Source organism: Streptomyces sp. ADI95-16 (assembly GCF_003721495.1).
In the GTDB taxonomy this organism is placed as follows: domain Bacteria; phylum Actinomycetota; class Actinomycetes; order Streptomycetales; family Streptomycetaceae; genus Streptomyces; species Streptomyces goshikiensis.
Map to the genome: position 1 here is coordinate 5,133,602 of NZ_CP033581.1, position 56,517 is coordinate 5,190,118.

Consider the following 56,517-nt stretch of genomic DNA (forward strand, 5'->3'; position numbering starts at 1 on the left):
GATCTGGGGGAAGATCGGCGACATGTACGGGCGCAAGGGCGCCTTCCTCACCTCCATCGTGATCTTCCTGATCGGCTCCGCCCTCAGCGGCATGGCCCAGGACATGGGGCAGCTGATCGGCTTCCGCGCCGTCCAGGGCCTCGGCGCCGGCGGTCTGATGGTCGGTGTCATGGCGATCATCGGTGACCTGATCCCGCCCCGCGAGCGCGGCAAGTACCAGGGCATGATGGCCGGCGTGATGGCCCTCGCCATGATCGGCGGCCCGCTGGTCGGCGGCACCATCACCGACCACATGGGCTGGCGCTGGTCCTTCTACATCAACCTGCCGCTCGGCGCGGTCGCGCTGGCCATGGTCACCGCCGTCCTGCACCTGCCCAAGAAGCGGGCCAAGGGCAAGATCGACTACCTGGGCGCGGCCCTGCTGACCCTCGCCATCACCTCCACCGTCCTCGTGACGACCTGGGGCGGCACCGAGTACGCGTGGGGCTCCGCCGAGATCCTCGGCCTCATCGCCGTCGGCGTCCTGTCGACCGCCGCCTTCCTCTACGCCGAGACCAAGGCCGCCGAGCCGGTCATGCCGCTGCACATCTTCCGCAGCCGCAACTTCACCCTCATGAGCGTGATCGGCTTCCTCGTCGGCTTCGCGATGTTCGGCGGCGTGCTCTACCTGCCGCTCTTCCAGCAGTCGGTCCAGGGCGCCTCCGCCACCAACTCGGGTCTGCTGCTCCTGCCCATGCTGCTCTCGATGATGCTCGTCTCGCTCATCGCGGGCCGCATCACCACCAGCAGCGGCAAGTACAAGATGTTCCCGATCATCGGCGGCGCCCTCATGGTCGTCGGCCTGTTCCTGCTCTCGCAGATGGACACCGGTACGAGCCGCCTCATGTCCGGCGTGTACATGGGCATCCTGGGCGCGGGACTCGGCTTCCTGATGCAGATCACCATGCTGGTCGCGCAGAACAGCGTGGACATGAAGGACATGGGCGTCGCGTCCTCCTCGGCCACCCTCTTCCGTACGCTCGGCGGCTCGTTCGGCGTGGCGCTGATGGGTTCCCTGTTCACCACCCAGGTCACCGACACCATGGCCGACCGCCTCGGCCCGGAGGCCGCGGGCGCCGCGGGCTCCGCGCAGCTGGACGCCGCGAGCCTGGCCAAGCTGCCGGAAGCGATGCGCGAGGCGTACCAGTACGCCGTCGCCGCCGGTACCCACTCGGCGTTCCTGCTGGGCGCGGGAGTCGCCGTACTGGGCTTCGTCGCCGCCTGGTTCGTCAAGGAGGTCCCGCTCAAGGGAGCGGGTCCGGCGGCCAAGGCGCCGGCCGACGGCGCGAGCGACGGCGATGCCGGCGCGGCCACCGGTGACGGCGGGCCGGCCCGGGCGCACGAGGCCCTCGCCCACTGACCGACGCCCCGACGCACCCCCCGCCCACAGCCCCGGCCGGGTCAGGAACTTCCTGACCCGGCCGGGGTTTTGCGTTTGGTCTGATGCTAATTCAGGACGATCATGGACCAAGTTCCCGCGACGTAAACGTAGATTTTATGAGCTATTGGGCGGGAACCCCTCAGCCGGGGCGGACGTCATGACCCTTGGAGGGATCACACGGCGGATGAGGAGGGGACGGTTCATGGGGTTCATGGCGCGCATACGCAGCCAGGGGGTACGGGCCCGGATAGCCGTCGCGGCGTCGGCCGCGGCCGTGGCGGCGACCGTGTGGGGAGTGGTGGCGCTCGTCGACCCCGGTCACCACGGCTTGCGGGACGGCGCCTCAGGGCAGACGCAGGATCAGAACCGCACCCTGGACGGCAAGAACGGGAAGAAGGGCGAGGGTGAGGGCGGCGGGAACGGCGGCAGCGGTCCCCTCGTGCCCGAGACCATCGCCCACGCCTCCGAGAGCGGCGGCGACGCCGTCAACATCACCATCGACGACGGCCCAGACCCCCGCTGGACCCCCCGGATCCTCGACGTGCTGAAGCGGTACGACGTCAAGGCCACCTTCTGCATGGTCGGCCCGCAGGCCAAGGCCCACCCCGACCTCGTCAAGAAGGTCGTCCAGGGCGGGCACCGCCTCTGCGACCACACCATGGACCACGACACGCGCATGGACAAGAAGCCCGTCGCCTACCAGGAGCAGCAGATCCTGGAGGCGAAGAAGCTGATAGAAGAGGCCGCGGGCGGCGCCAAGGTCGAGTACTACCGGGCCCCCGGCGGCGCGTTCACCCCCGAAAGCCGGCGCATCGCCGCCGCGAACGGGATGCGCCCCCTCGGCTGGAACGTCGACACCAAGGACTTCGAGAAGCCCGGTGTCGCCGCGATCGTCAACGCGGTCAAGCGCGAGATCAACAACGGCCCGACGGTCCTCTTCCACGATGCCGGCGGCAACCGCACGCAGTCCGTCGAGGCGCTCGACCAGGTGCTCGCCTGGCTGGGGGAACAGGGCCGCCCGACCGGCTTCCCCGTGCGCACGGAGGCCGACACGCCCAGCGCCTCGGCTCCGCCCTCCTGACGCGCCTTCCCGACGCGCCTTCCTGACACGCCGTCCGTCGCCGAACGGGTGAGGGTCGGCGCCCCGGCCGCGCCCGCGGTGTTCCCTGGTCGGCAGCAGCATCCGTACGCCTGACCAGGAGGCCCCCGTGATCGCCCCGAGCCAGCTGTCCGAACCCGCCGTGCGCGCCTTCGTCAACGCCGTCAACGCGGGTGACCGGGCCGCCTTCCAGGAGGCCCTCACCCCGGGCGCGACCATGTCCGACGACGGCTCGGACCGCGACGTCGCCCAGTGGGCCGACAAGGAGATCTTCTCCTCCGGCGGTCACATGGACGTCGAGACCGAGGCCGACGGCGGACGCTCCCTCGTCGTCGCCTACCGCAACGACACCTGGGGCGAGATGCGCACCGCCTGGCGGTTCGACGTCACCGCCGACGGGCGCGTCAGCCGCTTCGAGACCGGCCAGGCCTGAGAGCGCTCGGAGCGCGGCTCCCTGGGCCCGGCCCGGCCCCGTAGCGGCCCTTATCCGGCGGCCCGCGCCGCCTTCAGCACCGCCGCCGTCAGGCGCTCGTTCTCCGGCGCGGCCCCGCCCGGGAAGCCGAACCGGCGGCGCGTGTACGCGTACGCCACGCCCGTCTCCGGGTCGCCGAAGCCCACTCCGCCCGCCGCGCCGCTGTGCCCGAGGGCCCGCGGTCCGACTCCCGGCATCAGCTCGAAGCCCAGCGCGAAGTGGTCCGGCTCCGGTGTGACCAGGCCCGGGCCCGGGGTGTGCGGCTTCGCGAACTCGGCGGCCGTGTCCGGCTCCAGCAGCGGGGCCCGGCCGTCCACCTCGCCGATCGCCGCCGCGTACATGCCCGCGATGCCGCGCGCCGAGCCGACCCCGCCCGCCGAGGCCGGACCGAGCTCCTTGACCTTCGGGTCGTTGGCGAAGGCCACCAGGTCCATCGGCGGGTCGGTGTGCCAGTTGAACGCGATCGGCATCAGCGCGGGCGGCGCCGGCTGGTCCGCCATCTGAGCCAGCTGCTCCTGAGTCGGCAGCGGCTCCAGGATCGGCTTCCAGCGGCCCTCCGCCTCACGGGGCAGTCCCAGGAACAGCTCCAGGCCGTACGGGGCGCGGATCCGCTCCTCGTAGATCTCCTGGATGGAGCGCCCGGTCGCGCGCCGCACCACCTCGCCGGTCAGCGCGGCGATGACGAACGCGTGGTAGCCGTAGGCCGTTCCCGGTTCCCAGTACGGCTTCTGGCCGACCAGCGCCGCCGCGATCCCCGCGTCGTCCGCCAGCTCCTCGACGGTGAACCCCTCGGGCCGGTTGATCAGGCCCGACTTGTGCGCCACCAGCTCCCGTACGGTCAGCCGCTCCTTGCCCTCGCCCGTGAACTCGGGCCAGTACCGCGACACCGGGAGGTCCAGCTCCAGTACGCCGTCCTGCACGAGCAGCGCCACCACCAGGTGGGCCGCGCCCTTGGTGATCGAGTAGACGCCGGTCAGGGTCTCCCCGTCGGTGTCCTCGCCGGCCCACAGGTCGACCACGGGCCGCCCGTGGTGACGCACCACCAGCTGGGCCTCGGGCGAGTGCGGTTCGGCCGCGACGAAGGCCGCGAACTCGTCCCGCACCGACTCCCAGCCGGCCGCCACCGTGCCGTTGACGCTCGCGTTCCCACTCATGTCATCCCCCGTACTCGGATCGTCAGGTCCTGTCTGTCCGGGCCAACGGAAGATCATCAGTTCGTATTCCTGGGGTCGCGGAGAACGCGTCACCTCCGTGTCCGCCCCGGTCTCCCTTACGGGTGAACGCGCGCCCGGCGTCGTTCCGGCCCGCAGCGGGCCCCCGTTGGGCCGGGCATGAACCGCACCCGCATCGTCGCCCTCGCCCTCGCCGCCACGGCGGCGGCCCTCGTCCCCGCCCTCGGCCAGGGCGCCACGGCGGCGGAGGGAACGTACCTCCAGGACCCGGCCGGCGGCGAGAAGTCGATGAAGTCGATGTGGACCAAGGACGAGATGCACAAGGTGGAGGGGCAGCTCCGCTTCTTCCCCGGGGTCCAGTACAAGACGGTGACCCGGCCCGGCCCCTCCGGCGCCCCGGAGTTCGAACGGCGGGTGGGGGACCCCAGGACACTGGCCTGGCAGCCCTCGTACGAGTTCGGCTGGGCGGTGTCCGACTCGACGCTGGTGAAGAAGGCGCTGACCACCAAGGAGGGCAAGCACCCGGTCGTCGTGCACGCCGTCCTGCGCGCCCCCGACCGGAGCAAGGCGGGCGAGGTGCGGCGCGAGCTCCGCGATCGTCCGGCCACCGGGCGGGAGAGGGTCCCGGGCGGGAAGCGGATCGCATGTGACACCGGTGAGTACACGGTGGAGTGGTCGGTCACCCGTTCCGGATACGGGACGGTGTCGGGGACCCTGCGCTGGGACTCCAGCTGCGAGCAGTACCGCACCGCGTTCACGACGGGCGAGGGGCCGCGGTAGGAGAGCCGCAGGGGAGAGGGTCCGGCCGCCCCGCGCACCTCGTGAGTGCTCGTCGGGCGGCAGGGCCGCGGCCTTGGATCAAGAGCCGTAGCAGCCATCATGCCGCACGGGATGGGTGGCGGCAGGGTCGAAAGTCCCGGATCGGGCGGCCGTTCAGTGCTTCTTGGCGGCCTCGTTCGCCTTGGCGGCGATCTCCTCCAGGACGGCCTTCGGATCGCCGTCCGGCGCGACGGCGCGGCCGATGTTGCGCTTGATGGTGTCGCTGACCGTCACCCAGGACGGGTCGTTGACCGGGTAGAGCTGAGCACCGCGCAGGGCGGTCAGGAAGAACAGGTCGTTCTTGTCGAGGCCGCCGCCGGCCAGGGTGCGGGACGCGGAGACCGTCGAGGGCAGGAGGTGGTAGCGGTTCGCGAAGTCCGACAGGTTCTCGTCCTGGTAGACGAAGTCGAGGAACCTGCCGATCTCGGCCCGCTTCCCGTTCTGCTTGAACGCCATCATCCAGTCCGCCACGCCCACGGCCGGCGGGGTCTCGCCGGCGCCGAGCGAATCCGAGACCGGCATGGGGACGGTGCCCACGTTGACGCCCTTGGCGCGCGCCTCGTGGAGCAGCGACGGATAGCCGTTCAGCATGCCGACCTCGCCGTGCACGAAGGCGGCGAAGGCGTCGGCGCGGTTGAGCTGCGCGGGCGGGACCGGGCCGGTCAGGCCGGGGGAGACCAGGTTGGTCCTGATCCACTGGAACGTCTCGATGTTCTGGTCGGAGGCCAGGCTGTAGTTGCCGCTGCTGTCGGCGTAGCCGCCCCCGTTGCTCAGCTCCCAGATCATCGCCTCGGCATGCGCCTCCTCCGGGCCCAGCGGCAGGGCGTACGGGTACTTCACGCCCTTGTCCTTGAGCGCCTTGGCGGCGGCCTTCAGGTCGGCCCAGGTCTTGGGCTCGCCGACGCCGGCCTTGGAGAACAGGGTCTCGTTGTAGAAGAGGAGACGGCTGCTCGCCACGAACGGCAGGCCGTAGAGGGTGTTCCCGACGGATCCGGCCTCGGCGAGCGGCTGGAGGAAGTTCGCCTCGGCGGTGACCGGGAGGAGTTCCTCCGCGGAATAGAGCTCGTCCTGCGCCGCGAAATCCGAGTAGGAGCCCATGAGCGCCATGTCCGGCGCATTGCCGGACGTGACCATGGCGGAGACCTCGCGGTCGATGTCGGCCCACGGCAGGAGCCGGACCTCGACCTCGATGTCCGGGTTGGCGGCGGTGAAATCCTTCGAGACCTTGTCCCAGAAAGCCTTGGAACTGGTGGCCGGGCTGTCGCCGTATTCCGCGGCGACCAGGCGCAGCGTCGCGCCGCCGCCCGCGTCGTCCGCGGAGCCGCCACAGCCGGAGAGCGGTATCAGCATGCCGAGCGCCACGGCGCTCGCGGCCGCGCTGAAGATTCTTCGTCGCACGGGTGGGTTCCCCTGAATTTCTTTTGAGTCCCGTTACTGCTTGTGAGTTGCTCCGGGCCGGGGTGTACCTCCGTGGCCCGTTGGCCGGAATTCTCTCCTGACGGCGGGGCAGTTGATTCCATTGGGGCGGTACTTGTGGTCAATGCTCCAAGTGGGGGATTTCCGGCTGGTGTTTTCCGATATGTGATCCACAATTCCCACGCGCGTAGACATGCCGAAAAGCCCGTTTCCTGTGGGGAACGGGCTGAACGACGGTCAAAGTGGTGTCGGCGGAGGCGCGGCCGCCGGGAATTCGAGGAGTCGCTGGCGAGCCGCCCCGGGCGGCCCGTACCGGACGGCTCCTACTGGTCGGCGAACTCGCCGGCGTACGGGTCGGGCTCGCCCGTCTCCGGGTTGCGGCCCTCCTGCCAGCGCCGCTGGGCCTTGCGCCAGTGCACGAAGCTGAGGTGGCCGCCGTCCCAGAAGGTGATGCTGACGGGGCTCACGTCGAACTCGTCGGAGCACAGCCGGTAGAGGAATTCGGCCATCCCGTACGGGTACACGGCGAACGAGTCGGCCGAGTGCCGCCCGCAGACCAGGACCGGCCAGCGGTCCGGATCGGGGTCCGTGGTCAGCCAGCACAGGATGTCCGAGCCGCCGGTGACGCCCCAGGCGATGATCGACTCCGGGTCCACGTCGAAGGCGGCGCGCCCGCCCTCCGCCTCCCAGGCGTGCCGGGCGTTCGCGGTCTCCTCGGCCATCTCGGCCGGATCCCACTGGAGTCCCGGCTTCGGCAGCGGCAGCAGGATGCTGGCCTCGCCGTTGATGGAACCGGCCCCGAAACGGCCCATGAAGGCGACGAAATCGGCCGGGAACCGGGTGGCCCAGGCCGCCTCGGCGGCCCGCCAGTCGATGTCCTCGTCGGCGCCATGCGTCGCCGGCATGATCTGCTCCAGCGCCTTGACCCGCGCGTTCTCCGTCATGCCGCTCCCCTGACACCCCAGCCCAACCGCCCCAACCTACCGCCGGCCGGGCGCGAGACCTAGGGGGTGTCCGCCGCGGGCTCCACCGCGAGCGCGGTTCCGACCCGCAGGCCCCAGCCGGCCATGGCTCCCGCCGCGGCCTCCAGGACGTGCCGGGAGCGCGGGCGGGGCAGGCCGAGCCGGTCGGGGGGCATCGTGGTCAGGGCGATGACGCGGAGGTCGCGGTCGAGGTAGGCCACGTCGATCGCGAACCGCATCCGGAACGTGTGCACGCTCGCCGCCGGGGTGAGCAGCAGCGCCCCGTCGATGCCGTCGCGGCCGAGGAGGCCGCGGGTGCGGGCGCGGTAGGAGGCGGCGATCTCGACGGGGACCGTCGCGGGGGCGTCGCCGACGCGCAGCGCGGCCGCGCCGTCGCGCCACCGCCGGTACGGGTGTCTGCGCATGCCGTCCGCCCCCCTCGGCCCCGGAACCCGGGGCCCGCGCTCGCCGGTCGCCGGTCAGCCTAGGCCCTGTCGCTACCGCGACGCCCGGCCCGCGACTCCCGGCACTTCCTGGGGCGCCGGGCCGGGGGTTGGGTCCCCGGGCCCATGCCCGGGGCGGTGGCGGGGCCTACCGTCGGCGGATGAGCGTGGTCGTGATCACCCTTCTCGCCGCCGCGTACGGCGCGGCCGGCGGGCTGCTGCTGCCCCGCGCGGCGTACCGCCTGTCGGTGGCCCCGGGCGAGCCCTGGCGGGCCCACTGCCCCGCGGGGCATCTGGTCCCGCGCTGGCTCGGCCCCGCCCGCTGCCACGGCGCGCCGTACGGGGCGTCCGCCCCCGGGGTCGCCGCCGTGTGCGCCCTCGTCTGCGGGGCGCTGGCGGCGGCCGGCGGGGCGCGGCCCGAGGTGGGCGTGTACGTGGGGCTCGCGCCCGGGCTCGTCCTGCTCGGCCTCGTCGACCTCGCGGTGCACCGGCTGCCCGACGTACTCACCCTGCCGCTGGCCGCACTGGCCGCCGCACTGCTGGGGGCGGCGGCCCTGGCGCCCCGCGCCGCCGGGTCGTGGCGGCTCGCGCTGCTGGGCGGGGCCGCGCTGGCGGGCGCGTACCTCCTGCTGTTCCTGATCAACCCCGCCGGCATCGGCTTCGGCGACGTCAAGCTGGCGCTCGCCCTGGGGGTCGCTCTTGGGTGGTACGGGTGGGGGGTATGGGCCCTCGGGGCCTTCCTCGGCTTCGTCTACGGGGCCCTTTACGGCCTCGGACTCCTGCTGGGGGGCCGTGCGGGGCGCCGTACGGCGTTCCCGTTCGGCCCCTTCATGGCCGCCGGAGCCCTCACCGGAGTGCTGCTGGGCGGATTCGGAGCGTAATCATCTTGCGCCAATGCACGCATCACGCTTTACGAAGGGTTATGGTGGAACCCCCCCCTCGGGCCGGTCCGTATCCCCCCCACGGACCGGCCCGTTTTATTTTTTCCCCGCCCTCGGGCCAAAGGCGCAGGTCAGCCGCGCTGGGCCCAGATGTTGGTGCCGGGGGTGGAGACGGCGAAGGAGTCGATCTCCTTCAGCTCCTCCTCCGAGAGGGGCGCACCGGCCAGGGCCGCCACGTTTTCCTCCAGCTGGGACACGCTCGAAGCGCCGATCAGAGCCGACGTCATGCGCTCGTCGCGCAGCACCCAGCTCAGCGCCAGCTGCGCCAGCGACTGCCCGCGGCGGGCCGCGATGTCGTTCAGTCCGCGCAGCCGCCGCAGCACCTCGTCCGACAGGAGGTCCGGGTCCAGGGACTTGCCCTGGGTGGCCCGCGAGCCCTCCGGGATGCCCTTGAGGTACTTGCCCGTCAGCAGTCCCTGCGCGAGCGGTACGAAGGAGATGCAGCCCATGCCGTTCTCCTCCAGGGTGTCCAGCAGCCCGTCCTCCTCCGTCCAGCGGTTGATCATGGAGTACGAGGGCTGGTGGATGAGCGGGCGCACGCCCATCTCGCGCAGGATCCCGGCCGCCTCGGCCGTCTGCTCCGCGTTGTAGGAGGAGACGCCGACGTACAGCGCCTTGCCCTGCTGGACCGCGGACGCGAGGGCGCCCATGGTCTCCTCCAGCGGGGTGTCCGGGTCGAAGCGGTGCGAGTAGAAGATGTCGACGTAGTCCACGCCCATCCGCTTCAGCGAGGCGTCGAGCGAGCTCATCAGGTACTTCCGGCTGCCCCACTCGCCGTACGGGCCGGGGTGCATCTCGTAGCCGGCCTTGGTGGAGATGATCAGCTCGTCGCGGTGGGACGCGAAGTCCTGCGCGAAGATCTTGCCGAAGTTCAGCTCGGCGGAGCCGGGGGGCGGCCCGTAGTTGTTCGCCAGGTCGAAGTGGGTGACGCCGAGGTCGAAGGCCCGGCGCAGGATCGCCCGCTGGGAGTCCAGCGACTTGTCGTCGCCGAAGTTGTGCCAGAGGCCGAGGGAGACGGCGGGGAGCTTGAGGCCGCTGTGGCCGGTGCGTCGGTACTCCATGGAGTCGTAGCGCGAGGGCTCTGCCCGATAGGGATTGTTATCAGTCACGATGTCCTCCCTATCACGGACTTGTGACACACCGGGTTGGGTACCCGATCCCGCCGAGCAGTAATGTGGCGGCCTCGGGGGAGACCGCAATCCGCACGGGGGCATTGCACGGAGGGGCTCGAAGATCGTGAAGCTGCGCGACCTGGTGTACAGGCTCTATGCACGCCGGGTGGAGGGCCGCATCGACCATGACGCGGCGCCCAAGCACATCGGCGTCATCCTGGACGGGAACAGGCGCTGGGCGAAGGCGTCCGGCGGTACGACGGAACAGGGCCACCAGGCGGGGGCCGACAAGATCTCCGAGATGCTCGGCTGGTGCACCGAGACGGACGTCGAGGTCGTCACCCTGTGGATGCTGTCCACGGACAACCTGGACCGGCCGGAGGTCGAGCTCCGACCGCTGCTCAACATCATCGAGAACACCGTGCGGGGCCTCGCCGCGGACGGCCGCTGGCGCGTCCACCACGTCGGCAACCTCGACATCCTGCCCGAGCGGACGCAGTCCGTGCTGAAGGAGGCCGAGCAGGCCACCCACGACGTCGACGGGATACTCGTCAACGTCGCGGTCGGCTACGGCGGCCGCCAGGAGATCGCCGACGCGGTCCGCTCGCTCCTGCTGGAGCACGCCGAGAAGGGCACCTCCTTCGAGGAGCTCGCCGAGATCCTCGACATCGACCACATCGCGGAGCACCTCTACACGCGCGGCCAGCCCGACCCGGACCTCGTGATCCGCACCAGCGGCGAGCAGCGCCTGTCCGGGTTCATGCTGTGGCAGAGCGCGCATTCGGAGTACTACTTCTGCGAGGTCTTCTGGCCGGCCTTCCGCAAGGTCGACTTCCTGCGCGCGCTGCGCGACTACGCGGCCCGCCACCGGCGGTACGGGTCCTGACCCCGCCCGATCCCGGGCCCGCCCCCGGGATCCGGCCATGACCTGACGCCCCCTCGGGAACCCCGGGGCGTCACCTCGGGAGTCCCTCGGGCCCCTCTCCGTCCTCCGCGCAAAGCCTTCACCAGCGATTCACCGAGCGTCCGTCATATGCCATGGCATGGCCGGGCGCGTTCGGGGAATATCCCTTTCAGGTCGACGCCCGATCCACGGGTGTCGAGTCTCAGCGGACGGCATGGGGTCGTCCGCCCGGGAGGCCCTTTGCACCAGGACGCACGTGCGGTTCGCACGGACGGAGTGGGAGGGCCGGAAGTCGGCCCTGGCATGGGTGCCGATGACCGGTCCGGTCTTCATGGCCCGACCTCTTCCGAGGGGGTACGTCCTTCCGTGGTGACCAGCACAAAGCGCCGCCTGCCCGACAGGCGGACCTACGTCCTCGACACCAGCGTCCTGCTGGCAGACCCCAACGCGATCTCGCGCTTCGACGAGCACGAGGTCGTGCTCCCGATCGTGGTGATCACCGAGCTGGAGGCAAAGAGGCACCATCCCGAACTCGGCTACTTCGCCCGCCAGGCCCTGCGCCTGCTCGACGACTTCCGGGTTCGCTACGGTCGCCTCGACGCCCCCATCCCACTGGGCGATCTGGGCGGAACCCTGCGCGTCGAGCTCAACCACTCCGACCCCGGTGTCCTGCCGGCCGGCTTCCGGTTGGGGGACAACGACTCGCGGATCCTCGCGGTCGCCCGCAACCTCCAGGCCGAGGGCTACGACGTCACGGTCGTCTCGAAGGATCTCCCGCTGCGCATCAAGGCCTCCTCGGTCGGCCTGCTCGCCGAGGAGTACCGGGCGGAGCTCGCGATCACCGACGCCGGCTGGACCGGCATGAGCGAGCTCAGCCTCTCCGGGGAGCAGGTGGACCTCCTCTACTCCGAGGAGCGCCTCTACGTCCCGGAGGCGGCGGAACTTCCCGTGCACACCGGTCTGGTCCTCCAGTCCGAGCGCGGCAAGGCCCTGGGCCGGGTCACGGCGGACGGCAACGTGAAGCTCGTGCGCGGCGACCGCGAGGCCTTCGGGCTGCACGGGCGCAGCGCCGAGCAGCGCATCGCGCTCGACCTGCTGCTCGATCCGGAGATCGGCATCCTCTCCATGGGCGGCCGGGCCGGCACCGGGAAGTCGGCGCTGGCGCTGTGCGCGGGCCTGGAGGCCGTGCTGGAGCGGCGCCAGCACCAGAAGGTGATGGTCTTCCGGCCGCTGTACGCGGTGGGCGGCCAGGACCTCGGCTACCTGCCCGGTGACGCGTCCGAGAAGATGAGCCCCTGGGCGCAGGCGGTCTTCGACACCCTCTCGGCCGTGGCCGGGCGCGAGGTCATCGAGGAGGTGCTGAACCGGGGGATGCTGGAGGTCCTGCCGCTCACGCACATCCGGGGCCGGTCGCTGCACGACGCGTTCGTGATCGTGGACGAGGCGCAGTCGCTGGAGCGGAACGTCCTTCTGACCGTTCTGTCCAGAATCGGCGCGAATTCGCGGGTGGTTCTCACCCATGACGTCGCCCAGCGGGACAACCTGCGGGTCGGCCGCTACGACGGAGTCGTCGCCGTGGTCGAGAAGCTGAAGGGGCATCCGCTCTTCGCGCACATCACGCTGACGCGTTCCGAGCGGTCGCCGATCGCCGCGCTCGTCACCGAGATGCTCGAAAGCCTGTAACCCCCGAAAGGGTTAAATCCCCCATAGCGGGAAGGCGAGTTGGCGCCGCCCGGCAAAGGCCCGAGAGCCTAGCCGGGCGGCGCGTCGCTGCACAGCCCTTTGCCCAAAAGAACGTCGTCGCAGCAGGTGTGACCTTTCCCACGCAACTTGGAATTGCCTTGCGGCGTCGGGGTCCGGCAGAGTCTGTTTTCCGTCAGGCCCCGCATACGGCACACCTGTAGCACTTGCACCACCCGTACCCCTCGTGGGTGCGAGCAGCGCCCACAACTCCAGACCCGACCGCCGTATGCCGCCCGAGTTTCACGCGCGGCTCCTCGCAGAGGAGTTGCCCACGGGCCCGTGCCTCCAGTGACCGCATCACCACGGAGGCCAGTGTCGAGGGGCACTATTGCGCCCGCGCGGTCACTGCGGACGCTGCTGGAAGGACACCGTGTGAGCCGGATCTCGGTCCGGGGGTTCGCCGTGGCTTCGGCCACCGCGGTCACCACCGTCGGCGCAGTCGTTGGCGTCGCGACGGGCGACCCCGCCGCCACCAACGACCTTGAGACGACCGCGTCCGGCGCGACTCTCCTCACTGACATCCCGGTCGGCGACCAGGCCGTCGTCCAGAGCGCGTCCCTGACGCAGCAGGCCGACGCCATCGCCCACGCCGCCGACGCCGACGCCAAGCGCTCGGCCGAGGAGGCGGCCCGCGTCCAGGCCGCCGAGGACGCCAAGGTCAAGAAGGCCGAGGCGCAGAAGGCCGCGGACGAGAAGGCCGAGAAGGAGAAGAAGGAGCGGGAGGAGAAGGAGCAGGTCGCCAGCCGCTCCGCCACCCGCGACGCGAGCGACTTCGAGGTCCAGGGCTCCTACACGGTCGCCCAGGTCAAGGCCATGGCCCAGCAGATGATCCCGGCCGGGCAGTTCCAGTGCTTCTCCAACATCGTGAACCACGAGTCGACCTGGAACTACAAGGCGGTCAACGCCGGGTCGGGCGCGTACGGCCTGGTCCAGGCGCTCCCCGGTTCGAAGATGGCCTCGGCCGGTGCCGACTGGCGCAGCAACCCCGCCACGCAGATCAAGTGGGGCCTGAACTACATGAACGAGCGCTACGGCAGCCCCTGCGGCGCGTGGAGCTTCTGGCAGGCCAACAGCTGGTACTAGGAACGGGTCCGGCCCCGTGCCGGTCGCCCGCCCCGGGGGAGCCCCGCACCGTATCCACGGTGCGGGGCTCCTCGCGTGTACGGTCGTCGAGGTGCGATCGCACGGGACAGACGGGGGTAAGAGAGCGACATGGTGAACACTGCAGGCTGGATCGGCCGGCTGGGGAGCCGGCTGAGCCGGATGGAGGCGCGCCTCGACGAACGGCGCGCCGAGGTCGAGGCCGAGACCATGGGCGTACCCCAGAAGCCCGCCGCCGCCGGCACCGTCGCGGCCGTCGCGGCGCCGGCCGTCGTGGCGGGTCCGCGCGAGCGCCCCGACCCCGTCACGGCCGTCCCGTGGGGGATGCGGGTCGCCGCCGAGGTCAGCTGGCGGCTGCTGCTGCTCGCGGGCATGCTCTGGGTGCTGATGAAGGTGATCAGCGAAGTCCGCCTGGTCGTCCTCGCCTTCGTCGCCGCCCTGCTCGTCACCGCGCTGCTACAGCCCTTCGTGGTCCGGCTGCGCCGGCTCGGGCTGCCGCGCGGGCTCGCGACCGCCGTGACCGCGATCCTCGGCTTCGTGGTCATCGGGCTCGTCGGCTGGTTCGTGGTCTGGCAGGTGATGGAGAACCTCGACGACCTCTCCGACCGGGTCCGCGACGGCATCAACGAACTCAAACTCTGGTTGCTGGACAGCCCGTTCCACGTGACCGAGAAGCAGATCAACGACATCGCCAAGAACCTCACGGACACCATCGGCACCAACACCGAGGAGATAACCTCCGCCGGTCTGCAAGGCGTGACGGTCCTCGTCGAGGTGCTGACGGGCATGCTGCTCGCGATGTTCTCGACGCTGTTCCTGCTGTACGACGGCAAGCGCATCTGGAACTGGGTGCTGGGCCTGGTCCCCGCCCCCGCCCGGCCGGGAGTCGCGGGCGCCGGCCCGCGCGCCTGGCGGACGCTGACCGCGTACGTGCGCGGCACGGTCCTGGTCGCGCTCATCGACGCCGTCTTCATCGGCCTCGGCCTGTACTTCCTCGACGTGACGATGGCGGTGCCGCTCGCGGTCTTCATCTTCCTGTTCGCGTTCATCCCGCTGGTCGGCGCGGTGATCTCCGGGGCCCTCGCGGTGGTGGTGGCCCTGGTGACCCAGGGCGTGTTCACGGCGCTGAGCGTGCTGGCCGTGGTCCTGCTCGTGCAGCAGATAGAGGGGCACGTGCTGCAGCCCTTCATCCTGGGCCGGGCGGTACGGGTGCACCCGCTCGCGGTGGTGCTCTCGGTGGCCGCCGGCGGCATGATCGCCGGCATCGGCGGCGCGGTCGTCGCCGTCCCGCTGGTCGCCGTCACCAACACGGTGGTGGTCTACCTGCGGGCGTATTCACAGGACCACCAGCACGGTGGTGCGCCGGTGGCCGGCGCGGCGCCGCACGGGGCGACGGCGCTGGGCGAGGGCGTCGACGACCCGGTCTGAGGCGGACCGGGGCGAGGGGCAACGGGGCGAGGGGCAACGGGGCGAGGGGGGAACGGGGATGATCGGCGAGCCCGAGCTCGACGGGGAGTGGGAGAGCGCGCGGCCGGGAGAGCGGGCGGAGCCGGAGCGGCTGCCCGGGCCCACGGGGGCGCCCCGCGGGCGCTGGTGGTGGCTGCTCGGCGGCGTGGTGCTGGCCTCGGCGGTGTGGGGCGGCGCCCTGGTGGTGCAGGATCGTTTCGCCGCCTCTGCCGCCTCCGCCGGGCCGAGGATCTCCTACCGGCACGTCGAGGACCTGTGCGCGCGGGCGCGGCTGTCGGAGCTGGTCCGGCTCACCGGGCAGCCTTTCGAGGAACGGCACACGACGCACGGCAGCGACCCCGCCCTGGACTGGGCGAGCTGCGGGACCGCCGCGGGGTGGAGCGAGGGACGGACCGCGTACGGGAGCGAGGTGCTGGTCGAACTGCACCGCCGGAGCGACCCCGGGACCGAGTTCGGCCTCGGCCCCGGCCGCACGCTCGGCGTGCAACCGAACGCCTTCGACGTGTCGGAGGTGCCCGGCCTCGGCGAACGGGCCCTGTACAGGCGGGGGATCGGGCTCGACAGGGCCGAACTCATCGTCCTCGACGGCGGCGCGGTGTTCACGCTCAGGACGGAGTGGTTCGAGGACATCGGCCCCGACCCGACCGCTCCCGCGCCCACCGGCGGCCCCGACGAGACCGGGCTGCAGACGGCCATGATCGAGGACATGCGGAGCCTGATGGAGCGGCTGCGCGCCTGAACGCCCAGTGCCCCCGCCGCCGGTGACGGCTGCGGGGGCACTGGGCTTCGTACGGGGTACTACTCGGCGGCGAGGGCGGCCTCGGCGTCGAGGGTGACCGCGACGGCCTGGATCACCGAGGCGATCTTGAAGGCTTCCTGGATCGTCTCGCGGTCGACACCGGCCTTGCGCAGGACCTGCTCGTGCGAGTCGAGGCACTGGCCGCAGCCGTTGATCGCGGAGACCGCGAGCGACCACAGCTCGAAGTCGACCTTCTCCACGCCCGGGTTGCCGATGACGTTCATCCGCAGACCGGCGCGCAGGGTGCCGTACTCCGGGTCGGAGAGCAGGTGCCGCGTGCGGTAGAAGACGTTGTTCATCGCCATGACCGCGGCGGCGGACTTGGCGGCGGTGTACGCCTCCGGCGACAGGGCCGCCTTCGCCTCCGGCTCCAGCTCACGCAGGACGCGCGGGGAGCGGGCGGCGATCGCGCAGGACAGCACGGTGCCCCACAGCTGCTGCTGCGGGAGGCCGCTGTTGCCGATGACCGAGCCGAGGTTCAGCTTCAGGTCCTTGGCGAAGTCCGGTACGGCGGCCTTGAGGGAGTCGAGGGACATCCGTCACTCACCGGCCAGCAGCGCGCCGGCGTCCAGGGTGCCCTCGCCCTTGTTCCAGTTGCAGGGGCACAGCTCGTCGGTCTGCAGGGCGTCGAGGACCCGCAGGACCTCCTTGGGGTTACGGCCCACGGAACCGGCGGTCACCATCGTGAACTGGATCTCGTTGTTCTGGTCGACGATGAAGACGGCGCGCTGCGCGAAGCCGTCCTCGCCCTCGACGCCGCAGGCGCGCATGAGCTCGTGCTTGGAGTCGGCCAGCATCGGGAAGGGCAGGTCACGCAGGTCGGCGTGGTCCTTGCGCCAGGCGTGGTGCACGAACTCGGAGTCACCGGAGACGCCCAGGATCTGCGCGTCGCGGTCGGCGAACTCGTCGTTCAGCTTGCCGAACGCGGCGATCTCGGTCGGGCAGACGAAGGTGAAGTCCTTGGGCCAGAAGAAGACCACCAACCAACCCTTCTCGTCCCGGTTACGCTTCAACCACTCAGCGTCAAGGCGCTCGAACTCCTTGCCCGGCTCCAGGGACATGCAGGCCATGAGGTCGAACTCGGGGAACTGGTCACCAACGGTGAGCACGTGCACTCCTTGCGTGAACGGGAAAGCGGCCCCTTATGAGGGCTTTCCGGGGGGTTGGACTGTCTCACATGCTGGCACAGGGATCATTGATCACAGAAATCGCAAACGCTAGTCGCGGCGATCGGCCTGTCCTATCAATGATTCGATGCGGACAAAAAGGGGCGCCAGAAAGATCAGTAAAGTCACGGACTAGCTCGACTGGGGCCAGTCAGGGCGTCGTCGCACGGCGATCGGTAGCCCGCCGTGGTACCGCGAAGTCGCATTCAAGCAGGCGCGGCTACGTCGCTGGGGCCACTGTGTCCAGTTCGCGGCCACCGTGCCGGATGAGCCTTTGGCACGCCTCGATGGCCGCCTCGGTGGCGTCGAACCCGGTCTCACGCACCTCAATGACCGTGCGGCCGTCGGGGCTGAAAGCGCGGATCCTGATGGTGTAGGCGCTGCCCTTGTCGGTAGGCGTGGTGGTGCAGTGACCCGCGAAGGGGGCGTTGCAAAAGCCGCCTAGGCGCCTGAGGATCAAGCGCTCGGCCTCCGCTTCGACCTCGGTATCCGCGTGGTGAAGCCCGAAGATCGCCTTGCGGGTGCCCATGTCGTCCTCGCGTGTTTGGAGGGCGATGATTGCGGCGCCGAGCGGCGGACAGATGATCTCGGGATTGATGCGGTGGCCGATCCGGTGGGACTGCCCCAGACGCTCCATCGAGCAGGTCGCAACGATCAGTGCGTCCACCTCGCCTTGCTCCATGGCGCGAAGGCGGCTGTTGATGGGGCCGCGCATGGGCACGACTTCGACATCGGGTCGGATGTGCCTGAGGGCAACGGTGCGTCGAACGGAGGCGGTGCCGATGCGCGCTCCTGGCGACAAGGCCGCGAGGTTCTGGCCGGGCTCGCGGGTGATGAGAGCGTCGCGACGGTCGTCTCGCGGGAGGTAGGCGGCCATTACGGTGCCGGCCGTGTCGTGGGTGGGCGCGTCCTTGAGGCAGTGCACCGCGACGTCGATCTCGCCGGAGAGCAGGGCGCTCTCGATCTCTTCGGAGAAGACGCCCTCCGCCTCCAGGGGTGCGCGGTTCCGCTGCCGGTCGCCTGCCGCGTCATGGAAAGGGCGTAAGAGCATGGGAGTAGGGCCGAGCTTGGCCATCAGGGGCGCAGTCTGCATGAGAGACATCAGGGATGCGCGAGCGCCGATGCGTAGAGGCGTCATCAAGACTCTCCTTTAGTGACAATCTGTCGGAAACTGCATACTTCTGGTGCAAGTAGGCTGTGGCGTCAACAGCCCTTTGAATACGAGGAGTTGACCCGAATGAGCGACGACTTGGTGCGAATCGGTTCCAGGGCAAGCAAGCTGGCGAGGGCGCAAGTCGCGGAGTGGCTGGTACCGATCGCTGAGCAGTTCCCCGGCATCCGCTTCAAGCGGGAGATCATCCTCGAAGGCGGAGACCAGGACCGGGTTACCCCCACGCTTGCCGAAGTGGCAAAGACTGCTGGCGGATCTGCGTTCTCCACCAACCAGGAAAGGGCCCTGGTCACCGGAAGAGTCGATTTGATCGTGCACTCTTTGAAGGACCTTCCCACCACGGTCCATGAGGGAACGACCCTGCTTACCACCCCCGGCCCCCGCGAGGACGTCCGAGACGTGCTTTGCGGGGCCACGCTCGACAGCCTCCCCCGAGGTGCCCTGGTGGGCACCGGAGCTCCCCGGCGCGTTGCCCAGCTCCTGGCGCGTCGACCCGACGTGAACGTCGTTCCTATCCGCGGCAACGTGCCTGGACGGCTAGCCCGTATTAGGGGTCGAGACCGTCTTCATGCCGTTGTTCTCGCCGCCGCCGGACTCAACCGACTGGGGCTGATGCCGGATGTTCACGAGTTCCTTGACCCAGCCGACTTTCCTCCGTCACCGGGTCAAGGTGCACTTGGGATTCACGTCCGCGTCGACTCCCCGGCCGCTCTTCTCCTGGCTGGAACTGGCGATGCGCAGGTAGACGCCTGTGTGCGGGCCGAGCGATCCCTCCTTGCCGAGCTGCACGGCGGATGTTCTGTGCCCGTGGGGGCGTGGGGAAGGATCGGTCAGGACGGCCTCCTACACCTGTCGGCCGCAGTCACGTCACTGAACGGGTCGAAGCAAGTCACCGCCGTCGGCGCGGGACCAATGGAAGACCCCGAGAAGCTCGGCGCCTGCCTCGCTGCCGAACTCATCGACAAGGGCGCGTCCGAGATCCTCGCGGCGATCAGGCCGTGACGTACTTGGCGATTTCACGGGCGGCGTAGGTGATGATTCGGTCCGCGCCAGACCTCTTGAGGACGGTGTACGACTCCGCCAGCGGCCGAACGTAGAGGGTGCCATCAGAGCGGCGCTCGGTGAGTCGGATGTACTCCCCGGAGACGCTGAAGGGCATCAGAGGTACATCGAGCTTCTTCTTCAGGGTGACCAGGGTGTCCACGGTGAACAGGGCCGGCTCCAGGAGGATGGCGTCGGCGCCCTCCTCGACCATGTCCATTGCGACCTTGACGGCCTCCTCCGGCCGGTATGGGTCGAGCTGGAATGCGCGGGTACCGGAGGCCGGAGCAGCCCCCATCGTGGCTCGGTATCCCCCGTAGAGGTCGGAGTCGAAGATGAGGTGCGGCATAAGGAGCGCGCCCCGGTGACCAGCCGCGTTCAGGGCCTCGCGGACTGCCTTGACCGAGCCGGGGATCATGGAGGCCGGGCCGATGATGTCGGCGCCCGCCTCGGCCTGGGTGACGGCCTGAGCGGCGATCACCTTCTTCGTTTCCTCTGCGTCGATGTCGCCAACAGCGTTGGGGAGCCAGCACTCGCCGCTCTTGTTGTGCGAGCAGACGCAGTTCTCCGTGACGATCGTGAAGTCCGGCCGGGCCTTCTTGACAGCCTTGATGGCGCGGGCCATAAGCCCGGTGGGCGAGGCGGCCTGTGTGGCGCGGTCGTCCCTGAGTCGGCTGCCGGCGAAGAACTTCCCCGACCGGACACCCAGGTCGTCGAGGACGCGAACGGCCTCCACGAGTTCCGCGATGGTGAAGGTCGGCATGGGGCGCTTTCCGGGCTCCTCGCCGTCCTCGCGAACGAGGAATGACATGGTCAGGTCGGCGGGCGACATGGTGGGGCCGCCGAGGTGCTTCCGGATGGCTAAGCGGTGTGTGGGCATCTTTCCTCCTGCATGGTCAAGGCGATCGGAAGTCGGGAGGTGTGGAGGCTGTCGTTTCCTTGTCGTCGGACTCGCCTCGGACAAGAATTGCCCGCTCCAGAGCGGGGCGCATGGCGTCGAGGTGTCGGTACAGCGCTCGATGCGTGACGTGGCGGCACAGAAGCGACTCCAGCACATACAGCACGTGGCCGACGCGCTCGCGAAGGGTCGCCGGTGGCGGATTGAGAATTCGCTGAACGTTTCGTTCGTAGTTGGTGAGGCGGGCACGCTTACGGCGTGCCTTCCCTGGCGGAAACAGGCGCATCGAAAGCTACTTCGGGGCCAGAGCCACAACAGTGGCGACGGACGCGAGCGCAAGCACAGCGAGATAGGCGCACACGAAGCGAACCAGGACGGGGTTCTCTTTACGGAGGACCTTCAGGGCGGCGAAGCCAGTCTTGCCTCCGGCCTCAGCCCTGAATCCCAAAAGGGAAATGCGGAGGCGGGCACGCTCCGCCGGGCGGTCCGGATCCAAGTGCATGTCGGCCAAGGTGTCAATCTCGTCGTAGTGCCCGAACTGGCGCCGGAGTCCGATGAGGGCGCGGATGCGCTTGAGATTCCAGAATGCAGCCACGGCTAGCTCTCCCTCGAAGCGGATCCGGTCAGCACCTCGATGACGGTCACCTTTCGCAGCTCACGGACAAGCCGGGAAGCGAGCATCCCTGCCAGTCTGGAATCGCCGTAGGGGAGTTCGACGTCGCCCGGATGAGTCGTCCATCCCTCAGCCGTCATGCGATAGAGGGTGCCGGCGACTCCCCAGAGGCGGGGCAGCTTGACTCGGAGAACCGCGATCTCGCCCCCACGAAGATGGGGGCATTGCCTCCTAGCCACGTCGGCGTGCGCAGCGCACAGCGGCGGCATCGTGGTGCGTGAGTTCTCGGGCCAGGTCGGCGGAGACTCGGGCCTTCGCCAATCAAAGAAGAGCCAGCCGTCAGCATCCCGGTTGGCGGGATGTCGGCACACCTGGCACTTCAGGGCGTACATGGTTTCGTACTGCCGGTCGGGGTGCATGGAGGAGTAATCGATCTTCCCCAGGCCGGGGGACTTGGACATACGCCCCCACAGGACCCCCTGCTTGTCTCGCTCGCCCGGCCGAAGGTTCTCGTAAGAGATCCGAGGCCCTTCAGAGGTGACGTCGATGATCAAATCAGACTCGGGTCCCGGAACCTCGCTGTCCCACAGGGCAACGTACGGAGGCGTGAGCTTGGGCACGATAGCAATCCTCAGAGCTTAGATAGGTCGAAATACGTTGCGGGCTGCTCGCATGTGCCAGATCTCGTTGCCGTCAAGCACAAGGAGCTTTTCGCTGGTAGGCCCCACTCCGGGGGTCCGCATGTCCTCGATCCGTCGCAACCGGCCTTCGAGAAAGATGCAATCCTTCAGCCGGACCATGCCCGGATCGGCGAAGATCCTTTCGGTACCTGGCCAGTAGTCTGGCTCTGCCGCGGGACGGGTCACCACTGGAACCACACGGCCGCACCGAGAACGGCGGCCAGGCCACACATGACGAGCACGTACAAGACCTGCGCACGCAACTCGCTCATCGCTCCGGTTCCTGTTCCACGATTTCCGGACGAAGCTGGGAATCGGCGGGAACCACGAAGACACGTCGCAAGTACTGGGGCCACCCGACAGGACGAAGCGGATGGCTCGGTGGATTGGCAGCCGCGCGGGGGTTGCTTCCCTCCTCGGTCACTGCCCCTCCTGAAAGCGCAGAAGAAGGCGGCATACGCCCGCCAGAAGGGCCAGCTCGGCCTTGACGTTCTTGATGGTTCCGGCGTCGCACTGAAGGAGAACCGAGCGGCTGTGTTCTACGGTGCCGCGCAGTATGTCCTTCGCCCGACCGTCGGGCGATGCCTCCAACGCCCGGTCAGCAGCGGGGAGCAGGTCCTTGGCCAGACGCATGAGCTGTACGACGGTCTGTCGAACCGACTCACCGGCGGCCGGCTGGTCGGTCACCTGAACCAGGCGATCAGCCCGCCCGATGACACTCGCAGCCCCTGCCACGAGGTCCCGCTGGCAGCGACGTTCATGCTGCCTGGCATGGCTTTCGATGAGGAACGCCTCAGCGGCCTCGGCCCGGACGCCGTTGTGCAGCGAAGCCTCCCCCGTCGCACGCGGGGAGCCCCTCCGACTCGACTGGGCGTCCGGTCTGGCGACTTCCTGGATGGGCGACGTGCTAGACCTGCTCATCGGCTACACCTCGATGCCGCGTCGGGTGGGTTCCGAAGTGAACGTAGAGCCTTCTCCGGTCAACTCCCAAGCAGATTGCGCGAGTTTGCAGCAGACCAGTTGACGGGGCCGAACAGTGGATCGACCATCGTTGTGTCGCGCAATCCGGCGCAAGGCAGCAGACAGGGGAACGACCATGAAGCTACGGTTCCTTGGTAAGAACTCCGCCAACGGAGACTGCCCCACTCTCTACGCAACTGACCGGGACACGTACCTCGTGCAGGGATGGAGGATCTTCGCCAACGACGTGCTGATGCAGCTCGACATCCCCGAGGGGCAGACCGCCGTGGAGGTCCCGACGGAGCTGTTCGAGCACCTGACGAAGGACGGCTTGCCGACAGGCGAGATCAAGCGCCTGGAGGACCCGCTCATGGTCCTGACACCGGAAGGTACGTTCATCGTTCAGGGCCTGGAGGTGACCGATCCGGAGGCCCTCGCGCAGATGTCGATCCCGGACTACGAGACCGTGGTCGAGGTCCCCAGGACCGCGATCACTGCCCTACTGGAGGAACCGCGTGGAGTTGATCTCCAGCGCCGAGCGCAACCGGCTCTTTGAGACGTTCGAGCACGACGCCTTCCACCTGGAACTGCGAGATGACTACACCGTTCCGAACGAGGAGTCACCGTTCACCAGGTGGCTGAGCGGTGAACCCGACGATCTCCAGTGGTTTGAGCCCTGGGCCCGGGAGATGCGGCGCGTTACGGCGGACGGTCGAACCGTGCGGCGGGTACGAGTGGTGACTCAGCCACACAGCCCGTACATCCAGTGGGAGCATTCGCTCACCGATGGAAACGAGCTAGCTGGCGAAGACATCAGGTGGCTTCCGCGGCACCTGCTTCCAAATGGGCTCCGCCTGCCCATGGACGGCAATGACTGGTGGCTGTTCGATGATCGGCTTCTGGCAGTCGGCCACTTCGATCACGAGGGTCGGGTGCTCGGCTCAGAGCTGATCGAGGACGTGAACGCCGTGGAGGAGTGCATCCGAGTTCGCGATCTCCTCTGGGCTAGCGCCATCCCCCACGCCGAGTACAAGCCCTGACCGACCCGTGAGCAAGCAGGCACAAGAAACACGCGAGGCGCTGGGCGCCCGGTTGCGCGGATTCCGCAAGGATGCGGGGTTCAACAGCGGCCGGGCGCTCGCGGCTGCCCTTCGATGGCAGGAGTCGAAGGTCTCTCGGCTCGAAAACGGCAAGCAAAACGCGAGCGAGGACGACATCCGAGCATGGTGCCGCGTTACCGGCCACCAGGAGCACGTTGATGACCTCATCGCCCTCGTCCGGCACATCGATGAGCTGTGGCTCGACTGGCGCCGGCAGCTCAGCACCGGGATTGAGAAGCGACAGCAGAAGTCGCTACCCGTCTACGCCAAGACCAACGCGTTCCGCATCTGGCATCCCAACCTCATCTGGGGAACCTTCCAGACGGCCGACTACGCCAAGGCCATCTTCGAGCAATCCGTCAGCATGTACGAGATCCCCGACGACTCAGAAGCCGCGGTGGCTAAGAGGCTGGAGAGACAGCGATACCTCTACGAGGGGAATCGGATCTACAGCATTCTGCTTGGGGAGCAAGCACTCTACTCCAACGTCGGCGGACCGCAGGTAATGCAGTCACAGCTCGACCGCTTGACGGCACTGATGGGGTTGGTGCGGGTGAGCCTGGGCATTGTGCCTAAGTCGGCGGAGACAAAGATTTGGCTGGGCCACTCATTCTCGATGTTCGATGACAAGCTCGTACTTGTAGAGACTTTCTCGGCTGAAATGACTGTCACTCAGCCAAGAGAGATCGAGATCTACGCGAAAGCATTCGAGCTATTGAAGCAATCTGCGGTCTATGGTGCTGGAGCTATGGCACTCATCAGGGGCGCAGCGGAGCATTTCAACCATTAGGAGAGACAGATGCTTGAGGGTCTGAACTGGCGAACGAGCTCCTACACGGGGACGGAAACTTGTGTTGAGGTAGCGGACGACGCTCCAGGGGCCATCATGGTCCGGGACAGTAAGCATCGGGATCGAGGCGCCTTCGCAGTAGGTCCCGAGGCCTGGCGAGCGTTCGTCGCATCGGCGAAGGCTGCCGACAACTGAGCAGGCATCCCGGTCCTCCCACGGTCGGCTGGCACGGGAACCCGAGGAGCCCGGAGACGCGGGTATCCGGGCACAGCGTAGGGGTCTTCGGCAGGCGCTCACTGTCGAGAGACCCCGCGCCGCTGAAGTGCCGTCTGGCCATAGAATCCCCTGCATGGCCCAGAAAATCGTAACCATCTATACCGATGACCTGACTGGTGAAGAGACCCAGGAAGCATCGACTCACACTCTCGTCCTTGACGGCGTCGCCTACGAGATCGACCTTGCCCCGGACAGCTACGACAAGCTGCTGGAGGCCGTTGCTCCGTTCACCTCGGTAGGCCGGAAGGCGGCACGCGGAAGCCGCGCAAGGGCGACCGTTTCCCGCGCGGCCGGTGGGTCCAACGACACCGCCGCGATCCGGGCCTGGGCGAAGGAGAAGGGCCTTGAGGTGAACGACCGCGGCCGTGTACCGAAGGACGTTCGCGAGGCCTACAACGCAGCCCACTGACCTACAGGGCCTTCGGTACGCCCGGAGGCCCTGTTCTGCGTGTATGGCATGACAACCCTCCTATCCTGGACGTATGCACCACTTGAGGAACCGCCCGGACAGCGGCGAGGCCGCTCGGCTCCAGGCGCAAGCGCAACAGCTTGCCCCCGATACCGTCATACCTATCCCAACCTGGGACGAGGTCACCGAGGCCTACGCGGTCCGAGAGTCTGATACGCACATCTTTCACATCGCGCGCTTGGGGTTTGATTGGCGCCTTCTCGCGACCCCGAAAGCATCTCCTCTAACCTGGGATTACGGCTGGGCGTACGTATCCGGAGAGGTGGCGCTTGCCGCCTGCGTTCTCTGGAATGACGTATCAGAAGCCGAGCCGGCCCAGTGGACTCGGCGCGTAGGAATGCTGGTTCGCCAGATTCCGGCGTGAGGTCCAGCGGAGACCTACCTATCTTTCCATGCGAGATAGATAAGTAGGTCTCTCGTCACTGGAAGGTTCCAGATACGTACATCGCCGGAGGACGGGCCTCGGCTGGCGGTTCCGATCGATTGAAGCAACCATTACCCCGCCTAAGGGTATACCTATTTAAGTCTGTGCTCATTGAAGCCTAAGGCGTGAAATGGTATTACCCTAAAGGGGGCCGTCGATCCCCCTTTGAATAGATAGGTCGCCGCCCTTCCCTCCTAGGCTCGGTCGATTGGCTGACGCCTGAATGGTGGGCGGAAACGGCCCATTCCGGGGGCTGTGTGGCCATCTCAGGGGCTTTAGGGTGCGCGGGGTGCAATCCCTTCGGTGCCCCAATTCCCGACGCTCAGAGGGGCGTTAAATTGATCGAGATTTCCGGGCTCTCAGTTACTTAACCCTGTACGTCCTGTGTTAGAGTTGGGTCATCGCCAAGAGGGAAAGGCGAAAACCGGGGCCGAAAGGCCTTGGGGGTCGCCCTCACTGGAAGCGGTGAATGCGTTACTGATTAATGCCCGGAGGGGCGTGGATCGGCCTGTGACGCGGTGGTTGGCGCAGCTGTAGGCAAGCTGTGTTGTGTGACGCCATCGTACGAGGCTGCCTAAGTGAAGCGTCACAAAGGAAGCATCTGTTTCTTGAGAACTCAACAATGTAGCTATGTTCGCGGGGTGCGTCATCTGCGAAACCATGCGCGGCAGACGGGACACTTGTGTTCCTGACTAGCCTCCTTTGAGAGTGACTACCTGCGCATACGTCAAGGATATCCCGCGAACTTCTCCAATTTCTTTCTTTCTCTCTTGCACTTCGGTGCAGCGTGGGGGACAGGTCGGTGTGTCGCTTGCCAAGGCGGCCTCCTTATGCCAGTCCTGTCCTCGGCGCTGCCTTTGCAGGCCTTGGCCTGTAAGGCAAGTCGATCCAAGAGGGATGCGCGTTTATTTTTTTTGCGGAGTTACTTAACTCTGTACGGCGCGCTAAGGAAGGAGCCATCAAGTGGACTGCTGGGACTGTCAGGACGGGCTGCTGCCCTGCCTCGATGACCGATTCCCCAAAAGACTTCCCTGCACGTTTATCGCGCCAGGGAGTACCGGGGATCAGGCGCGCGGCTTCCTGCCCGAGTACTACGAGGACGACGTCTCTGACGCGGCCTGGTGAACCGGATCCACTGAATGAAAGCCGAAACGCACTCCTCGCCGGCCAGGGGAGAAGTGCGTCCGCGGGGGATGGCTTCCTCGTGCTGATGTGGCAGGCCAAAAGGAAAGGTAGGGGAATTGTGATGCGTGCTTCTTCGCGTCTGCTTGGCGGTTTCATCGAGGTTGTCCCGGTTGGACGGCTTCATGAAGGCTCCGAGCAGGCAGCTGCTGACGCTGATGATGCTGGGTTTATCGAAACCTGCCAGGCGCATCAGCCGACGCCGCTCATGGCGGATTGCGGGTGCTCCTTGGGGGTGATCGGGGGCGACATCGTTCCTGGAATGGAACCCGAGCTGATTTCCAGCTATGTGCTGGGAATCCAGGATGAGGACACCGCGCAGACCATCCATTTCATCGAGCTCAAGTGCGCTCGCAAGGATGCGCAGAAGCGCATGGAAGAGCTCATTGACGCCTTCTATGGGGTCACCGGTCGCCCGGTCTCCATTGAAGTGCTACACGAGGTTTAGCCGAAACGCGCTGCACCTATTTCATAGGTGTGGCGCGTCCACGGGAGTTCGCCTACCCGTGCTGATGTGGCAGGCGTAGAGAAAGGGGAAGCTCTTGACGTACGGCCCAATCCACTGCGGCTCATGCAGTACAGGATTGTTCGCGGACGTGAGGCGCCTGTACTTCGAGTGCGTTGACTGCGGTCACAAACTGTGGCCTCGGGACATTGTGCTCGATCCGGGGGAATCAACCCTCCTGATACACAGCCGTCTCTACGTCGCATACCGCGATGAGTACGTTCAGGAGGTCGGAGCAAATGATTAGATCTCTGATGGGTTTCCATCGAGAGGTAGTTCTGAAGCGTGCTTATGGTCGCGGTGTTAGTTACCGCGAATGCGTAAGACGACGACAGCATGGTGCACGGTTGCGGTCCTCGAAAATGGAGACCCGACAGGTGGATTACGTAGGAAAGACCGTCAGGCAGATGATCCATCACTTCGGGGATCCGGCGGATGGGTTCACTCTCTTCAAGCTCAGTTCCTACTCGGGGCCGGGCTACAAGATCAGTGCATATCGGCCTGGCCGACATGACTCCATGGTGAGCCAGGCCTATGTCTATCGATCGAGGCGCGAAGCCATCCGGGCGGCGCAGCACCGCATCGTTCTGGAAACCGTGAACTATTTCGTTGCGGAACCGTCTCGGTACGTAAAGCTCGAAAAGCGGCGAGCCTTCGTCGGCGATGAGCCGTTCGCGAGGGCGGCCGTCTGGCATATCGAGGAGCAGTGGTGAAGGTATTCCTGGGCCCATTCACGGTGATCCAGGACTGGAACGCCGACTTCTACGAAAAACCAGATCCGCCTACAAGCGGTGAGCAGGCAGAGATCTATCACGTGTGGGCAAGCGACCCCGACGACGCAAGCGACGTGGCTGATGAGCTCGCCGCCTCGCGTTGGGGCGATTGGCACGAATGCCTCCGACCCATCGCAGTGCTCCGAGGGTACGCCTCGTTCTGCGACAAGTAACAGATAGCCCCGGATCGCCTCATCGGTGAACTGGATTAAGTGTGGGTTCGATTCCCGCCCGGGGCGCGACAGCCATTCAGGCTGCTCAGGGAGAAGGGGGAGAAGTGCACTACGACAACCTTGCGTACGGCTACGTGCCGCGGGCTGGCTTCGTCCGGCTTGAGTGGAACGTTGACGGCCGCGTGAAGGCCACGCGCGCCTTCACGGGGGAGTCCATGACCCGCTGTCTCCAGCATCAGGAGCCGATCCCGCCCGACACAGGGCCGGATGAGCTCCTGGCGCGCCTGGCGGTGTGCAACGACCACTTGCTGTTTGGTCGCACGGTCATCTATGACCCAGACGAGGTCACGTGGGGAGACGACTCCATGCAGCGCCGTGCACGCCACGGCGGGGACATGGGCATCACCTCAGACGACCTCCTACGGCTGCTCCAGCACGCCGCGCTCCTCGGCAGGTTCCGGATCGACGTCACGTTCTACGAGGCCCCCGCCTACTGGGCTGCCCGTCTTTGGACGGCTGCGCCGGAGGGTGAAGGGGAGTTCCTAGGACCGGTGTCGATCGATGCCGGCGACGTGCGGTCGATGCTGCGCACGGCCGATCACCTGATGCGCGGATACACGCGCGCTGAATCGGCGCTCGTGGACCTGATGCAGAAGGACGCAGATCGCGTCACACAGTTCATCGACGAGGGCCTGGAACCCGAGGACGCCGAGGCGATCATGCAGTTCGCCGTCTTCGGTGGCCTCGTGCTCGCGGGCATCTGATTCAACTGATCTAAATCAGCCCCTACCCCATTTGGGGAGGCGTACCGGTTCGACTCCGGATAGGGGCGCTGTGGCCTGCCATGGCCACTTGAGAGAAGGAGGAGAAAGATAAATACCGACGACATGAGGTATGGAAACCTCAAGCACATGCAAATAGCCTGGAGTGAGAGCACTCCGGGAGAAGTGCATGCGTCGTGGTCCGGCCACCTTACCGCATGCGGAGAGGCCGTGATTGAGGCAAAGCCGGTGTACGACTCGCATCCTCGTGACATCACGTGCGCGGAATGCGGGGCCACTGCCGTCTTTGATCTCACAACGGCTCGCACGCGGGCCAGGGCAGTCACGGAAGGCTATGAAGCCGCTGGCACGCTAACCCAAAGGGAAGCCTTTGACCTGCGGGAAACTGCGGTTAAGGCGATCTCCCCCGGGGCTTTTATACGGCGCCGAGCCGGTTACTCGTGGAACGCGATTAGCACGGACTTCCTGATCAACAGCGGGGCCGCTACCGGAAAGGACAGCACGGATCGATTCGTTGGCAAGATCGGGCTGGCAGTGATCGACGGACTAGAGGTATCCGAATACACCGGAGAGTACTGACCGGTGGCCAGATATCACGGTCGGGACGTTCCCGACACGGAACCCATTGATGACCTTGAGGAGGAACTCAAGAGTCACGACTGGCAGATCGTTCGGATCCGAGAGATGAATCAGATCCTCGTCACGGGGGGTGCATGGGCATATCGAATGCTACTGCGCTACGACAATGACGAGGGACGGTTTGCGGCCAGGATTTTGGCCCACGGTGAGTACACGCCTCGCGATGCCGAATTCGTGGCGTACACCAGCAACGCTCGTCACTTCGTGAAGAGACTTACGGAGTAGTCGGGTAGCCCTCCTAGGTGGATCAGGCCGGTTGCAAATGCCGGCCGGGGCGCAATGCTGCCTTTTTCAGGTAGCAGAGAGAGAAAAGGAGAAGGTCATGAATTGTGGACCCTGCAAGCTGGAGGGAACCCACGCCGCTGCTGTTGGTCTGCTTTCCATGACCTTCGGCAGCGTGGCCGAGACCGGAGTGTGTCAGAGACATGGGAAAGCCCTCTGGGACTTCTTCATGGACGCCTTCGGAACGGTCGCCGTGATCGATGGAGAGGAACAATGAACGGAAGTCGGGACGTAGTGTTCTACGGCCCCATCGGCCGCGCGGTGAAGCAAATCGCACCGTACGTCGAAACGGATCCCGTTGGCATCTATGCGGCATGCCTGTCCATGTGGTCTATGGCCATAGGGAACAGGGTGTTTCTCGATGCCGGCTACAGGCGAAGCCCTTTGGTGTCGACGGCCGTCGTGGCCGAGACCGGCGCCGGAAAGGGTGTATCGCTTGAGGCCTCTCGACACATCATGTCCGATTCTATCGGGCGTGACATCGAGCTGCGGGAAACCTCTGGTCTGACTTCGGGTGCTGCTTTGGTAGACCACGTATACAGGCAGATGGTGAGAACCGAGGAAGCGTACGGAATTGCTGACACGAGGGTTCTTGTGATCGAGGAGGAATGGAGGGAGATCCTGGAAAGGACCGCCCGAGACAGTTCCTTCACATCCAAGATCCGTCACTGCTGGGACTGTGCCGTTCTGCGGAACACCACGAAGAAGAAGTCAGAGAACGACACGCCGCAAGAGGTGCGTAACGCGCGGGTTGTCTTTCATACCCACATCACGCCCTCGGACTGGCGAAAGTTCGTGAGCTTCACCGACGCGGCAGGCGGATCCTTCAACCGGATCCTGCCTATCGCACTGGACGACGTGCCGCTGCTGAGGAGCAGGAAACTGCCGAAGGTCGATACCAGTGATCTCGTCTCTGCCTTCGACTGGGCCTCAAGCGAACGACACGTCATACGCCTTACCAAGGCGGCGGACCATCTGAGTTGGGTCCTGCGCCGAGCTGAGCGCGTACTACTCAAGACCCTGCCGAAGCACCAGGGCGACTTCGTGTCGCGTACCGCCGAACAGACCCTTCGCGTCGCAGCACTTCTAGCGACCACTGAGGGCGCAGACCTGGTCACCCGGGCACACATGGATGCCGCCGTCACCTTCGTACGTCACAGCGTGCGTACGGTCCTCGACCTGACGAAAGACGGGCCGGGGAAGAAGGCCAAGGCCACGCCGGAGGACCGGGTTCTAGCTGAGCTGACCAAGCATCCGGGCGGCCTGCGATCCGCTGTCCTACAGCGGGCCTCAGGGGCGCATGCCTCGGACCTCCAGCACATGGAGGAGCGAGGGCTCATCTTCCACCAAGAGATCAAGGATGGCCCCGGCAGGCCGGTGAAGTTGTACCGGGCGGTCGGCAAGTCAGGTGGTGTACCGCGGCCGGCTCGGAGCGCATCCATGCCCACTTCGACTGGGGGCAATCCGTTCCTTATGGCGCTCCAAGGCGTCTAGTCCTCTCCATCACCATCGCCCCATGTGGGGCATTCATGCCCGCGAAAAATAAGGAGATCAAATGCTGTATGCGGCGCCGACTGGGAAGACCCACTCTTCCCAGGTAGACCACGACCTGTGCGTCTTCATTCGGAACAACGCGAAGACCAACTTCTCCGCGCTTTCCGAACTCGCCGTTGCCGACTACGAGCCGGGCGCCGACTGCGTCAACTGCGCCTCCGCCATCGAGAGCGAGGTCAGGGCGGGCGCAACGAGTGATTCGGTGTCCAGTCGCGCCATTGAGGACTCGAACGGCAGCGATGAAATTGACGAGGACGACGAGGACGGCGATGACGACTGGGAGGACGAAGACGAATACGTCGTCGACCCCGAGAAGAAGGCAGCGGAAGAGGCCAAGCGCGGCCTAAGGGATGCTGAACAGGCCATTTACCAGTGGGAGTACATCGCGGCGCGGTGCACCACCGACACGGGTAAGGCCTTCTGGACGGAAAAGGTGAGGGAGCTTCGCGAAGCAATCGAGTTCGTACCCGTCGCTGAGGTAGTCGAAGTTCCGGAGGAGGCCTCCGAGGCGGTTGCCGATGAAGCCAAGGAGACGGAAGCGAATGATGCTCCCGAGAAGACCGTGACCCGTAGGAGGTCGGTCAGGAAGGGCGAGACCGCAGAAGCGGCAGCCTAGCAGGAAAGCCCGCCTAGCTTGGGTAAGTCATGGTGCAAATCCATGGCCGGGCACCATGCCAGCCAAAAGGCTCGGCAGTAGAAGAGAGACGTGGAGATGTGACATGGCGAGGATGACCCGGACGGTTATCGACTACACCGACGACATGACCGGTCTGCCTATCGATGAGTGTGACGTCGATAAGCTGTTTTTCTCGATCGACGGAGCCAGCTTCAAGATGGATACTCATTCTGACCTGGCCAACGAAATCCGTGAACTCCTTGCGCGGGCAGCGGCCAACGCCGAACAGGTCTACTACCAGCCCCAGGCCCCGGCGCCGACGCCGAGGAAGCGCACGAACCCTGAGCGGAGCCGACTCCTGAAGATCATCCGCAACTGGGCCAAGACGAACAACCTGCCCTGCACGGACACCGGCCGGATCCCTCACGACATTGTGACTGCGTTCCGAAAGGCGAACCCCGGTGTCGATATGAAGCCCTACGACCAGAGCTAACCGAATAGTCCGCCTTGATAAGGGCGCGGCCATCCAAGGGGGTGGTCGCGCCCTTAGTCATGGCCGCCTATTCAGGGCGGCCGGGAAAGGTGGACACATGCAGAGCCCTGAGAAATATTGGCGATGGCCGAGCAACTACTTCGGCACGCTCAACGCCTGCCAGATCTGCGCCAATGAGCGAAGCTGGCCCACCAAGGCCGAGTCGGTCGTATGGGGGCCGAGCGAACTTGAGCCCGACGAGGGCAAGCAGAGCGGCACCCTCCTGTGCAGCTTCTGTTGGAAGGTGCTTGTCTAGGCTGGCCGGCCTCGCATCCAGCTGCGGGTAGAAACGCAGAAAGGCCCCCAAGGCATGCCGCGGTGGCGTGCCTTGGGGGCTTCGTTGTGGTTCACGGGGCCTTCTGCAAGGCCTCGCGAGTCTTGCCGTTCTCGGTCCGCTGGACGATGTCGCCACCCCACAGCAGGGCGGCGAGGATGGCCAGGACGGCATCCTTGGGAAGGCCGGGAACGTAGGTGGCGGCCAGCGTGAGGCAGGATGCGACGACCGCGTACAGGCGGGCAGGATGCCGCCGGGCAAAGTCGATCAGGCCGTAGCTGCGCTGGTTCGCATGCTTTCCGGTGGCGATTGCGCGTCCTCCTCAGGGGATTTCGAGGACCTGGCCGACGTTGATGCTGTCTGGGTCCTCGATGTCGTTGAGCTCCTGGAGGCGGGACACGGTGGCGCCGTACTTGGCCGCAATGCCCGAGAGGGTGTCGCCCGACTGCACGGTGTGCGAGCGGGCCTGGCCGAAGTCGGCCTTGAGGCGCGCAAGCTGCTTGGGCCCCGGGATGCCGTCGGCGTCGTCCACGTCCCCGATCTTGATCTGGTAGCGGCGCATCGACTCCGTGTCCGCACTCGACCACTCGGGGCCGGGACCCTCGACGTAGGCGGAGCAGCCTGCCCGCACCAGCATGCGACCCAGCTCGGTGATGTGGTCGCCCTCAGAGCCCGGACCGTACGACAGACCGTCGATCACGACAGCCGCATTCGTGGGAGGAGGAGTAGAGGAACCACCGCTCGGAACGTCGGCCTCGCTCGCCTCCTCGCCGAAGTAAATAACTCCGTTGCGGCCCTTCCACTCGGGATCCGCCAGGACTACGCCCTCGGGCAGGGCAGGGATGCCGTAGCCGTAGATGTAGGAGGACTTGCGCGGGCGGGTCTTGAGGTACACGCCGTCGCCCTCGGCGCTGCCGTTGATGTTCGTGTTGCCCTCCACGGTCGTGATCGTGGAGGCGGTGTAGCCGATACAGATGCCCACGTGGGTCCCGCCCCCCGGCCCGAAGTAGACCAGGCCGCCGATGACCGGGTACTCCGTGAAGCGTCCGCGCCGCTCGAACCAGTCAACTCCTTCCGCGCAAGACGCGGTGCGGGGGTACAGCGATGCCACGCCGGCCTTCATGGCTACCCACGACGTGAACGTGCTGCACCAGGCCTGATTCTGGCTCCATTCGAGGCCGGGCACGGCGGGGGAATAGCGCTGCCAGTTGTTCCAGTGGCCGTTGGAATATCCTTCCTGGTAGCCCACCTCGGCCTTGGCGATTCGGATGATGTCATTGGCTACTGCCATTTGAGCTCCTTTATTCTGGGCATGAAAAAGGCCCGCCGTGGCGGGCCGTCTGCCGGGGTTGTCTACTTGCGTGTGAGCTGGATTACAGCCACGATCGCGGAAGCCGCCGAGGTCAGTACGGATGCCGGTATGGCGTACCTCCACTGCTCGATTCCTCGGATTCGTTCCTCGTGGTCATCGAGGCGGCTGGCGTTGTCATCCATGACCTGACCAATTCTCTGGACCTCGATCGAGAGCGTACGTAGCTCGCCGTAGATGTCGCGCGCGGTAATGGTCACGATGGAGTCATTTGCTTCGGGCAATGATGTGCCTTACAGGCTTGTGGCTTCAGGGGCGATGCAGATAGCGGAGAAGTTGTTCATCTGTCCGGATGGGCGTGCGGGAGATGAGATTTCCCACGGGTCCGTATTGGGAGGTGTGTTGGCGCGGAAGGAGAGCCGGTCACCCTTGGCCAGATAGACGAGCCCGCGAAGGGAGCACGTCAGGTAGGTGCGTGGGATCAGGGTGTTGTTGTACGACCTCAGCCACTCGCGCTCTGCCCCAGTGGATGAGGTGGAGATGCAGACGAGGCGCAGGGCTGTGGGGTTGGCCGGTACGAGGGCCGTGACGTCTGCGGTGACGAAGTAGGTCCCGCTCTGGGGAGTGGTGAAGGCTTCGTCGGCGCTGACGGTCCATGCGCCGAATGTTTCGCTTGTATCCCACTTCAGGGTGCGGTACGAGCCGTCACCCGGAATGCTACTTATCTTACTTAGGCCTGCCCCGGAAATGCGGATTGGATTCGACAGTGTCCGAGCCGGGTCACGTATTCGGGCGTTCATCTTGGCGGCGTCCGCGAGTTCGCGCGGATCCCAGGTGGTTTCTATGGTCACGCTTTCATGCTTTGGGCGGCTGGGGCCAGCATGACCCCAGAGAAGGAGTGCCAGGTTTCATTGGGGCTCTCGGGGGCGTTCTTCCAGGCCAGTCCCGTGCCTGTTCCCATAAATTCAGTAGAAACGGTGTCGCCAGCGTTCAGGAACATGATCTCACTCGTGGAGATGGTGGTCCCGTAGCCAATCCGGGTGTTCTGCCTTTGGTGGACTGCAACCATCGATCCGTTGCGGAGGAGGTTGAGCTGGTAGGCCCCGTATGGTCCCAGTGTTCCATCGCGGGTGAAGCAGGAGAAGGCGCTTATGAGGTAGACGCCTGCGGTGGGTGCGCGGAACTCAGTGCCGTTACCGTTATATGTCCAGCCCCCGGAGCTTTCCATTACGGCCGTTGCCCACGGGATGAGGATTCGCTGATTCGATCCGGCGGCGAAGTCGACGACCGCACGACAGGCGAACCGGGAGGGGGAGTACAGGGTCTTGAGGGGGTTGGTGATCTGTTCCGTCAGCTCTGCGGGCCCGACGAGGGCCTTGTTGTTCCAGTCGGCAAGGCTGCCTGTCGGGGCGGCCGGCTCGGTGAAACCGGCGGCGCCCGCGCCGACGAGGAAGGCGGAGAACACCCCTTCCCACTCGCCGGTCTGGATGCCGTAGGCGGGATTGGGTGAGCCTGAGTCGAGGTAGGAGGCAACGGCGATGGAGTCTCCTGACCGCAGGTGGACGATGCCGATGGCGGATAGGACCTGGACGTCTTCAGGGAAGGCGAGTTCGCGGACGACGGCCATGGAGGAGATCGAACCGCCGCTTATGCGTCGATCAAGGTAGAGAAGGACCCCGTCGCCCGCCGACTGTGTGACGTCGGTGAGGACGCTCAGCGTTGCTGTGACCACGTAGATTCCGGTGTCCTTGGCGGTGAACCACGTGTTGTCTGGCGAGTCGAACTCGCGACGGGAGGCGCTGTTCCACTTGACGTAGACCTTTCTGCCCCGAGGAATTGTCTGCCCGGATGCGGCGCCTCGGCAGGAGATCCGCGGGGGGTTGGATAGATAGGTCAGAGGGGCGCCGACTCTGGTCGTGAGCTTCTCGGCTGTAACGACTTCACGCTGTGCCCAGGTGGGTAGGGGTGGGGCTGCTATGGCTACTCCAGGTAGGTGGTCTGGCCGAGGATCGAGGCCGCCTGGTCTCCGAGGATCCATACGCCCTTGCCGTCGGGATTGGCGCGCCCGGGGATCGTGATCAAGGCGACGCCAAGTTGGGGAACGGTGGCGTCTAGCTGGAGCAGTCCGGGGGAGGCGGGGGCGCCGACGGTCGTTGCGGTCATCATGTGGACCTGCATGTCCCCGAAGCGTCCGAATTCTTCGCGGGGTGTCTCGAATCCCGCAGGCCATTGAACGCCCGTGAGTTCGCGGGATAGGGCCACCGCTACGTAGAGCGATCGGTGATCCGTGCCTGCCTGCAAGGCGATGCGATCGGCGTCCATCGCCGTCTTGTAGTCGACGATCGGCGTTGCCGGGAGGCGGGAGGTATCCGCCTGCCGGTAGGTGAGGTTCATGATGATTGCGTTGGTGTCGGGCTGTGAGGAAACCTGCCAGCTCACCGACTGCCCCTTGCCGGCGCTCCACTCGAAGACGCTGACTTTCAGACGGATCTTGGTTGGGTCCAGCGTTGCCGAGCTGGCGCTCCGCAGTGGGTCTACTTCCGTCTCCACGGCGTTCGACGCCGCCAGCCGGGTCCGGGGCGTAGGGTCGGATTCGCTGTATGACGCGCAGATCGACACGACGGTATCGCCGAGCTGGATGGTGGGGGGTAGCGCAAGCGTGGCCGTGTCGACGTTGGTGAACGACCCTTTCGTGCCGCCTGCGTAGGGCGGAAACTCGACCGGCTGAGGGCGCCCCGTGGCCCAATCGCCGCCGGTCCACATCCGGGGGGCCGCAGTGGCCATTGCCCAGGTCGTACCTGTCCAGAACCGGGGTGAGGCGGGAATCCACGAGGTGCCGTTCCAGACTTGTGCTGTGTTAGCCAAACTGGATCCAGACGTCGCCCATCTGCGGATTCTCCGGCGGCTGCGTACCGGAGAAGACCCGGCTGCCGCCGATGTTCTTGGCCGTCACGGTGCCAGTCGCGATGACCGAGCCGTCCGTGCGTACGGTGAATACCGACCCCGTGCCAGCAGCCGAGGCCTTCCCGTTGACGGCGGTAATGAGATTGCCTGTCGCCTGGCCGGCTGGTGTGCCGAGGGCAAGAGGCGTGGCGGCTCCGACGGTGTCGATCACCACCGTCCCGTTATTGAGGATCCGGGTGAACGTCGTTGTTCCGTCCGAAACCCTGAGGACGGAACCAGCGCTGTCTGCCGCGCTGGGCACCTTGGCGGTGAGGAGGTTCTTCTTGGCGTCCACGGTCAGCGTGGCGCCCGTCTTGGGGATCGCGCGGTCGAAGAGGGAGTTCGCGTAGGCCCGATCTCCGTGCGGGTCCAAGCCTTGGGTGTGCTCGTCGACGACGGTCCGAGTGTCGGTGGGCAGGAGCATGTACCGTCCCGCGCCGAAGTCGGCCCATACGTACCGGACGCCATCGGGACCGAAGAACGGGGGAACCATGCCGTTCTTGTCCGCGGTGAGCATCGACAGCGGATTGCCGTTGGTGTCGATCAGGTCGATGAGCTGCTGTGCGTCGGAGGCTGCCGAATTCCACACGGTGCCGGTTGAACCGGGGAGGCGTGCACCGGTGGAGGTCTCGGCTGCTGCGTCGGTCGTTCCGCCGAACAGATACCTCATGCGTTCCCCTCGTAGAAGTAATCAGCTGAGTAGGCGCCGGAGATGATCATGGTTGCGCCGGGTGGGAAGCGTTCCCACCAGTCGCCTCCCTCTGAGTTGTCCCAGATGGTCTGAAGGACGGGCTGACACGTGGACCCACCGACTATGAAGGCCGTGCCGATTTGGTAGTTGGGCACCCCGCCGTTGGGCTGGCCGGCACCCTGGTTGTTGTTCAGGAGGGAGCAAGTGAGCACCTGCCAAAGGCCGCCTCGCGCCTTGGTCGGCAGAGAGACGCCGATGGCATTGCCCGGCCCCCATACGGTGTTGCCGGTGTTCGTGATGTTGGCGGTGACGTGCATCGTGTTCGAGCTGAGCCACTGGTACATGCCCTTGGCGTTGTAACTGCCACCGGACCAGGTGAGTTGTGGTGTGTACGGGCGGGCCTTACCGATGCTGCCCGCAATGGACCATCCGCCGTTGGCCGCGTACATGTGCAGTTCTTCGGCGCCGGTGTTCTCGCTGCGGTAGTAGGCAAGATCGCCGGGTACGGGGTTGGTCGGAACGTTCGTGGTGGCTACGGCAGGTGGACGTCCGCCGTCCACCAGGGTGCGCACGTCCCGGATGGACTCGACGGCCGTCTGACTTCGCCGGACAGTGATCTGTGCAAGGGGGTACTGCCAGATCCCGCCATCTGTCTGACGGACTCCGGGGGCTACAGGAGCGGGGGCAGGCTGCCCCTTGAGGATTCGGGCGGAGGCCTTGCTGTTGGGTATGTCGAGCTCGATGACCACGAGGTCGATGCGGGGAAGAGGCTCGGTCTGCGTGTTGAGGGCGAGAGTGACAGGTGCATCGGCCTGATAGACCACGCCCCTGACGAATGCGCGGCCGGGCGAAATATCCACAGCTCCAGCCTGGGATGTGGACACGGATACGGACAGCGCGGAATCGCCCCAGCGGCCGATCACGCCCGTGACCGTCCCGGGGGTGATGAGCGACTGCCAGCGGGCAGGGTCAACGCGCTGCCCGTCGCCCTGCGAGGAGGGCCAGGAGGTCTCTGCCAATGGGTCCTTTCGGTCAGCCCCCGGAGTAGGAGAGGTATCGGGGGACGTAGTGCATGCGGATCAAGGTGGTTGCGCTGACGGCTGCTGCGGTCACGCGGATACGGTTCTTCCCGGGTCGTAGCGGCCAGAGCTGGGATTCGACCTGGACTTTGGGCCAGGCATTCACTCCGTCGATCTCGGCCGACTTGATACCGGGCCGCGTGTCAATCGTCAGCGCCTTTCCACCGGGGAGGATTGCCTCCTCGCGGAGTCGGAAGGTCTTGCCTGTTGTGGTGTTCGCCAGGCTGAGGCCCGACAAGGGGCCGTAGATCGTCCACACTGGCCAGGCCTCCACCGCGGAGTCATTGACCGCGTCGACCAGGCCGTCAGAGCCGAGTCCGGCACTGGTGATCCGCATGGGGAAGAAGCCCGGATAGGACCCACCAGAGAGGAAGGGAAGCAGCGGCCCGTTGCCCGCCGACCAGTCGTGTTGACGCTCGGCGTTGGAGTACCAATAGGGGTCCATGGCGCGGAGCACCAGGGCGTGACGGAACCAGGTGAAGGCCGCGTTCTCCTGTGCTTCGGATCCTTCGGCGCCGGAGACGTAGTAGCACTCAAGGTGGCGGGCGACGCCGTCGCCCTCGGTGACTGTGATCCATCCGGGTCCGGCGTAAGGATCGAGCGCTCGAAGAAGGCGGCCGTTCATCCGTACGGTGCTGGTGCGGTCGATGCCGCGCACTATCAGGGGGATCGTGATGTCTCGGGTGGTGGCCCGCGCGGAACGAAAGAGGCCGCCAGCCATGTTTGGCAACTGGTCGGCCTTGAGGTCGAAGGTCGGCATTCCCATGCCGGCCGGGCCCTTGGTGATTGCAATCCCTGCTGGGGATTCGCGGCCGGTGATGTCGCCAGTCAGGGGGATGACGTCCCCGTTGGAGCCGGTCCAGGTAACGAAGGTGCGGGGCCAGCGGACGGGTTGGTGGTCGGGGAGGACCGTGCCGCCAGCGTCGGGCTGTTGGTTGTATGAGGCCGGAATCGGCAAGGGTCACATCCTGGTGCTGAGCTGGTTGAGCTTGCGCCACAGCGCCTTGATCTCGGCGAAGACGTTGGTGGGCTGATCGGTGCCCTGGTTGCCGATGTTCGGCGTGATGGTCGAGCCGTCGGCCGAGTCCGAGATGGTGACCTGGCGGACGATGTCCTGATGGACTTCGCCGTCGACGATGCACGTCACACGGTCGCCAAGGCGCCAGTGCAGGCCAAAGGTGCAACGGGGGGTATCAATGGGGTACAGCTGAAGGTTGCCTGTGGCCTGGCCGTCCGCCAGGGCGGTTGCTCCGCGTTGATCCATCGTGGCCTGTGCCGTCTGGATGGTGACACCAGCTTCGACTTCGCCCGCCAGGGCTGCCTTTCCGTCCTTGCGCATGAGGGGTATGTCGCGAGCATCGATGAACGTCTCGGCCGTGATACCCCAGTATTCCTCGGCCGCGGTATCCACGTACTGGCGAATCCAGCGGTCACGCCCTTCCCCCTGGGCTGCGACGATCGCCCGCGTCGTCTTGGGCGCCGTCTGTGAGTAGACGACCTGCTTGAGGTTGCCGAGCTCGGGGCTGAAGCGGACTTCGGGCCGGTCTTGGACCGGGTAGATCTCAAGGGCGATGAGGCGCTTGTCTGGGTCGTACGTGTTGCGCCATCCCAGCCCGCCGGCCTCAGCAATGGGCCGTATCGCGTCCTTGAGGTTGTCAAAGCGGACGGAGAACGGTGTCCTTGGTCCGGTCCGTGCAACGTCGGGAGTTACGTAGCCCTTGGAGCGCCGCTCGGGCAGAGCGGACGGTCCTGCGTTCCAAGCAATCAGGGTCTGGATTGCGTGGGCCGCTTCGCGATCGGTCGCTGCGTCTGCTGCCTTCGTCTGCCCTTCAACGCTGCTGCCGGGGTCGGGAAGCGCGAGCCGCGAAGCAACGAGGGTGTTGTCATCGACACCGGAAACGAACAGTGCGCCGTCCCCGGAATCCGTGTCGACGGTCCAGTACTTCTGAATGCTCTGCACTGGGCCGGAGGTGATCGGCTGGGGCACCCCGTCGCGGTAGACGACGATCCCGCAACCTGGCTGAAGCAGACGTGCGTGGGGTCGGCCCGCGTTGATCTTGATCGTCCATGTGCCGACGTCGCAGTGCCGCAAGGTCGCTTCGAACGATAGGTAGTCGTCTATCTGGCCAATGGGCACCAAGTCCTTGTCGCGGACGATGATCCGATACTCCCCCAAGGGCTTCCTCTCTGCTGAGAAGCGGGGCAGGAGCGGCATTTGCTCCTGCCCCGCTTCAGTGGTTGCCCTAAAGGCCGTACATCAGGTGTGCACGCTCCAGCGCGCGAAGGATCGTCTCCTCGGTGGGCACGTCGGGTGCGGCGGTGATGTTCACCGTGATGTTCCGGCCCCCGAGCATGGAGGCGGTGTCACGGGCGGAGTGCACGCGCTCACCGCCCTGCATGACCACCAGCTCCGGCCCTTCCTCGCCCACCAGGGCCAGGCCGGGGGAGGCTGCGCGGGTGCCCTTGGCGTACCAGTGGTTGCGCTTCCAGAAGTCCCACGCCTTCTCGGGTGAGCCGTAGCGCTCTCTGATGTATCCGAGGCCCCATCGTTCCTGCGTGACGGGGTTGGTCAGCCAGTCCGAACCGGCCGATGCCATCTTGTTGGCGGGCAGGGACTGGGGGATGCCGTAGGCGCCGCTGCTGGGGTTCTTGGCGAACTGGTTCCACTCGGACTCGTTGGTCCAAATGGCGTCGAGGGCGCCGAACTGACTGCCCCATCCCATCTGGCCGAGCAGCTGTCGGGCCACAGCCTTGTTCTGCTCAGGAGTGCCGCCGTCCAGTCCACCGGCAGAGGGGATTCCAACGCCTGTGGCGTAGGCGCCGGGCCAGCCGGAGAACGATGCTCCCTCAGCCTGTCCGCCGCGAGGACGGAGCACCCGGTCCGGATCGCCGAAGGCACGCGTCAGGCGCCGAACGCTAGGACCGGTATTGCCCTCGATCGTGTGCAGGACCCCCGAAGCGACCGATTCGACCAGGCCGATATGGCCGCCGTTCCGGAAGGACACGAGGTCGCCCGGCCGGGCATTGCCGGGGGATACCTCAGAGCCCGCGGCTTCGTGATTCCACGTAGATACGGACGGCCATCGGTTGGCCGGCGTGCCCGTCGGGGAGTTCCAATACGAGCTGTTCGCGCCCGCCTTGTCCACGATCCAGCTGACGAAGTCTGCGCACCACTCCTCTCCGTTGAACTCGTTGTACTTGACCCGGTTCGGCCCCGACTCGGTGTAGCCGAGCTCGCCTTGCGCATGCTTGACGACTGCCGATGCGCCGCCAACGTGGTCATCGATGTACTTGCCCCAGGACAGGACCGAGCCCTTGAGCGCGGTCACCGTGCCGGAGTTCAGTGCACCGGCGGTGGCGAACGCTTCGCGCACTGCGCGAGTCATGGCCTCGACGGTCTCTGACCAGCCGTGCTCAAGGGCATCGGTGTACCCCGCGAAGGGGTCGTTCTTGTGGTCGTTGACCCAGGAGCTTCCCGCATTCCCGCTGAAGCTGAGGGGCTGGACGATCCCGCCATGGGCGAAGGCGTTACCAGTGAGGCGAGCCGATCGGTTCCAGGCGTGAATGGTGGCCGGCCCCAGGGCTCGAACGACCTCCGGGCGAAGGATGCCCTCACCCGGGCTAAGGACAGCGGGAACGGTATCGCGGCCCGGAGCGTACCCGGGGACAATGCCGCCTGTTGCGTACCGCAGCGGCTTCAGCGGCGCCGGAGAACCGGCGAGGGATGCCATGGCCGAAGTCATGGAGACCACACCGGAGTTGTAGGCGCCGTTGAGGGTCGAGCGTGTAGACGAATCGACGTAGGACATGGCGGAGCGCCAAGATTCCTGGATGTCTGATCCGGCGGAGCGGAAGGTCCCTTGAAGAGCAGACAGCCCGCCCGTAAGCGTTCCGAACGACGTGATCGAGGATGCCTTTGCCCGGTCCACCTGGGCAGCCGCGTTGAGCCATATGCCCTGATGGACGTTGAGGAATTCACGTTCCGACTGGGTGAGATCGCCGCGCACGTGTGAGGACCAGGCGGTCATCGCCGGTAGGGCGTCCTGCTGCCAGGCGGACTTGACTGCCGCTCCGGCCGAGCCCCAGGTGTCCACCGCCGTGGCCTTGTATGCCTCGGTGGTGGGAGATAGGTCCGTCTTCACCTCCTGAGACATGGCGACGAAGGACGGCTGGATCAGGGTGCGCCACATGCGCTCGATCAGCTCTGCCAGGCTCGCGAAGTTGCCTCCCCGCGCGGCGGCGTTCATGCCGTCGATCTGGTCCGTGCCGAGCATCCGAGTGATCTCCGGGCGAAGGATGGCCTCACCCGGGCTGAGCATCGCTCGTACGCTGTCGCGGCCGGGGGAGTATCCCGGTACGACGCCGCCCGTCGCGTAGCCCTTGGAGAAATCGAACAGGCCTTCCATGTTGGGAAGGGCCTCCTTGAGGCCTTCCATCAGGTCGGCTAGCACTTCCTTGGCGTACTCGGACGGGCTGTCGATGGCCTGCACGGCCTTCCAACCGTCGGAGAACATCGACACGAAGCCGCCGAACTCGTCGGTCGCCCAGTCCTTCAGATCGCCTAGGACCCCGACGGGGTCGGTCAGGAACCGACCCGCAAGGGAGAGGAGTTCCTTGACTCCCGTCCAAACCTCCTTCAGGAGGTCCAGCAGGTTGTCGAATACCTCACCAAGGGTGTCGATGCTGAAGATCGAGCTGGCCATCCGCCCCGCACGGCCGATGATGTTTCCATGGCCGTGATAAACGTCCTCCATGAACGCGTCACCGACAACCGGCCCCACGATTCCGGTGGCCAGGCCTGCGAGCTGCGTCCAGGGTGCGCCTTCCGGCTGCTTGGTGAGCCACGGAGGCATCTTTTTCGTGAGCCACTGAGTCAGGCCATCGGGCAGGCCGGAGAAGCGCCCACCGGCCCAGGTGACCTTGGAGCCAACCCAGGAACGAAGTCCCTTGCCCATGTTGCCCAGGCCGCTCGTGGCCTTGTCCACTCCGATTGCCGCCGTAGCGGTACGGGCGAGGCTCGACAGGTCCAGGAGCTCACGGAGCTCGTCCAGGCCGCCAAATAGGCTGCCGAACTTTCCGCCTCCACCGCCACCGCCTCCGCTGTGACCACCACGGCCGGCCGCAGGTGCTGATACGGCGCGAGCCATGGACGGTGCGGCCATGAAGGAGCGTGCCATCGGCGCAGCGGACTTGAACGCCATGGGTGCAGCGGCAGAACGAGCCATAGGGGCAGCGCTCGCAGTAGCGCCACTCGCACCCGCGGAAGCGCCAATGGAGCCACCGCCGAATGATGCGTGAACGCCCGTGTTGACGAATCCGCGAACGCGCGGAGCTGACATCGGTGCGGCGCTTCGGCTAGCGGAAGGTTTGCCCTTCTTGCCCTTTCCTCCGCCGTTCCCGCCCCCGTTGCCATCCCTTCCGCCACCGCCGGTGGCGTCATCGACATCCTTGAGCGCGGCGTCAAGTAGGGCAGTGGCAGCGGTGACGCCCTCGACCTTCTTCTTCAGATCGTCGAGCCGCTCTTCCGCCTGACGGTAGGAGACGTTATTGATCTTATTCAGTGCCGGGTTCAGGCCGGACTTCGCCGACGGAACACCGACCGCGTTCTTGACGTCGTTTACTGCCGTCTTCACGCTGCGGGCGCCGTTGAACTTGTCCTTGATTCCCTCAACGTCAATGCTGTTAAGAGCGCTGATTGCCGTACTGAGTCGGGTCACGGCTGCCTTGGCATTCTGTACGGCAGCGCGCAACGACGTCTCGGCGCCTTCGAATTCAAGGCGAACCTGCGCCGTCGAGGCGGTCTGATTAAGATCAGTAATCGCAGACCGTACGGCGCTCACGTGATGTTCGGCCCCGGAGGCGGCCGAGCTGAGCGACGCGGTTTCACCGTTCAGTTCCGACTCGGCAGCAGCAAGGGTGACCCCGTTCAGGGGATCCAGACCTTGCGTCTTGATCGCCTTGATAGCGCCTTCTGCCCTTGCCGCGGACTGCTCAAGGGACCCGCCTTCGGCCCCTGCCAGTCGCCCCCGCAGCTGGTTTACATCTGCGCTGTTCAGGGCGGTGATGCCGAGGGTTCGAATGTGGTCGATCGCGTCCTTGGCCTTGACGGCTACGTTCGACAGCGATTGTGGAGAGCCGTCGAACTCCGTCTGAATGTGGGCCAGACGGACGTCGTTGACTCGCCTGATTTCCAGGTCCAGGGCCTTGATCTTGTCCTGGAGAACCTTTACGGCCTTCTCGGCGTCGGAGACATCGAGCTTGAGGCGTTCCTCCTCCGGCATGGGCACAGCCGGCAAATGATTGCCCGCGCCGCGACGGGCGTTGCTTCGCCGTTCGCGCCGTTCCTGGTCCCGTTGATCCCGGAGACGACTCGTAAGGGAATCACCCTCCGCGGCGGAGATATCGCCTCGGGATCGAGACTGAGCAATGCCGTCGATGGCATCGGTGTAACGGTCATGCTCACGCCGCCGGGTTGACCGTCGCTCCTCGCGCCACTGTGCTCGGTTCTCTCGTATGCCTCGGGCCGTACGCACATGTTCGGCCGCGTACTCGGCAGTCTGGGGCATCCGCTCGCGCCGGTTGCGCAGCTGGCGATCCCTGAGCTGGAACTCATCTCGGCTTCGGCGCCGGGCGTCGCGTTGATCGAAGTCGATCAGACCACCGGAGCCAGCCTGAACGGCTGCTCGGGCGTAGCCGCGAACGGTCTCCACCTTGCCGTTACGCCAGCGGGCAGCCGCATTGGATCGCTGGCGTCGAGCCTGGTTAGCCCAGTCCCATCCGTTCTCGCGGGCTTCGGCGGAGCGAGTACGGGACCCCCGGTAGCCGTCCAGGAAGCTGCCCCCACCGCGTCGGGACGCGACCCCGGAAGCAGTGTGCTTGATACCTCGACCAGCAGCTGTCGCACCCTTGGCCGCGCCGCCAATGGCGGAGCCGAGCAGCTTGGCCGTACTGCCGACGCCGCCGATGATGGTCCCGAACTTGCCAAGGATCTTAGCGGCGAGGCCGAGTCCGATCAGCAGCGGAAGCGCCTTCACCGTAAACTCGGCAGCGGTCTTGAGCGCGCCGGCCAGGGCGGGGTGATCCCGGATAAACTCGACGGTACCAGTGGCGATATCGATGACCTTTAGTACGCCATCTACGAAGGCGACCGCAGCCACCTTTATGCCGGGAAAGCTGATCTGCCAGAGATCCTTGAGCCCGTCGAGAGCCTTGAGGACGTTCTCGTAAAGCTCGGTCTTCACATGCGTCTGCATCCCGGTGTCGGAATCACGCTGAAGCTCGAAGTTGCCGTTCTCATCGCGCTTCGCGAAGAGCCCCATAAGGTCCCGTTGAAAGCTCTCCTTCATCGACTGAAGGCGACCCTTTACGGTGGCGTTCTGAGCCTTCTTTGCCGCGTCCTCAATCGGGATGCCTGACTTGATCAGAGCCTCAATGAATGCGTGACCGCTAGGGGCCTGGCTCTTGGTCATATCAGCCATAAGCTGAGCGCTTGCCGAAAGCCCCTTGCCCGTGGCTTTGTCCTTGACATAGTTCGGCTTCCCGTCCTGGAAGCCGTCCTGAAGGAACTCGCCGTCGTTGTCCTTGACGTATTTGCCGTCAGAGCCCTTGCTGTAATGCTGGCCCTTACCCCTGGACGCGCCGGGCTTGTCCTTATAGCCCAGCATGGTTGCAACCTGCTGCATACTGAGGTTCGTAGCCATCTCGAACGGCTTAAGATTCCTCAGTGTGAGCTTGTCGGTATCCAGGATGTAGGCAACCTGCTGCATTGCGCGCGCCAGCTTTTCAGGGTCGGTGATACCGCCCTTAGCTGCATTATTGGCAATGGCCTTGATTAGCGCTTCGGACTGAGCGGCGGCATCGTCCGGCTTCGACCCGTGCGAGGTCAGGATCCTGACGTACTGGGGCGCAAACTCGTTCATATCCTCCAGCGAAAAACTGGAGTTGATCGCAAATTTCTGAAGGTCGTTGAGCAGTAGTTTGGCAGAGGAGATCGATACGCCGAGACCGCCGAGACTGTTGGCAGCCTTGTCGAAGGAGTCTGTGGCCTTGATGCCGAAGGCCGTGGCCATGCCGCCTGCGGTGGCCAGCGGCAGCACCACGTTACGGTTGATCAGCGCGGCGAACTCGGCGGTGTGTGTGCCGAAGGCCTCGATCTGCTGGGAGCTCTTACGCCACCGCGTGGCAACTGCGGTCGCCATGCCGGCCTGTGCTGCCGATGCGGCTTCCTGCGCCCGGGTAGCCGCCGCCAACTCCGTGCGAAGGGTTGATAGCCGTTCAGTAAGTTCGGCCTTGTACGCAAGCGTTACCTCGCGCTCGCTGGCGATCTCCTGAGTCTTCGCGGCCTTGTAGTCACGGAGACCCTCGCGCAGTTTGGCGGTCAAGGCGGCCTGGTTCTCTCGCAGCACGGCCTTGTACTGGAGGCTGGTCTCCTTGAACGCTTCTGCCTTGCGGGCTTCGCCAAGCTGAGAAGCGCGGACCATCGCCTTGACCGCGCTCTCCTCCTCCAAGCCCATGGTGGAGAGCACGCGCTTGTGCCGAGCCGAAAGGCCGAGCATGGCTTTGTGCTTCTCATCTGCGGCACCGAACGCAAGCCGGACCACAGCCGCTACGGCCTGGCCCTCCTTCTCGACCACCCAGTCAATGGCCTTGGCCTGCGCCTGCGCTGCACGGGTTGCCGCCGCTTTGAGGGCGGCCTCGGATCGACGACCGGCTTCGGTCGATTCGGTGACCATGCCCTCAAGGGCTGCGGACACCTTAGGAACGAACCCGCGCTCAAAGGCCGCTCCCGCTTCATCCGCGGTACGGCCGACCGCGCGTACGGTCTCCTGCTGCATCCGGCGAGCACCGGACTCGTCCAGGGTGGGAGTAACTGGGACCTTGGCCCGCGCTACGGGAATTCCCGCGTCCTCACCAGCCAAGTTGGTACCTTTCTAAAGTGCACTAATCCCGGCGAACCATCCGGCGACTTCGGCCCCGCTAGCCATGGCCGGCGCGGGAGCTTCAACGGGTTCGATGCCAGGGCGCCACATTGGTTCGGGCGGATCCAGGTGTGTGTCTTGCGACGAGTTGGCGCTGATGAAGAGCCAGTTGGCGGCTTCGAGCGCGTCGGAGATGCGAGCCAGGATGTGGGCTTCGTGGCTCCACATGGCCGATTCGTCGACGGCGACCACGAGGGCGCCAGATCCCTGTCGGGCAAGGAGCGATGTGATCAGTACGTGGAGCCGCCGTAGCGACAGCCGTCCTGTCCATAGGTCGAGCAAGTCGATGCCGAAGACTTCCAACAGGTCTGCTTCCAGGGCATCGCTGTAATCCCTCACCACGGTGAGGGTTCGGATCAGTTTCCCGAGTCACCGAAACCGGCAGCCGCCGCTACCTGCTCGGCGAAGACCTCGAAGCCTTCAATGTCGGTGGCCAGGTTGCGGAAGGTTACCCACTGCTCAGGGCCGACAATGGCGCGGATGATCGCGACCTCACTGCGGTCCTCCTCGATCGCCTCCAGCACGGCGAAGGGGAGCTTCTTGGCAGAGGGGACGGTGAACGTTGCACCCTCGAAGTCAAACGAGGTGCTCGTGTTGGCGGCCTCGGCCTTCTTGGCGGCGGTGGTGGACTTCTTAGCGGTGGTGGCAGCCATGTGGAATCTCCGTAGGTAGAGCGGGAAGAGGTCCGCCGGAACGGCCCAAGGGGGAGTTAGATCAATAGGTGGGGCGCGTGCGGGTTACGGCTGCTTCGGAGCCGGGGGAATGACGGGCGGCGCCGGAGAGATCGACGGGTCGTCGGTGAGGAAGTAGCCGAGCGAGCCGTCACTGTCGAGGGCATCGACGGTGATCTCCAGGCCCTGATTCTTCGTCCGGGTCAGCGAGATCGAACCGCGGTCACTGACCATCGCGCGGCCGACAACAGCGCGGTAGGAAGCTGCGTCGTCGGACCAGTCGACAACGAGGGAGATCTCCGCGAGGTCCGGGTTCGACGCGAGGTCGAGGCGGTACTGGTCGCGGGCGCCGGGCTTCGTCGGGGTCACCTTGACCCATTCGGCGCCGTAGAACAGCTGAGTGGTGGAGGCGTTGACCTGCATCAGGGTGGCTTTGATCTGAAAGGCCGCGCTCTTCACGTATCGAAGTACGGGAACGGAGGACTGCCAGACGGACAGCTCTTCCGTTTCGATCTTCGGTGTGATCTCCGTGCCGTCTTCGCTGGTGTAGCCGAGCTCGATGAAGCCATGGCTGGCGAGGTCCTCGTCCACGGTCTTCGGAAGCGCGGCAGTGGGGAGGGCGCCGAAGTGTACGGAGAGCTTGCCCTTGGGGGCGAAGCGGATCTGAGTGGCGTCATTGGGCATAGGCGTGTCCTTCGTTGGGAGGTGGGGGAAGGGGGCCGTGCGGGCTTGCGACCCTGTTCGGCGCACTCCGCTGGGAGTGGGTTACTGATGGGCGGCACGGCCCCCTGCGCTGCCTCACGACCCCTGCGGCCACCGCGAGTAACGCGCGGTGCGTGGTGCACGGGCAGCGGGTCAGGCGTGGGATGTGGTGAAGAAGAGCGCGATTGCGCCGACGTACCGGTACTCGCCCGAATCGAGGTCGGGGAGGTGAAAGGGGGAATGGATCTCAGATACGTCGAGGACTTGTCCGCCGCCGGCCACCGTGCCGGGAAGTTCGTTGAGCAGGCGCTCGCGCAGTGAGTAGGCGAGATCGGAGGCTTCGCGCATGGAGCGGTGATAGGTGTTGACGGTGATGTCCGCCCGATCAAGCCGGTGGCGGATCACGCGGTAGCCGCCGGTTCCGTCGAGAATCACGGCGGGCGCACCCTTTTGCTTGTCGAGCATCGAAGCGGAGACGGCTATGCCCGCGGTCTCGGGCAGGCCGGTGAGGTAGGCGTGCAGGACGACCAGGGGGTCAGCTGTCATTCGTGCGCCGTTCTCGGTGCACGGCCTCGCGAAGGGGGTGCTTCGCCTCGACCTTCTTCGTCCCGTACTCAAGGTGCATCGCGTGGGCGGCACTCGCGGGAACATCCGCGTCAGGAAAGATCAGGCCGACGGGCCTTCCCTGGTGCCAGAATATGGACGTGCGGACGTTGATTGCTGCCGCGGTGCGGTTCCCCTTGGGCCGACGCCGGTTGTACTTGGCCAGCAGAGCTCGGTAACGGCGCCCAATACGCAGGGTGGCCTTCTCGACCTCCGCAGCCGCTTGTGTGCTGCCTTCGAGGCGCAGCAACGCCCGGTGGTCCCACTCGATTTCGTAGGGAGCGCGGCTCATGGCTGCACGCCCCACAGGTGGACGACTACGTGTCGGAGGCGCCCTCTGTCCCGGCGGATGGGTTCGTGTGAGATGTCGTACCAATCGCCGTTGAATAGAACGCGATCACCCCGCTGCGGTTCAGCCGAAGAGGGAAGGTAGGCGGTCGATGTGGTGGAGCTCAGGCCACGCGTCGGATCGTGATCGGCGGTCTGCGCGTGGGGCTGGACGCTGGCGGGTCCTGACCAGATGCGTCGGGAGCTAGACCAGTCGCGACGGCGCTCGTACGCGTCGGTGACGATGGGAGCGCGGTGAATCTCAAGGATGTCGGCAAAGCGCAATCAGGACCCTCTTGCGTTGGTGGATGTGATGCGGGGCCGGTACCGGCGAAGGGCGTGTTCTGCTGCTGCTGAAAGGCTCTGTGTCGGAGCGGTCGCGCCGTAGGAGACCTCCAGGTCGCCCATCCGCTCGTTCGTGACTCCGGGCTGAACGGTCATCCAGCGCAGTACTTCCGCGCACGCAACGGCAATGACGGTCGATGGCACGGCCTCGTATCCGTACGAGGCGCGCACGGCGATTCCCAGAAAGCGGCTTCCGGCGGGCGGACGCCATCCACGTGCACGCCACAGTGAGCGGCTGCTGAATGACCAGTCGTCGATCAGTGACCCGTTGCTCCACCTGACCTCATGGATAGAGGCAAGGGGGAGCATGGAGCGAGGAAGCCGGAGCTCAGGCCCGGCGACGGCGTCAAGGCGAACCAGGTCGTCATCGTGCAACCTGAAGTCCCTGCCGCAGTGGTCCACGATCAGGGCCGATACGTCGAGGAGGAAGGAGCTGACGCGGGTCCGCTCGTCGTCGGTGAGTGGACGGTCAAGGCGGTCGGCAACGTCCTCAAGCGTCGCCAGGCTGATCGCCATCAGCCTCCTTCGGTGCCGCCTTGCGGCGCGTCCTACGGGGTGCCGGCGGAGGGCTGTCCGTGGCGAGGGAAACGTCCTCTCTCCGGCCGTCGGCGGGTTCTGCAGCGCGCATTGCCGCCACGGCGCTAGGCGGAGAGAGGGTTACGGAGAAGGGGCGGTGCCCTTCGGCCCGACCGCGATCAGCTGCTCAGGCCGCACGATCTTCGCGTCGTAGTGAACGCGGCTCTTGATCGCGTCGGTGAACTTCTTCTCGGGCTTGTACGCCGCCATCTCGGCATGGGGGATGACGACGGACACACAGTTGGTGGCGCCGACAAGCATGTCCACGTTGCGAAGGTTGTCGATCGCGGCTTCCACGAGAGGCTTCTTCGGGGTCTTCACCGTGCCGAGCTGGCTTGAGACGTAGACGGGTACGCCGAGGATCTGACCGATGTGGCCGGTCGGGATGACGGGCTGGCCGCCGTAGAAGCTCGCGTTGATGAACTGCGGATCCTTCAGCAGTTCCTTGCGGAGCGACGGCGAAATGATCAGGTAGCGGTCCTCGGGGGCCTCGATGTAGTCGAGCTGCATCAGCGCCTCAAGGATCATGTCGTAGGCGGAATCCTTGGCGGTGCGCTCGATCTTCTCAACCTTGCTGTGCAGGTCGAGCATCTTCGTCTCGTCGATGACGCCAGCCTCGGCGGTGTTGTAGTCCTTGCCGTTCATTGCGTGGACGATGGTGTCCGCGACGAGGCGATCAAGCGACCGAGCCGTGCGCTTGGCGCGCTGCCGTACCAGTTCGGTCATCTTGTCGATCCCGGGCTGGGTGAACAGCTGGTCGAGGCTGTCGACCTCCAGATGGAAGCTGCTGCCCTTCTGGACCGTCATGCGGATGTAGTCGAGTTCTGCATGGTCGGCCTCGCCGATCTCGCCGTACGACTTGACTACGCCCTTGTCCTCGACCGTGTCGAGGAAGTGCGGGATCCGAATGGTGTCGCCGCCACGCTTGAACTCACCCTCGTAGGAGTGGTTGACGATCAGTGGAGACGAGAGGATGGAGTGCTGTCCGAGGTCCTGGAGGAGCTGCGCCGTCCAGATCTCGGGGGAGAAGGTGCCCTGTACTGCGGAGTTGAGACGCTGACCAGCGTCCTTGAGGAAGGCCAAGAAGTGAACCCTTCGGGGTTAGAGCTCACCTCGCATGACGGCGTCCAGGAGGCCCTTGCTGCGGGCCTCGTTGATCTGGGCGGGAGTCATGCGGGTGAGGTCGGAACGGGAAAGCTGACCAGCCTGGGCGCTGCCCTGGCGGCCGAGGCCGAGATCCTGCCGGTATGCGGGCTGCGCCTTGGGCGCGGAGAGAGTGGCGACGAATGCCGAGATCGCGTCGGTGTCCGGACGGCCGTCCTGGCCCACGAAGCGGAGCAGGTTCAGGAAGTCGGCATCAGGGAGCTGGGCACCCGCCGTCGCGGCCTGGGCGCGAAGCTCAGCGGCAACCAGCTGGCCGCCCACTTCGGTCAAGGCTGCCGTGCGGGCTTCTGCCCGAGCCTGCTCAAGCGCCCTCTCCTGGTCGGTCATGGCGGCGGTGCGGAACTCGCTGAGCTCCTTCGAAGCGTCCTTGAATGCCTTTTCGTTCTTGCGGCTGAGCCCCTTCCACTTCTCGACCTCGGCCCGAAGGTCGGCAGCATCGAGCGGAGCATTCGGCGCCGCGGTGGCGGGTTCCGCTGTGGCTTCCGGAGAAGAGGCAGCTGAGGAAGTGGGGTCGATCATGGTGTCACCTGTCCGTTTCGGAGATCAGTGAGGCCGTCGTTTCGAGGGCCGGGGTTAGCGGCGACTGCGGTCATCGCCTGCGATCTTGCGGGCTTCGTTTCCGGCATTGCCCTGAGGAGCGGTGCTTGCCAGCTCGCGGGGGTCAGGCGGCTGCACCTGGCTGGCGGATCCGCTCGGTAGGGCTGAGGGGAACTCGTTGATCAGCTCCTCCTGGTCCTCCAGGAGCGCCGTGAACCGATCGATCTCCTGGGGGCTGAAGCCTGCGCGCTCCCATAGGGCAGCAGCCGGCACCCCGAGGCTGAACAACTTGACCAACGCGTCGACGTGTTGGGCCTCGCTTCGGTTCTCGACCTCGGCCCAAATGACCGAGGCACCGTAGGCATCGGCGCGCGGGTCGTCCTTCACGCGGAAGGCAAGGCGCATCACCTCGGTCCAGGCCCGTCCGAAGTGCAGGCACCGCTCCCGGGCTTTCGCGACCAAGCCATACTCGGCGGCCTCTGCACCTTCACCGGTTGCGGGCTGGCCCGTCGAATCAATCATCCAGTGGGGCAGCCGAGCGATGCTGGCGAGGTGCTGGGTGAGAAGGTCAATCAGCGTCCGATAGTTCGCTAGGTCGGCCGCCGCAAACTGCCCGAACCTGGCCTGAGGGTCCTCGGCCTGGAGCACCTTGTCGATCGCGATGCGGAATGGCTCGATGGGGCGTCCTGCCTCATCCTCGACGATCTCAAGGCCCGTCACGAAGCGGGCGGGGAAGGCCGCTGTCTCGCTGGCGACCAGGGCATCGCTGCCGGTCTTATTGATCGCGTCCTGGAGAGGGATGATCGACTGCAAGTCGGAGTGAGGGGCACCGGTGAGCCGCGCCCGGTTGCTGATCGGTACGACTGGCACCTGGCCAAGGGGGTTCTCTGCCTCTACGGGAACCGACCAGCTCAGGCCGTCACTCATGGACGTGCAGACGAGTTCCGGGGTCCAGAGGGTGACGTATTGCGTGCCCCAGTCATCCACGAAGAACTTGGCGGCTGCGTCGAGCTCGGTACGGCTCCCTGGCCGGTACTGAACGACGACGTTCTCTGCTGATTCGCAGGAGATCACGGGTTCGCCGTCCACGCCGGCCCAGACGATCGCGTACGACTCGCCGTGGATCATGGCATCGAGATGGGCGGCGCTAGCCTGCACATCCATTGAGTTGCGCTGCCAGATAGCTTGCGCGTCGGCGTCGGCATCCGGGTCGTCCGTCATGCGAAAGCCGGTGATCCTGAGACGCTCGTTTACGGCGTCGATGACCAGGCCGCACAGGTTGTCTGACCAGTCGCTGAAGGTGTCAGCGAACGCGGTGTTGTAGAGGGCCTGGGCGAAGGGCATGGTGGCCTGGCGGCCCTCGTAGTAATCGGAGTACCGACGGATTCGCGAGAGCTGTGCACCGTGCTTGCTGCGCAGGTACTGAACCCAGTCAAGCGGGGTCTCGGGCCTGCTGGTGAAAGTAATTATCTTATCCAAAGCCGACTACGCGCCTCCTCTTTCGGTTAAGTCGACCGTCGGCTATCGCGTCGGCACGGGCCTCGAAAGCGAGAATGGCGCAGACCGCAAGGTCTATTTTGCGTTTCGACTTGGGACTGTCCTTGCGGATGAGGACCCCTTGGGGAACTTCCCTCGCCACGGCATTGAGGACGTGTCGAGTCAGCTTTCCCTTGATCTTGTCGAGGCCCTTGTCTGAGTGCTGGACATCTCCCGTTGTGACTGCCGTACGGAAGCGCTCGATCGCATTTACCATGCGGGACGGCTTCGACGTCCAGTATTCGAATACCTTGTCGTCGCCGTAAGCCAAGGCCCACCGGCCAATAGCCTCCTGCCAGTACGGCGGATCGCAGTAGGCCCACTCAACGTTGTACTCGTTGAAGGCGCGTTTCATTGCTGCTTCCACAGCAAGGACGTCGACCTCCCAGTCGGGGCCGGCCTTCTCGGGTTTCTCCCAGACGCCGATAGTGAACAGGCGTCCGTCGCGAAGCCTGCAACCGACGATTCCGGTGGCATCGTTGAAAAGGCTGCCGTCGAATCCGATGGATATTTGGTCACCCGGGCGAATGGGGTCTGTGTCGGTGTAGCAGGCATCCCACTCGATCTTGGTCATCCAGGTATCGGCAGACTCGGCAATATTGTTCAGGTAGAACCTGTAGTCGTGTGCCGGGTTCGTGCCGTAGATGATGACGTTGACGAGCTGATCAATTGGAGCCCACCAGGAGTCGCCGTAGGCTTCCACCAAGCCCGCACGGACAGCGTCGGGATCCTTGAGGTCGATGTTTGAGACGGCCTCGCGGCAATCGTAGAGAATCAGCGGATTGCCGTTCAGCACCTTCTCGTGTGTGAGCTGTGCTACGGACTCTTCGTTGGGATCATAGGCATTCGTCGTCTGGACAACACGCGAACCCTGCGACAGAGTCTTGTTGGTATTGCGCCCCAGGGTTTCAAAGAACGTGGGGCCTGCGTTGGAGTGGACCCAGTGGTGGGTCTCATCGGCTACGACAAACGGCGGTCATGTGCGGCCCCGGCAGTCTGTATGCCCGCCGGGGCCGCACAAAGGTGGGCCTCGCCCCCTCATTGCCTCGGGTCGACGAGGTGACGGGCGTGATCTTGCCGGGTCGGTTGCCCTTGAACTGGATGACCGTCTTCGAGATATCCAGGTCGTATTCGCGCTCGGCCGGCGACTCGGCGAGCATGCCGCGGATCATGTCCATCGTCTGAGCTGTCTGATCCAGCGACGTCGCTGCAAGCTGGACAAGGGGTAGGTGCACCGCCTTGCCAACCGGGATGAGAGTCCCGTCCTTCGCGGTCTTGACTTCGCCCGTCCAGCGGCATGGGCCGATGAACTCGATGATCGCGAGTGCAGCCAAGAGCGGTGTCTTGCCGAAGCCCTTTGCTCTACGAAGAGTCGCCTCGGTATAGCACCAGGTACCATCTGGCTTCAGTGCATAGAGCCACCTGATGAAATGCTTTTGCTCTTCAGTGAATCGCCAGGGTGCCCCTGCGTTCTCGCCATCGGGCTGAACAATGAATCGCTCGGCCCATGCCAAGATGTGATGGCCAAGGGTGAGTTCAGGCGTATGAGCCGGAAGATTTCCCGTCTGCGGCACAAGGTCACCCCGTCTTTACTTATCCAATCAGCGCATCCAGCACGTCATCGCCCGTCGACTGACTGTCTTCCTGCTTCTTGAGTTTCATTCGAAGCCGCTGACGATCCAGCACGGTTCCGCCCAGTAGGGATTCCTGCTGACGCAGCTCGGCGTAGGCCTTTAGGTCTGCGCCGTCCATCTCATAGATCCGCTGCACTAGCAGGACAAGGATCTTGAGGCGCTGAACGTCGGTCGGAAGGAACTGTTCGGCCTGTGCTGAATTACGCCAGGTGTCCCACCACTCCCGTACCTGGGGAAGGTATCTTTCAGCATCCGGAAGTTCGGGGACTATCCCGGATCCGCTGCCGGAAAGATCGGCCTCCATGTGCTTGTTGCGGCGTACCGCGTTTTCCTTGGGCGGCACACCCCTGCCAGCCATGTAGGCCCCCATTGAGTTAGATAAGTCAGTGTCCCCAGCGACCGCGCCGCGCTTCCCGCTGCGTCTTTGCCCTATGGCAGGTGCTGCAACACGCTGCAAGATTCAGCGGACTATCTGTCCCGCCGGCCGAGACTGGAACGATGTGATCGACCTCGTTTGCCTTCGGGTTTCCGCAGAGATAGCAGCGATGGCTATCCCTCCGAAGAATTGACAGGCGAAGACGATTCCACCCCGGTGACCGGGATTGATTTCGTTTTGATCGGTTGGCCCACGGCTGACGACTGTCGACAACCT

60 protein-coding genes and 1 other RNA gene (2 of these 61 only partly in view) are annotated in these 56,517 nt (G+C 65.6%); 26 read left to right on the forward strand and 35 right to left on the reverse strand.

The features are described from left to right. The 3 genes from EES41_RS23020 to EES41_RS23030 all read left to right on the forward strand — a co-directional run. Window positions 1–1,399: the 3' portion of an MDR family MFS transporter gene (locus EES41_RS23020; protein ID WP_123080128.1), read on the forward strand. 218 nt of this gene lie to the left of the window's left edge; 1,399 of the gene's 1,617 nt are visible here — the last part of the coding sequence; the start codon falls outside the window, past its left edge; its stop codon occupies window positions 1,397–1,399. Between the two features lie 232 nt (window positions 1,400–1,631). Beyond that, the gene (locus EES41_RS23025; RefSeq protein ID WP_164496122.1) at window positions 1,632–2,501 is read left to right on the forward strand and encodes a polysaccharide deacetylase family protein; all 870 of its coding nucleotides are present in this window, start codon (window positions 1,632–1,634) and stop codon (window positions 2,499–2,501) included. Between the two features lie 127 nt (window positions 2,502–2,628). Then, a complete protein-coding gene (locus EES41_RS23030) occupies window positions 2,629–2,952 on the forward strand; it encodes a nuclear transport factor 2 family protein (RefSeq protein WP_123080129.1) in 324 nt (107 codons plus the stop codon). Window positions 2,953–3,002: 50 nt separating this feature from the next. Here the strand turns inward: EES41_RS23030 and EES41_RS23035 are convergent, their stop codons facing one another. After that, window positions 3,003–4,145 (reverse strand): serine hydrolase, encoded by a 1,143-nt coding sequence (locus tag EES41_RS23035; protein ID WP_123080130.1) that lies wholly within the window; start codon window positions 4,143–4,145, stop codon window positions 3,003–3,005. 177 nt (window positions 4,146–4,322) lie between these two features. Here EES41_RS23035 and EES41_RS23040 point away from each other — a divergent pair, with 177 nt between their 5' ends. Further along, on the forward strand, window positions 4,323–4,943 hold the full coding sequence (locus EES41_RS23040) for a hypothetical protein (RefSeq protein WP_123080131.1): 621 nt from the start codon (window positions 4,323–4,325) through the stop codon (window positions 4,941–4,943). A 153-nt stretch (window positions 4,944–5,096) separates the two neighbouring features. Here the strand turns inward: EES41_RS23040 and EES41_RS23045 are convergent, their stop codons facing one another. The 3 genes from EES41_RS23045 to EES41_RS23055 all read right to left on the reverse strand — a co-directional run bounded on the left by EES41_RS23045 (window position 5,097) and on the right by EES41_RS23055 (window position 7,785). Beyond that, entirely contained in the window at window positions 5,097–6,332 is a 1,236-nt protein-coding gene (locus EES41_RS23045) for an extracellular solute-binding protein (RefSeq protein ID WP_123082641.1), read from the reverse strand. Between the two features lie 389 nt (window positions 6,333–6,721). Further along, entirely contained in the window at window positions 6,722–7,342 is a 621-nt protein-coding gene (locus EES41_RS23050) for an SMI1/KNR4 family protein (protein WP_123080132.1), read from the reverse strand. A 59-nt stretch (window positions 7,343–7,401) separates the two neighbouring features. Then, a complete protein-coding gene (locus EES41_RS23055) occupies window positions 7,402–7,785 on the reverse strand; it encodes a DUF192 domain-containing protein (protein WP_123080133.1) in 384 nt (127 codons plus the stop codon). A 179-nt stretch (window positions 7,786–7,964) separates the two neighbouring features. Between EES41_RS23055 and EES41_RS23060 the strand changes: the two genes are divergently transcribed. Further along, on the forward strand, window positions 7,965–8,684 hold the full coding sequence (locus tag EES41_RS23060) for an A24 family peptidase (RefSeq protein ID WP_123080134.1): 720 nt from the start codon (window positions 7,965–7,967) through the stop codon (window positions 8,682–8,684). A 131-nt stretch (window positions 8,685–8,815) separates the two neighbouring features. Here the strand turns inward: EES41_RS23060 and mgrA are convergent, their stop codons facing one another. Then, the gene (gene mgrA, locus EES41_RS23065; RefSeq protein ID WP_123080135.1) at window positions 8,816–9,853 is read right to left on the reverse strand and encodes an L-glyceraldehyde 3-phosphate reductase; all 1,038 of its coding nucleotides are present in this window, start codon (window positions 9,851–9,853) and stop codon (window positions 8,816–8,818) included. Between the two features lie 127 nt (window positions 9,854–9,980). Between mgrA and EES41_RS23070 the strand changes: the two genes are divergently transcribed. The 5 genes from EES41_RS23070 (at window position 9,981) to EES41_RS23090 (ending at window position 15,810) form a co-directional block, all read left to right on the forward strand. Then, the gene (locus tag EES41_RS23070; RefSeq protein WP_008737362.1) at window positions 9,981–10,742 is read left to right on the forward strand and encodes an isoprenyl transferase; all 762 of its coding nucleotides are present in this window, start codon (window positions 9,981–9,983) and stop codon (window positions 10,740–10,742) included. Between the two features lie 384 nt (window positions 10,743–11,126). After that, the gene (locus tag EES41_RS23075; RefSeq protein ID WP_008737360.1) at window positions 11,127–12,443 is read left to right on the forward strand and encodes a PhoH family protein; all 1,317 of its coding nucleotides are present in this window, start codon (window positions 11,127–11,129) and stop codon (window positions 12,441–12,443) included. Window positions 12,444–12,857: 414 nt separating this feature from the next. Next, window positions 12,858–13,586 (forward strand): transglycosylase SLT domain-containing protein, encoded by a 729-nt coding sequence (locus EES41_RS23080; protein ID WP_174261833.1) that lies wholly within the window; start codon window positions 12,858–12,860, stop codon window positions 13,584–13,586. A gap of 129 nt (window positions 13,587–13,715) precedes the next feature. Beyond that, window positions 13,716–15,032, forward strand: a complete 1,317-nt coding sequence (locus tag EES41_RS23085; RefSeq protein WP_123080136.1) for an AI-2E family transporter — start codon at window positions 13,716–13,718, stop codon at window positions 15,030–15,032. A gap of 58 nt (window positions 15,033–15,090) precedes the next feature. Then, window positions 15,091–15,810 carry a hypothetical protein gene (locus EES41_RS23090; RefSeq protein ID WP_123080137.1) on the forward strand — a complete coding sequence of 240 codons (720 nt, stop codon included), beginning with the start codon at window positions 15,091–15,093 and terminating at the stop codon, window positions 15,808–15,810. A gap of 59 nt (window positions 15,811–15,869) precedes the next feature. Here EES41_RS23090 and EES41_RS23095 read toward each other — a convergent pair whose 3' ends face one another. From EES41_RS23095 to hemC (EES41_RS23105), 3 genes are all read right to left on the reverse strand, one after another. Next, the gene (locus EES41_RS23095) at window positions 15,870–16,406 is read right to left on the reverse strand and encodes an alkyl hydroperoxide reductase (protein ID WP_008737352.1); all 537 of its coding nucleotides are present in this window, start codon (window positions 16,404–16,406) and stop codon (window positions 15,870–15,872) included. A 3-nt stretch (window positions 16,407–16,409) separates the two neighbouring features. Beyond that, window positions 16,410–16,979 carry a peroxiredoxin gene (locus EES41_RS23100; protein WP_123080138.1) on the reverse strand — a complete coding sequence of 190 codons (570 nt, stop codon included), beginning with the start codon at window positions 16,977–16,979 and terminating at the stop codon, window positions 16,410–16,412. A 277-nt stretch (window positions 16,980–17,256) separates the two neighbouring features. Beyond that, on the reverse strand, window positions 17,257–18,174 hold the full coding sequence (hemC, locus tag EES41_RS23105) for a hydroxymethylbilane synthase (protein ID WP_123080139.1): 918 nt from the start codon (window positions 18,172–18,174) through the stop codon (window positions 17,257–17,259). Between the two features lie 99 nt (window positions 18,175–18,273). On the opposite strand from hemC (EES41_RS23105), the gene hemC (EES41_RS23110) reads away from it, so the two are divergent. Beyond that, entirely contained in the window at window positions 18,274–19,209 is a 936-nt protein-coding gene (gene hemC / locus EES41_RS23110; RefSeq protein ID WP_123080140.1) for a hydroxymethylbilane synthase, read from the forward strand. Here the strand turns inward: hemC (EES41_RS23110) and EES41_RS23115 are convergent. From EES41_RS23115 to EES41_RS41545, 4 genes are all read right to left on the reverse strand, one after another. Continuing rightward, complete coding sequence (locus EES41_RS23115) at window positions 19,199–20,128, reverse strand: hypothetical protein (protein ID WP_164495917.1); 930 nt, start codon at window positions 20,126–20,128, stop codon at window positions 19,199–19,201. The genes hemC (EES41_RS23110) and EES41_RS23115 overlap by 11 nt on opposite strands. 310 nt (window positions 20,129–20,438) lie before the next feature. Next, a complete protein-coding gene (locus tag EES41_RS23120; RefSeq protein ID WP_123080142.1) occupies window positions 20,439–20,741 on the reverse strand; it encodes a hypothetical protein in 303 nt (100 codons plus the stop codon). 2 nt (window positions 20,742–20,743) lie between these two features. Continuing rightward, window positions 20,744–21,379, reverse strand: a complete 636-nt coding sequence (locus EES41_RS23125; RefSeq protein ID WP_123080143.1) for a hypothetical protein — start codon at window positions 21,377–21,379, stop codon at window positions 20,744–20,746. 480 nt (window positions 21,380–21,859) lie between these two features. Next, window positions 21,860–22,126 carry a hypothetical protein gene (locus EES41_RS41545; protein WP_164495918.1) on the reverse strand — a complete coding sequence of 89 codons (267 nt, stop codon included), beginning with the start codon at window positions 22,124–22,126 and terminating at the stop codon, window positions 21,860–21,862. 409 nt (window positions 22,127–22,535) lie between these two features. On the opposite strand from EES41_RS41545, the gene EES41_RS23135 reads away from it, so the two are divergent. The 15 genes from EES41_RS23135 to EES41_RS23205 all read left to right on the forward strand — a co-directional run bounded on the left by EES41_RS23135 (window position 22,536) and on the right by EES41_RS23205 (window position 32,752). After that, window positions 22,536–22,955 (forward strand): hypothetical protein, encoded by a 420-nt coding sequence (locus EES41_RS23135; protein WP_123080145.1) that lies wholly within the window; start codon window positions 22,536–22,538, stop codon window positions 22,953–22,955. After that, entirely contained in the window at window positions 22,915–23,439 is a 525-nt protein-coding gene (locus EES41_RS23140; RefSeq protein WP_123082642.1) for a DUF6879 family protein, read from the forward strand. Before EES41_RS23135 ends, EES41_RS23140 begins: the two co-directional genes overlap by 41 nt. 7 nt (window positions 23,440–23,446) lie before the next feature. Further along, window positions 23,447–24,289 carry a helix-turn-helix transcriptional regulator gene (locus EES41_RS23145; protein ID WP_123080146.1) on the forward strand — a complete coding sequence of 281 codons (843 nt, stop codon included), beginning with the start codon at window positions 23,447–23,449 and terminating at the stop codon, window positions 24,287–24,289. A 9-nt stretch (window positions 24,290–24,298) separates the two neighbouring features. Continuing rightward, the gene (locus tag EES41_RS23150; RefSeq protein ID WP_123080147.1) at window positions 24,299–24,484 is read left to right on the forward strand and encodes a DUF397 domain-containing protein; all 186 of its coding nucleotides are present in this window, start codon (window positions 24,299–24,301) and stop codon (window positions 24,482–24,484) included. Between the two features lie 154 nt (window positions 24,485–24,638). Then, complete coding sequence (locus tag EES41_RS23155; RefSeq protein WP_123080148.1) at window positions 24,639–24,974, forward strand: Lsr2 family protein; 336 nt, start codon at window positions 24,639–24,641, stop codon at window positions 24,972–24,974. Window positions 24,975–26,602: 1,628 nt separating this feature from the next. Continuing rightward, window positions 26,603–26,683, forward strand: an RNA gene (locus tag EES41_RS23160) — hammerhead ribozyme type II. Window positions 26,684–26,704: 21 nt separating this feature from the next. Next, window positions 26,705–27,088 (forward strand): hypothetical protein, encoded by a 384-nt coding sequence (locus tag EES41_RS23165; RefSeq protein WP_123080149.1) that lies wholly within the window; start codon window positions 26,705–26,707, stop codon window positions 27,086–27,088. Window positions 27,089–27,552: 464 nt separating this feature from the next. Next, window positions 27,553–27,858 carry a hypothetical protein gene (locus EES41_RS23170; RefSeq protein ID WP_164495919.1) on the forward strand — a complete coding sequence of 102 codons (306 nt, stop codon included), beginning with the start codon at window positions 27,553–27,555 and terminating at the stop codon, window positions 27,856–27,858. Next, a complete protein-coding gene (locus tag EES41_RS23175; RefSeq protein WP_123080151.1) occupies window positions 27,855–28,091 on the forward strand; it encodes a hypothetical protein in 237 nt (78 codons plus the stop codon). Before EES41_RS23170 ends, EES41_RS23175 begins: the two co-directional genes overlap by 4 nt. Before the next feature lie 104 nt (window positions 28,092–28,195). Beyond that, the gene (locus EES41_RS23180; protein ID WP_123080152.1) at window positions 28,196–28,855 is read left to right on the forward strand and encodes a hypothetical protein; all 660 of its coding nucleotides are present in this window, start codon (window positions 28,196–28,198) and stop codon (window positions 28,853–28,855) included. A 228-nt stretch (window positions 28,856–29,083) separates the two neighbouring features. Beyond that, entirely contained in the window at window positions 29,084–29,452 is a 369-nt protein-coding gene (locus tag EES41_RS41550; RefSeq protein WP_164495920.1) for a hypothetical protein, read from the forward strand. Between the two features lie 555 nt (window positions 29,453–30,007). Next, window positions 30,008–31,288: a DUF3987 domain-containing protein gene (locus EES41_RS23190; protein WP_164495921.1), complete on the forward strand. Its 1,281-nt coding sequence runs from the start codon at window positions 30,008–30,010 to the stop codon at window positions 31,286–31,288. Between the two features lie 61 nt (window positions 31,289–31,349). Next, entirely contained in the window at window positions 31,350–31,964 is a 615-nt protein-coding gene (locus EES41_RS23195) for a hypothetical protein (protein WP_123080155.1), read from the forward strand. Between the two features lie 103 nt (window positions 31,965–32,067). After that, complete coding sequence (locus EES41_RS23200; RefSeq protein ID WP_164495922.1) at window positions 32,068–32,457, forward strand: histone-like nucleoid-structuring protein Lsr2; 390 nt, start codon at window positions 32,068–32,070, stop codon at window positions 32,455–32,457. A 97-nt stretch (window positions 32,458–32,554) separates the two neighbouring features. Continuing rightward, entirely contained in the window at window positions 32,555–32,752 is a 198-nt protein-coding gene (locus EES41_RS23205; RefSeq protein WP_123080157.1) for a hypothetical protein, read from the forward strand. 340 nt (window positions 32,753–33,092) lie between these two features. Here EES41_RS23205 and EES41_RS23210 read toward each other — a convergent pair whose 3' ends face one another. The 23 genes from EES41_RS23210 to EES41_RS44230 all read right to left on the reverse strand — a co-directional run. Then, entirely contained in the window at window positions 33,093–34,061 is a 969-nt protein-coding gene (locus EES41_RS23210; RefSeq protein WP_123080158.1) for a peptidoglycan-binding protein, read from the reverse strand. A 62-nt stretch (window positions 34,062–34,123) separates the two neighbouring features. Further along, window positions 34,124–34,339, reverse strand: a complete 216-nt coding sequence (locus EES41_RS23215) for a hypothetical protein (protein ID WP_123080159.1) — start codon at window positions 34,337–34,339, stop codon at window positions 34,124–34,126. Between the two features lie 33 nt (window positions 34,340–34,372). Continuing rightward, window positions 34,373–34,930, reverse strand: a complete 558-nt coding sequence (locus EES41_RS41555; RefSeq protein WP_164495923.1) for a hypothetical protein — start codon at window positions 34,928–34,930, stop codon at window positions 34,373–34,375. Beyond that, complete coding sequence (locus EES41_RS23220; protein ID WP_123080160.1) at window positions 34,927–35,811, reverse strand: hypothetical protein; 885 nt, start codon at window positions 35,809–35,811, stop codon at window positions 34,927–34,929. The genes EES41_RS41555 and EES41_RS23220 overlap by 4 nt, the downstream gene beginning before the upstream one ends. Window positions 35,812–36,059: 248 nt before the next feature. Continuing rightward, window positions 36,060–36,863, reverse strand: coding sequence for a hypothetical protein (locus EES41_RS23225; protein ID WP_123080161.1), 804 nt, complete (start codon window positions 36,861–36,863; stop codon window positions 36,060–36,062). 73 nt (window positions 36,864–36,936) lie between these two features. Then, complete coding sequence (locus EES41_RS23230) at window positions 36,937–37,692, reverse strand: hypothetical protein (protein WP_123080162.1); 756 nt, start codon at window positions 37,690–37,692, stop codon at window positions 36,937–36,939. After that, on the reverse strand, window positions 37,689–38,732 hold the full coding sequence (locus EES41_RS23235; protein ID WP_123080163.1) for a hypothetical protein: 1,044 nt from the start codon (window positions 38,730–38,732) through the stop codon (window positions 37,689–37,691). The genes EES41_RS23230 and EES41_RS23235 overlap by 4 nt, the downstream gene beginning before the upstream one ends. A 13-nt stretch (window positions 38,733–38,745) precedes the next feature. Then, on the reverse strand, window positions 38,746–39,750 hold the full coding sequence (locus EES41_RS23240) for a phage tail domain-containing protein (RefSeq protein ID WP_123080164.1): 1,005 nt from the start codon (window positions 39,748–39,750) through the stop codon (window positions 38,746–38,748). Between the two features lie 3 nt (window positions 39,751–39,753). Further along, window positions 39,754–41,007 carry a siphovirus ReqiPepy6 Gp37-like family protein gene (locus EES41_RS23245; protein WP_123080165.1) on the reverse strand — a complete coding sequence of 418 codons (1,254 nt, stop codon included), beginning with the start codon at window positions 41,005–41,007 and terminating at the stop codon, window positions 39,754–39,756. Window positions 41,008–41,035: 28 nt separating this feature from the next. Further along, window positions 41,036–47,626 (reverse strand): CHAP domain-containing protein, encoded by a 6,591-nt coding sequence (locus EES41_RS23250; RefSeq protein WP_123080166.1) that lies wholly within the window; start codon window positions 47,624–47,626, stop codon window positions 41,036–41,038. Between the two features lie 96 nt (window positions 47,627–47,722). Then, window positions 47,723–48,109, reverse strand: a complete 387-nt coding sequence (locus tag EES41_RS23255; protein WP_164495924.1) for a hypothetical protein — start codon at window positions 48,107–48,109, stop codon at window positions 47,723–47,725. 17 nt (window positions 48,110–48,126) lie between these two features. Next, the gene (locus EES41_RS41560; protein ID WP_164495925.1) at window positions 48,127–48,423 is read right to left on the reverse strand and encodes a hypothetical protein; all 297 of its coding nucleotides are present in this window, start codon (window positions 48,421–48,423) and stop codon (window positions 48,127–48,129) included. Window positions 48,424–48,507: 84 nt separating this feature from the next. Next, window positions 48,508–49,125 (reverse strand): hypothetical protein, encoded by a 618-nt coding sequence (locus EES41_RS23265; RefSeq protein ID WP_123080168.1) that lies wholly within the window; start codon window positions 49,123–49,125, stop codon window positions 48,508–48,510. Window positions 49,126–49,296: 171 nt separating this feature from the next. After that, window positions 49,297–49,689 (reverse strand): hypothetical protein, encoded by a 393-nt coding sequence (locus EES41_RS23270; protein WP_123080169.1) that lies wholly within the window; start codon window positions 49,687–49,689, stop codon window positions 49,297–49,299. After that, the gene (locus tag EES41_RS23275; RefSeq protein WP_123080170.1) at window positions 49,679–50,038 is read right to left on the reverse strand and encodes a hypothetical protein; all 360 of its coding nucleotides are present in this window, start codon (window positions 50,036–50,038) and stop codon (window positions 49,679–49,681) included. The genes EES41_RS23270 and EES41_RS23275 overlap by 11 nt, the downstream gene beginning before the upstream one ends. A gap of 320 nt (window positions 50,039–50,358) precedes the next feature. Beyond that, window positions 50,359–50,934: a phage gp6-like head-tail connector protein gene (locus EES41_RS23280; RefSeq protein ID WP_123080171.1), complete on the reverse strand. Its 576-nt coding sequence runs from the start codon at window positions 50,932–50,934 to the stop codon at window positions 50,359–50,361. A gap of 141 nt (window positions 50,935–51,075) precedes the next feature. After that, window positions 51,076–52,077, reverse strand: coding sequence for a hypothetical protein (locus EES41_RS23285; RefSeq protein ID WP_123080172.1), 1,002 nt, complete (start codon window positions 52,075–52,077; stop codon window positions 51,076–51,078). An 18-nt stretch (window positions 52,078–52,095) separates the two neighbouring features. Next, complete coding sequence (locus tag EES41_RS23290; RefSeq protein WP_123080173.1) at window positions 52,096–52,677, reverse strand: hypothetical protein; 582 nt, start codon at window positions 52,675–52,677, stop codon at window positions 52,096–52,098. Window positions 52,678–52,731: 54 nt separating this feature from the next. Next, window positions 52,732–54,174: a phage portal protein gene (locus EES41_RS23295; RefSeq protein ID WP_254211546.1), complete on the reverse strand. Its 1,443-nt coding sequence runs from the start codon at window positions 54,172–54,174 to the stop codon at window positions 52,732–52,734. After that, window positions 54,167–55,027: a phage terminase family protein gene (locus EES41_RS23300; RefSeq protein WP_254211547.1), complete on the reverse strand. Its 861-nt coding sequence runs from the start codon at window positions 55,025–55,027 to the stop codon at window positions 54,167–54,169. The genes EES41_RS23295 and EES41_RS23300 overlap by 8 nt, the downstream gene beginning before the upstream one ends. Before the next feature lie 157 nt (window positions 55,028–55,184). After that, window positions 55,185–55,805, reverse strand: coding sequence for a hypothetical protein (locus EES41_RS23305; protein WP_216827265.1), 621 nt, complete (start codon window positions 55,803–55,805; stop codon window positions 55,185–55,187). A gap of 19 nt (window positions 55,806–55,824) precedes the next feature. After that, window positions 55,825–56,223, reverse strand: coding sequence for a hypothetical protein (locus EES41_RS23310; protein WP_216827266.1), 399 nt, complete (start codon window positions 56,221–56,223; stop codon window positions 55,825–55,827). 25 nt (window positions 56,224–56,248) lie between these two features. Further along, on the reverse strand, window positions 56,249–56,517 hold the 3' portion of the coding sequence (locus tag EES41_RS44230) for an HNH endonuclease signature motif containing protein (RefSeq protein ID WP_123080175.1). Its footprint extends 175 nt past the window's final position; only the last 269 of its 444 coding nucleotides appear in the window; its start codon lies off the right edge, out of view; the stop codon is at window positions 56,249–56,251.

Coding starts and splice junctions, on each gene's coding strand:
- EES41_RS23055 (WP_123080133.1), bottom strand. CDS start 7,785: ATGCGCAGACACCCGTACCGGCGGTGGCGCGACGGCGCGGCCGCGCTG.
- EES41_RS23155 (WP_123080148.1), top strand. CDS start 24,639: ATGGCCCAGAAAATCGTAACCATCTATACCGATGACCTGACTGGTGAA.
- EES41_RS23045 (WP_123082641.1), bottom strand. CDS start 6,332: ATGCTGATACCGCTCTCCGGCTGTGGCGGCTCCGCGGACGACGCGGGC.
- EES41_RS23210 (WP_123080158.1), bottom strand. CDS start 34,061: ATGGCAGTAGCCAATGACATCATCCGAATCGCCAAGGCCGAGGTGGGC.
- EES41_RS41560 (WP_164495925.1), bottom strand. CDS start 48,423: ATGGCTGCCACCACCGCTAAGAAGTCCACCACCGCCGCCAAGAAGGCC.
- hemC (WP_123080139.1), bottom strand. CDS start 18,174: ATGACGCCTCTACGCATCGGCGCTCGCGCATCCCTGATGTCTCTCATG.
- EES41_RS23025 (WP_164496122.1), top strand. CDS start 1,632: ATGGCGCGCATACGCAGCCAGGGGGTACGGGCCCGGATAGCCGTCGCG.
- EES41_RS23280 (WP_123080171.1), bottom strand. CDS start 50,934: ATGGCGATCAGCCTGGCGACGCTTGAGGACGTTGCCGACCGCCTTGAC.
- EES41_RS23085 (WP_123080136.1), top strand. CDS start 13,716: ATGGTGAACACTGCAGGCTGGATCGGCCGGCTGGGGAGCCGGCTGAGC.
- EES41_RS23050 (WP_123080132.1), bottom strand. CDS start 7,342: ATGACGGAGAACGCGCGGGTCAAGGCGCTGGAGCAGATCATGCCGGCG.
- EES41_RS23200 (WP_164495922.1), top strand. CDS start 32,068: ATGGCGAGGATGACCCGGACGGTTATCGACTACACCGACGACATGACC.
- EES41_RS23090 (WP_123080137.1), top strand. CDS start 15,091: ATGATCGGCGAGCCCGAGCTCGACGGGGAGTGGGAGAGCGCGCGGCCG.
- EES41_RS23060 (WP_123080134.1), top strand. CDS start 7,965: ATGAGCGTGGTCGTGATCACCCTTCTCGCCGCCGCGTACGGCGCGGCC.
- EES41_RS23310 (WP_216827266.1), bottom strand. CDS start 56,223: ATGGCTGGCAGGGGTGTGCCGCCCAAGGAAAACGCGGTACGCCGCAAC.
- EES41_RS23170 (WP_164495919.1), top strand. CDS start 27,553: ATGATCCATCACTTCGGGGATCCGGCGGATGGGTTCACTCTCTTCAAG.
- EES41_RS23035 (WP_123080130.1), bottom strand. CDS start 4,145: ATGAGTGGGAACGCGAGCGTCAACGGCACGGTGGCGGCCGGCTGGGAG.
- EES41_RS23230 (WP_123080162.1), bottom strand. CDS start 37,692: ATGAGGTATCTGTTCGGCGGAACGACCGACGCAGCAGCCGAGACCTCC.
- EES41_RS23225 (WP_123080161.1), bottom strand. CDS start 36,863: ATGGCCACTGCGGCCCCCCGGATGTGGACCGGCGGCGATTGGGCCACG.
- EES41_RS23265 (WP_123080168.1), bottom strand. CDS start 49,125: ATGCCCAATGACGCCACTCAGATCCGCTTCGCCCCCAAGGGCAAGCTC.
- EES41_RS23275 (WP_123080170.1), bottom strand. CDS start 50,038: ATGAGCCGCGCTCCCTACGAAATCGAGTGGGACCACCGGGCGTTGCTG.
- EES41_RS23095 (WP_008737352.1), bottom strand. CDS start 16,406: ATGTCCCTCGACTCCCTCAAGGCCGCCGTACCGGACTTCGCCAAGGAC.
- EES41_RS23205 (WP_123080157.1), top strand. CDS start 32,555: ATGCAGAGCCCTGAGAAATATTGGCGATGGCCGAGCAACTACTTCGGC.
- EES41_RS23115 (WP_164495917.1), bottom strand. CDS start 20,128: ATGCCCACACACCGCTTAGCCATCCGGAAGCACCTCGGCGGCCCCACC.
- EES41_RS23165 (WP_123080149.1), top strand. CDS start 26,705: ATGCGTGCTTCTTCGCGTCTGCTTGGCGGTTTCATCGAGGTTGTCCCG.
- EES41_RS23290 (WP_123080173.1), bottom strand. CDS start 52,677: ATGATCGACCCCACTTCCTCAGCTGCCTCTTCTCCGGAAGCCACAGCG.
- EES41_RS23245 (WP_123080165.1), bottom strand. CDS start 41,007: ATGCCGCTCCTGCCCCGCTTCTCAGCAGAGAGGAAGCCCTTGGGGGAG.
- EES41_RS23135 (WP_123080145.1), top strand. CDS start 22,536: ATGAAGCTACGGTTCCTTGGTAAGAACTCCGCCAACGGAGACTGCCCC.
- hemC (WP_123080140.1), top strand. CDS start 18,274: ATGAGCGACGACTTGGTGCGAATCGGTTCCAGGGCAAGCAAGCTGGCG.
- EES41_RS23040 (WP_123080131.1), top strand. CDS start 4,323: ATGAACCGCACCCGCATCGTCGCCCTCGCCCTCGCCGCCACGGCGGCG.
- EES41_RS23250 (WP_123080166.1), bottom strand. CDS start 47,626: ATGCAGCAGGAGACCGTACGCGCGGTCGGCCGTACCGCGGATGAAGCG.
- EES41_RS23190 (WP_164495921.1), top strand. CDS start 30,008: ATGAACGGAAGTCGGGACGTAGTGTTCTACGGCCCCATCGGCCGCGCG.
- EES41_RS23270 (WP_123080169.1), bottom strand. CDS start 49,689: ATGACAGCTGACCCCCTGGTCGTCCTGCACGCCTACCTCACCGGCCTG.
- EES41_RS23150 (WP_123080147.1), top strand. CDS start 24,299: ATGCTTGAGGGTCTGAACTGGCGAACGAGCTCCTACACGGGGACGGAA.
- EES41_RS23195 (WP_123080155.1), top strand. CDS start 31,350: ATGCTGTATGCGGCGCCGACTGGGAAGACCCACTCTTCCCAGGTAGAC.